This is a genomic window from Paenibacillus sp. cl141a (genome assembly GCF_900109305.1).
GTDB lineage: Bacteria > Bacillota > Bacilli > Paenibacillales > Paenibacillaceae > Paenibacillus_AQ > Paenibacillus_AQ lautus_A.
Genome location: NZ_FNZO01000007.1, coordinates 230,687 through 285,084 on the forward strand (window position 1 = coordinate 230,687; position 54,398 = coordinate 285,084).

Here is a 54,398-nt window from a genome sequence, read left to right on the forward strand (position 1 = left end):
AGGTGATCTTCCATTCTTTATAGAATGCCAGGATCACGATAAGTACGACCAAGAGAACGGCAGCCAGCATGAAGGTCGCTTTCGGTACCTCGCCTAAAAGCGGAACGTACATCACATCCCATGGCACAAACGTGATTTCGCCCATGAGCGCATGCTTTGTATCCAGATGGGCGTTGCCAACCTGTGTCGCAATCAGGATGACGCCGATGGCAAACAAGGTTGTGAAAACAACGCCGATGGATGCGTCCTGCTGTACGCCCCGGGAATAAAACCATTGAACAAGTACCGCCGTCAGCAGGCCGGCTATGATCGCACCGATCAACATATGCGGACCGCTGAGTTCTCGGGTAACGATAAACGCCGTTACGATACCGAGCAGCACGGTGTGGCTGATGGCATCGGCCATCATCGCCATTCTGCGCAGAATCAGGAACACGCCGACGATGCCGCAGGACAATCCGACGAGCGAGGCTGTGAGTAAGATCCATGCGGTATAGGTCATTGATTGCTCCCCCTCTCCGATATCCGGGAACTTATAACGGCTTGACTACCCACGTCCACATGTTGTTTTTTCTGGGAGCGGAGCTGCAGAGCCTGAATCAGCAGACCCTTCTCTGCCCCAAAGACCAGAGAGATCGTGAACAACACGGAGGAAGCTACAACGATGAACGGCCCTGTAGGCCATCCTTTTCCCATCGTGCTCACGAGTGTACCGACAAACCCGGCGCCGCCTCCAAATATAGCCGACAGAATGACCATCATTTTGAAGGATTGAGTCCAATATCTTGCGCTGACGGCCGGAATGATCAGCATGGCCGCCATCAAAATGACGCCCACGGCCTGAATGCCGATGACGATGACAAGTACGAGCACCCCCATATAGAGGGTATTCATCAGGCGACTGTTCATCCCTAACCCCCGGGCAAAATCAGGATCGAACAGAAATAGCTTCCATTCCTTAAAGCCAATCGAGACTACGAGAATGACCAGAACAGCCAGGATTAACATCGTAAATACATCCTTGCGAACCATGGATGCAGCCTGACCGAAAATAAAGTTATCCAGTCCGCTTTGATTCCCGCCGGCCGTACGGTTCACGATCGTGAGCAGCATAATGCCCAATCCGAAAAACACGGATAGAATCATGCCCATGGCCGTATCCTCCTTAATGCGGCTGGAGGTCCGGATCCACTGGATCATCCAGGCCCCGATCAAAGCGCTGGCGGCTGCCCCGAGAATCATGACCAGCAGGTTCTTGCTTCCCGTCAACGCAAATGCGATCACGACACCCGGCAGCGCCGCGTGAGACAATGCATCGCTCATCAGGCTTTGCCGCTTCCAATAGGCAAGACAGCCGATCATGCCGGCTGCCATGCCCAGGATTAACGTGCTTAACAGTACCCACTGTGTGTTCGGCGATAATAATGAATTGAGCATGTATTACGCCTCCTTCATCCAGCGAAGCGAACCGCCGTATGCACGGTATACTTGATCCTTCGTGAAGACTTCTTCCGTCTTCCCGTGCGCAATGACCGTACGGTTCAACAGCAGCACATGGTCGAAATAATCTTCAACCGTCTGCAAATCGTGATGGACCACCATCACGGTTTTGCCCGCCGTTTTCAGATCCTTCAGGGTAGTCATAATCGCCCGCTCGGTTGCGGCATCGACACCAGCTAACGGCTCATCCATGAAATAGAGATCGGCATCCTGAACAAGCGCTCTTGCGAGGAATACGCGCTGCTGCTGTCCCCCGGAGAGCTGACTGATCTGCCGGTCGGCGAAGTCCGCCATGCCCATCTGGTCGAGCGATGCCATTGCTTTTTCCTTATGGCTCTTGTTCGGTCGTTTCAGCCACCCCACCTGTCCGTATAAACCCATCATAACGACATCCAGCGCATCGGTCGGGAAATCCCAGTCCACGGATCCCCGCTGCGGCACATAGCCGACGCGGGTTTTCGTTTTGCTCAAGCTGGATCCGAAGAAGGAAACATTCCCCGACAGCTTCGGATGAAGCTCCAGCATGACTTTCAGCAGCGTGGATTTGCCGGCGCCGTTCGGGCCGACGATGCTGGTTAGCGAGCCCTGCTCCACGCTGAAGGACACGTTGTGAAGCACTTTGTTTTTTCGATACGATGCATGGAGATCTTGAACTTCAAGTACAGACATCTTATTCACCACTTCCTGATAACGCGTGATAGATTGTTTCGACATTGTGACGGTACATCCCGATATAAGTGCCTTCCGTCGTTCCTTCCTCGCCCATGGCGTCGGAGAAAAGCTCGCCACCGAGCTTAATGTCAAGCCCTTTCTTGGCGGCGCCCTCAATGACAGCATTGATCGATGCCGGGTTGACGCTGCTCTCGACGAACACGGCAGGCACCTTGTGCTCCAGCAGAACGTCGATCGTGCCGTTAATATCCGAGAGGCCGATTTCATCCTCAGTGCTCAGGCCTTGAAGTCCAACGACTTCCAGACCATGCATGCGGCCGAAATACCCAAAGGCATCATGAGCGGTGACCATGACCCGCTGCTCTTCCGGTATTTGCCCCAGCTTATCCTTGGCTTCCGCCTTCAGGTCATCTAATTCCGCAAAATACTTCTGCTTGTTCTCTTCAAAATAGTCGGCATCGGCCGGAGACAGTGACTTTAACTCTTCCACCGCAGAGTCCAAGGAGGTCTTCCATAGATCGATATCAAACCAAACGTGGGGATCGGTTGCCTGCGCATCATCCTGAAGCAATTGATCCTTTGGAATGGCGTCCGCAATCGCGAGTACGGGTTTGTTTTTTCCGATCTGTTCGAAGATTTCCGTCATATTGCCTTCCAGATGAAGACCGCTATAGAAAATAACATCCCCGCTATCCAACTTCTTGATATCGCCTTGTGTGGCATTATATAAATGCGGATCGACGCCAGGACCCATCAAGCTCAGCACCTCCACCCGATCTCCTCCGATAACGGAGATGGGTTCCGCAATCTGTCCAATGGTGGTCACCACGCGTATTTTCTTGCCTTGCTGCTCGCTTGCCGCTCCGTCCTGTTTCACTTCTCCCTTAGCACATGCGGATAACACCAGCAACAAACTCAGAATGGCTGCCCCCATAAATAATCTGCTTCTTTTAGTCCCCTTGTTCTTCATCTTTTTCTCCTCCACTCCAAATAATAAATGAGAATGACCATTCTAATGTGAAATTAAGCAACCTCGTCCTGCTGTCATCCAATTGTTTTGCTCTAATGCAACTTTAATTCCTATGTACAAAAAATAATCCATCTTTAGGTTTTTGTCAATGTTATTTTATAAATTCATACATGCGGTATCTCAATCCATTTCCTCAAAAGCTTGATTTAACCCATAATATCCGAGTAATCAGGAGATATTTTTCGCATAGGCAAAATATTTAGCTATATTTAAATATTTTAATAGGTCAAGGCTTCATTCATGTTCCATGCACAAAAAAGACGACTTCTCGTCAAGAGAAATCGTCTTCTTTTCCTATTGTTTGATCAATCACAACCCTTGGGTTATCCAAAAAACCGAATGTGCGCAAATTTGGTTTTAAACCGGTCGAGTTTCTTCCTGGCATTGCTGCGGTTATCAGGCAATAGCTTCACATCGGCCAGAGCACCGATCGTTTCAACCACTTCATCAATCGATAGATGATCGGTATCGATATGACGCTGGAACACTTCATTCGAGAATCCGCTCATGCACCGATCGATTTGCTGCGCTGCCCACGAATTCGCACCTTCCCCTCGGCTCCGCAATCGTCTTAGCAGGACTTCCTTGGAAGCACACAACGTGAAATGCCGGACAACCACGCCATCCCGTCTCAGGTTCCCAACGATTTCATCGAAATATGACTCGTTTGATATGGTCATCGGAGCAATGATCAATTGATCGGATTCCTGGTCCATATACTTGAACATGGAGTAGTTAAACTCCCTCCACATCGGATAATGCTGAAAATCATCGCGTGTGGCATCCTTCGGAAGATTATCGCGAATGAAATAACCTGCATTCTCCGGATCGTACACGTACGAGTTCGGTATTCTTCGCTGCAGCTCATGCGCAGCCTGGGTTTTGCCCGAGCCGAATGCGCCGTTCACCCAAATAATCATAGATGAAAGAATCCCTTCCTTATCAGGGTTTTGCTTGTATCAAATGTCGTCTCTATGTAAAATTATGCTTTTCTCAGAAAGTCCGGCAATCGAGTCAATGTTTTTCCGTGATCGCGGACAAATCCATATTGTTCGTATAGACCATGAGCATCCCGCGTCGACAAGATGCCGAATAAATTTCGGTAGTCATCGCTGGTGGTAATCGTTTCGATTAACTTTTTTCCTATGCCATGCCCACGATAAGACTCATCCACAAACACATCGCATAACCAATTCACGGTTGCGTCGTCGGTCACGACCCTGGCAAATCCGATCTGCCGGTTGTCGATATAGGCGCCAAAACATGTTGAGCCCTCTAGCGATTTCTTAATTTTTTCATCGGAGCGTTCGTTAGCCCAATAGCTTTGACGCAAAAAATGTACAATGGCGTCCATATCCAGGAGGGAAGGGTTGCTGCTTATCAAAATCCGCTTCAGATCGAAGTCCATCGTCACACCGTCAGTTCCTTTTACCGGAGCCAAATGCAATCACGTAATTGTCCGGATCCTTGATCGCAAAATCCTTCCACACGCCCCAGTCTGCTTCCATGAGCACAGGCTCTTGGACCACTTCTGCCCCGCTGGAGGTCAATTCTTCATATAATTCATCTAATTCGTGGTGCGTGTCCACATAAGCATATGTATCCCATGGCGTCTGTTGGTCCTTGCCTGCCGGATTCGGGTTAACGTCCGTCATCGTTGCCGCCTGAATCAGTTTGAAACCGAGCGCAAAATCATCTCTGACTGCCCAGACATCGTTCACTTCACAACCGAGCACCTCTTCATAAAATTTCTTGGATCGGGAAAGATCGGATACCAAGCGAACTTGAACTGAGAATTGAATCTTGCTCATAAAATCATCATCTCCGGCTACTTTTCTTTCCATAATACAATCGTCCGATTCGCTTAACAAGAACTTTTCGTAAGTGCTGTATGCTAAGAATAAAATTCGATGGCAGGGTGGCCTGCATACGTGGTTTCCGAATATTCGCCCGCCTTATATTCCGAGATGATCGTTGACCAGAAGTTTTGAGCCGGCAGATTTTTTTCCAGCCAAGCGATGCTCCACTTCCCCCTGAACCATTCGAATACTTGGAAAGCCGCCTGTTTGCCGATAGCTTGCTTGCGGTATTTCTTTAGAATAAAAAATTCTGCCATGGAGTAACCGGGTGCTGAAAGATCTGATGCTTCGATTTCCCTCACCAATACAAATCCGGCAAGCTTCCCGGATACTTTGACAAAGTAAGGGTGGCGTCCCTCTTCGGTCCAGTAATGGTCTAAATACTTATAATCGTAAAGACCGTGCTCGTTAACGTCATTATCGCTGTCATCCTCATACGGACTCATATCGTATTGATATAACTCCATGAGGCTGCGCAATACGCTCTTCTGTTCATATGAAATCCTTGCAAGTCTCACAATCTCACCTCTCATGATATCTCAATGGTCAAACCATCTTCTGGTCATAAACTAGCAATTTCCATCTATTGCTGAGCCATTCAATAGCTTGTAAAATATAACAGTTAATATATCACACATAGTTAAGGAGAGAAACCCATGACGACAGTCCAACAGCAAGCGGCCAAGCGAGCCATGATCGAATGGCTGGCTAATGAACGAGAGCTTGGACATCAGCCCAGCAAAATCGAATTAGCCGGAGAATTCAATCTCCATGGCATGCAATACTACATATTCAAATATAAGAAGACCATGCTTGGAAAATGGCTGGTTGGCGTGTGCGGCGGTTATGAATATGCCTCGGACACCGAGCATTGCGGTCATGTATTCAGTGAGATGCAGCCTTATCATCCTGACACCGCGGAGGAAGAAGCGATATCCATGGTCAATATGATCCGGGAGTATTGGATGCAGCAGGCGGCGCAGTATGAATCGGCGGAGAATCCAGAGGATGACGCAGCAGACAACCAAACATCCTCCGGCATATTCAACGGCTTCGTTCTGTTGAACTCGCCCGAATGCGATCTGGAGCAGATCAAAGCCAATCTTCTGCGCGATTGGAGCATCTCCTACTCCCCGGAAACCGGCAGCGCCGAAGAGGAGAAGGAAGGAATGCTGGTCTTTGAGACGGAGGGCTGCATGATTGCAGTCAGCTTCATCGATGCCCCAGTGCCGGATGGTGAGGCCGAGCATTACGCTCAAGAGAATTACCTGTGGCCGGAGGCCGCCGAGGTCACCCGAACCCATGTTGCCCAGCTTATTCTGGCCGTGCTTAAGCGCTCCGCGTCTCCGCTGGATAGCGGCAAAGTGTTCGCCAAACTCGCGGCCAGCTGCCTGAAGCTGCCGAATGCCGTCGGGCTCTATTCGTCCGGCACCGTATTTCAGCCCGAGTTCTATATCGAGATGGCCGAAACGATGAAGACCGAAGATCTGTTTCCCCTGTTAAATCTCGTATATTTTGGTTTAGTTGGCACCGAAACCGGAATCAACGGATATACCTATGGGCTCAGAGCCTTCGGCAAGGATGAGATCGAGGTGCTGGACAGCCAGGTGACCCCTGCCGAGCTCCGTGAATTCCTGATGGACATTGCTTTATACATCGTGGAGCAGGACGTCACGCTAAGGGACGGGGAAACCATCGGCTTCTCCGCGGAACAGAAACTTCCGATTACCCGCTCCGAGGGCGTGTATCTTCCTGATGACACTCTTAAAATCAAGTACTGAATTTAACGAATCAACTCTCCGACAAAGCACGCCAAGTCATCGAAAAGGACTTGGCGTGCTTTTTATATCCCACGACTACGCCTTTCTTGACGGCTTCCATTCCATGATGGAATTTTGAAACTGGCATACGCTGGGCGGCCGCTATCATTTTGCCAAATTGCTCGATTTTGCTATAATTGAAATTGCATTAAATCTATATTTAATGCAATTTCTGTTCTAAACGATTGGACGGGTGTGAAGCGATGAACTATACCGAAGTTTTTGAGCACTATGAACGGGAAGTAAAGCTGTTTCTCTCCTATATGAAGGATCGCGAATACGCCAAGGATACACAACAGGCCTACCTTCATGATATCAAGCACTTCCTGAACAGCCTTGAGGGGAAACCCATCACGGTAGTCACGGATATTGAAGTGATGTATTATCTGACGCAGGTGCGGGAAAGCGGTGCCGGCGCACGATATCGAAATCGCTGCCAGTCCGCCATCCGTCTCTTCTATAAAGTCATGATCCGTTTCAAATTGGCGAGCACCAATCCTGCCATGGATATCGAAAAAGCCAAGGTGGAGAAGAACCGTCAGCCTACCTATCTTCAAAAGCCGATTCTGGATGCTTGCCTGAGCGGGATTGAAGGAAGATATAAAATTCGAGACGTGACCATCATCGCGCTTATGGCCTATGCGGGTCTTCGGGTTAGCGAAATCGTGAAGCTGAATGTATCGGACTTTGATCTGGAGAACTCCAGCATCGGGGTGCTGGGTAAGGGTAATAAATGGAGATACATCCCCCTCCCCGCCGAATTGAACAATCTGCTGCAAACGTACCTCGAAGAACGGATGGCTCCCAGAAGCTCAAAGGATAACGCCTTCTTCGTATCGCAGTTTCGGCGCAGAATCAGTAAACGCATGGTGCAGACGATAGCCGAGAAGACGTTTGAGGCGATGACCGGGCAGTTTCCGCAGTTATCCGGGCAATCTCTATCCGCTCATAAGTTAAGACACTCCTTTGCCACCGAGCTGCTGCGCAATGGGGCTGATCTGCGTGCTGTGCAGGAGCTCCTCGGACATGAGGATATATCTACCACCCAGATTTATACCCATGTGCTGGATGAGACAAAAGAACGCGCCATGAACAAAATCCGCCCGGCGATCCCTCTTCTCTTCTCACCTAAGCCGTGACAAAGGATACGTTTTGCAAGCACTCAACCTGTAACATAGTCACTGCTCATGTTCCTTCTGCAAGTGAAAACGGCAGCAACAACCATGCTGCCAAAGGAAGTTCGGATTCCCAATGCCCGTATGTACGCGAAAAAGCCCCCTTATACAAGGGGGCTTTCCTGCAAATATGATGATCCTGTTACGCCTGAATGAACAGGCTGAACTCCTGGCCGTTTTTGACCGGTTCCTGTGCCATGGTGTAACCGTGTTTGACGACTTCCTCCGGCACGTTCCGAAACGCGGACGGACAGTCCGAAATGACCTGAAGCGTTTGTCCTTTTTTCATATCACGCAGCGTTTCGAGTGTATAGATGACCGGGTAAGGACAAGATTCACCCCGGAGATCCAGTGTAAAATCAACGGACATGGGTTGCATCCCCTTTCTTGAATCCTACGCCGAAGCGGTAGTTTTTTTGCCAGTACGCGGCGACAGCGAATCCGACCCCGAGTACGAGCAGCGTAACCATTAATGCAGCCGCCGGACCCATGGCGGTGATCAGGTTGACAGGCGAGCCGCTCTTCACAAGCAGATTGTATACCCCCATGTGATCCCAGGCGTATGCTAATGCGGTAGCTCCTACAATGTTCCCGATAAAGACAGGCAAGAAGACAACCTGTCCTTCCATCAAACGGTACATCATGCCGGTTTCGCAGCCGCCCGCCATGACGATGCCCAGACCGAACAGGAGTCCGCCGATCAAGGTGCTAGGAGCGGTGATTTTCGTAATCGGCTCTAATCCGTACACAAGTATAATGACCAGCGTAACGACGGAACTGACTGCCATGCCCAAAGTAATCGCTTTGGTCATCGTGGCCCGGCCGCTGATCCACAGATCACGAAAAGCGGAAGTGAAACAGATCTGCCCTCGTTCAATCAGAATGCCAAACGCTGCGCCGAACAGGGCGGCGGTCCCCAGCATGGTGCGGCCCGTTGCATAGAAGCAGACAATCAGCGCAAGGTAAGCCAGACCGAGTACTGCCCCTAAGATCGGTTGCCTGTTTTTGCCCTGTTTAACGCTTTGCAAGCTGCCGCCCTTTTTCAACACGGGCTTGCCTTTCCACCATCTTGTGTTGACCAGCTTGGCGCCAAGGAAAGTGCCTGCCCCCGTAGCCACGATGAAGATCCAGGCATGGAGCGAGAACTGGGGCACACCGGTAAAAAAGGCCGCGAGGTTGCAGCCCAGGGCGAGTCGGGCTCCGAAACCCGCGATAATGCCTCCGGCAAACCCCTGTACATAACGCCGCTTCTGTCTCGGCATGCGGATCTTGAAATTACCGCTTAGCAGAATCGTAATTAGGGCTCCGATGAACATCCCCCAGACAATCCAGCCGTCGGTCCGCGTCCAGGTCGTGCCGTTCATATGGACGAGGTCGAAGTACGCCCAGCCGGAAACATCCATCCCCACAAATTCCAGAAGATGCCCGCCCAGACGGGTGAACTCACCGGTTACGGCCCAAACCGTATGGGTGATTCCGAAATAGACGGCGCTGAGAATACCGGCCATAACCATAACCAGATAGGGACTCCAGTAATTCCCGAACCATGTTAAATATAAATTTTTCACCTTGCTCAATAACTCCTCTGCCGCAAAATTAACGATCCTGATCCATCATAAACCCACAAATTTCATTTTACTATAAAATCCATCCTGCGGAACAGAAAGATTAAACAAAAAAAGCCGCGAAATTCGCGACTTCTTTTGCTTGCAAATGGCGAGTTTTACATGCTCGTACACGTTTACAGCGGCGGGTGTTCCACTCCCATTTGTATCCACCCTTCCTTTGAAGGGCCATATACCGCCGGGATATTCAATCCCGCTTGTCGCATCAGAACGGTAACCTGTCCTCGATGGTGGACTATATGCTTGATCAATCCCATGAAGATGGTAGCATTGGATTCCTGACGACCGAAAGCATTCTGAACCTGCGTTAACGTAACATCCGTCCATTGTTCTTCAACTGCTTTTGCTGCGTCGGCACTTAGAAGCTTAAACGTCTCCGCGATTTGCTTTGCTGCAGGCACTTCCGTTGAATTTGGTATCTGCTCGATGACAAAGCCAAATTCAGACAAATATTCAGGAATATTCGTTACGAAGTGCCATGCAATCCTTCCGAGCGTCCTCCCTTCAGGATATACTTGCTGCTGTAAGGATTCATCCGTCAAACTGTCTAAAATCCTTTGCGTTAGAGCGGCTTCGTTCTTCCATTCCGTGATGAAATCGGCAACGGTTCTATACATGATAACCCCATCCCTCCTTGAGAAACTCGTTCTCTGCTTGGTAAAATCGGTTACACGTTCCATCCCCCCGGGAGAGGACGTCGGATGACGTGCTCAATCCAATCATAATGGCCAATAGTGACAAGTATTGTCATCAATACAAGATTTTATTTGCGATCTTTGGAAGCGGGGCATTGGCTCCGACGACCACTTTCCAATTGTGATTGCATGAAGCCGTTATGAACCCACGTCCCGATATATACTCCTCCACTAAATCTGCCGTATCGATGAGAATCTCGCGAATCACTCTCTTGCCCCGGAACATGACGTAGTCTCCTCCTCCGCTAGCCCGGTAGCTGTTCATGACCACATCCAGCTCCTTCTCGTCCGGGAGATCCACTCCGTTGTATTTCAGCTTGATCACCCTGGATCCCGGAGGCTCCGCAATGTTTAGCGTATATTCAATGCCTTCCCACATGTCATAGTTATAATGCTGGGGTTTCGGCTCCAAATATGCCGGATTTACGGCAGGGCTCCCGTTCGGGCCGACCACGAAATAGCAGGCCGTCTGCTCCAGCGCGGCCCGGATGTCTTTGCCGGTCAGGCGCAGCACGACCAAGGTATTCGGAAACATGAAATTCGTAAGGATATCCCGCCTCGTAATGATCTCTCCGAAACCCTTGGAAGATTCGCTTAGTAAAGCCGCGCAGGAAACGTTAACCCCCGCGAATTCAAGCTGCACGCGATGAATGAACTCGATAAAAGGATGCTCCGTAAGCCGGCAGGCTGCCGGATCGCTCAGGCTCATGCTGCCGTGAACGCGTCCAATCGTTTCGTTGAGCCATGCCTGAGTCCTGTCTTCGAGGTCCCCGCTGGAAAAAAGCACGGTCTTATCGGCCGCCGTCCCGTGCTCCGGTCGCAGCAGCTCGGCTCGTTTCTCCACGATGACCCAGCGTTCTTGTTCCCGAACGAGATCAACGCTGATTTTGCCGATAGCCTGGCCGTTGCAGCCGGGCTGAACGACAGCCACCCCATGCAAATGCGTACCAAGTAGGCGATGCTGGTGCCCGGTGATCAGCACATCGATGCCATTCACCTCAGCACACATCGCATAGGCCTGATTTTCTCCCGTCAGATTTTCCGCCGGCTCCCCCGTCTCCATATCACGCTCGAATCCGCCGTGGTATGCCACGATCATCACATCGGGCCGCTCTTCCCTTCGGATGCGCGGCACCCATTCCTTGACGGTTTCTAAGGCATCATGGAATTCTAGACCCTGAATGTGAAACGGGTTCTCCCATTTCGGAATATAATGCGTCGTCACACCTAGAACCGCCACCTTGATGCCGTTCAGATCCTTGATCAGGTAAGGCCGTCCGAAAGCGGGCTTCTTGCTGCCCTGCAGCCGGATGCCTGCTGACAGCCAAGGGAATACGGAACTTCGCACGACGTTGTCCACGGTCCCCATACCATAATTGAATTCGTGGTTTCCCAGCACCGCCGCATCATAACCCAGTCCATTCATAGCCGCAATCATGGGGTGTATTTCGACATTGTTTTTCAATGCATAGGCAGCCAGCGGAGATCCCTGAATCACATCTCCATTATCAATCAGCAGCAAGTCCGGATGTCTGCGCCGTTCTTCACGGATCAGGGACGCCAGCTTGCCAAGTCCGATATCCCGTTCGTCCCGGGTTCGGTAATCGGTTGGATACAGATGTCCATGCAGGTCGCTAGTAGCCAGCACGGCGATCGTTCTTGTGATCGTCGATTTCATGCCATCCCTCCTGTTCGTACCTTCTCCTTCCTATTCTATCAACCGAGATGCAGCTTTATATTAAAATTCCAAAACTTTACAAAGAGTTATCAATTCCTTGACAGACCATTAACACTCAATCCTTATAGTGAAGCAGGTAAGACAAAATAGGAAATCTAAAAAACGGAGGTCATTGCTTTGAAAAAATGGATGAAATTCACGATGCCCCTGCTCTTATCCGTCGCTGTCCTCAGCGGATGTGGAGGGAATGCCGACACCGGCGGCAAAGCCGCTGCTAACGCGAGCCAGGAGAAACCGCAAGGTACGAATGCGGACAGCAGCCCAGCATCGGAACCGACCGGTTACGTCCCGGAAAAACTGACGGTGCAATTCGTCCCTTCCCAGAATGCGGACACGCTTGAGGCCAAAGCTAAACCGCTAGAGAAGCTGTTGTCCGATAAAGTCGGCATCCCGGTAGAGGTCAGCGTATCGACCGACTATAACACCATCGTAGAGGCAATGGCATCCAAGAAAGTGGACGTCGGCTTTCTGCCGCCCACCGCCTATGTATTAGCCAAAGAGAAAGGCGCTGCCGAAGTCATTCTTCAGGCCCAGCGTTTCGGCGTCAAGGATGAAACCGGCGAACCGACGGAAGAGCTTGTTGATTTTTATAAGGCGATGCTGATCGTGAAAAAAGACGCTGCCATCCAATCCGTGGCTGATCTGAAGGGAAAGAAAATCGCCTACCAGAACGTCTCGTCTTCTGCCGGCTATGTATGGCCGGCTGCAGTCTTGATGGATAACGGAATCGATCCGCTGAAGGACGTTCAGCCGGTTACGGTCAAAGGTCATGATCAGGCAGTCCTTGCCGTGCTGAACGGCGATGTCGACGCGGCAGCCATTTTCCAGGATGCCCGCAATGTCGTCAAGGGGGATTACCCGACCGTGTTTGAAGATACGCGCGTGCTGACCTATACCGAGAAGATTCCGAACGATACGATCAGCGTGCGTTCCGATATGAGCCCGGAATGGATGGAGAAGCTGCAAAATGCGTTTATCGAGATCGGGCAAGACGAGGAAGGCCACAAAATCATTTCCGAAATTTACACGCATGAAGGTTATGTCAAATCGGATGACACTCAATTTGAGATTGTCCGGGAATATGGCGAAAAGGTCAAGACCGAGTAAAAAGATAAGGGACTGAAGACCATGATTGAAATTCGCAATGTTTCAAAAACATACGCTAATGGAACCAAGGGATTACATCATATAAATCTGACGATCGACCGCGGCGAGTTCGTGGCGATCGTCGGGTTGTCCGGTGCCGGTAAGTCGACCCTGCTGCGGTCGATGAATCGGCTTCATGACATTACCGAGGGAGAAATCGTGATCGGCGGCCAATCGATTACATCGGCCAAGGGCAAGGAACTGCGCCGCATCCGCCGGGATATCGGGATGATCTTTCAGAGCTTCAACCTGGTGAAGCGCTCTTCCGTGCTTCGCAATGTGCTGGCCGGACGCGTCGGCTACCATTCCACCCTGCGTACCCTATTGGGCCGTTTTCCCAAGCCCGATATGGACTTGGCCTTTCAAGCGCTGGATCGGGTAGGCATTGTCCAAAAGGCGTATGCCCGCGCGGACGAGCTTTCCGGCGGACAGCAGCAGCGGGTCGCAATCGCCCGCGTGCTGGCGCAGGAGGCCAAGATCATTCTGGCGGACGAGCCGGTGGCTTCCCTGGATCCTTTGACCACAAAGCAGGTCATGGATGATCTGAAACGGATTAACGCGGAATCCGATATTACGACCATCGTGAATCTGCATTCGATCGATCTGGCTAGACAGTACGCTACGCGGATTATCGGTATGCGCGCCGGAGAAATTGTTTTTGACGGCCCCGTGTCGGACGCGACGGACGAGCGATTTACGGAAATATACGGACGGCCATTCGGCAAGGATGGAATATTGGAGGAAACGGCGGTATGAAGATGGAACTCGATACGGCGCCATTCGAGCAACCGGTGCAGCCTCCCCTGCTTCGTCCGAAACCGCCGGGCAAACTAAAGCATTACTTAACGGCGGCTTTCCTGCTGCTTCTGGTATGGGGCAGTTCGCTTCAGACGGATGCTACCTTCAAGGAGCTTGTGGAAGGTCTGCCGAACATGCTCGACCTGCTGCGGGAAATGTTCCCGCCGAGATGGAGCTATCTCGACAACATCTGGCAGGCGATGCTGGAGACGATACGCATGGCGCTGATCGGGACCACGCTTGGCGCCTTTTTGGCGGTTCCGGTGGCGCTGCTATGTGCAGGCAATCTGATCAAGAGCCGCTGGATCACTTATCCGGTCCGCTTTTTGCTGAACTTGGTCCGTACGATTCCGGACCTGCTGCTCGCCGCTTTTTTTGTCGCGATACTGGGACTTGGTCCACTGCCGGGAATCTTTGCCCTATCCGTTTTTTCGCTGGGCTTGATCGCGAAGCTCACCTATGAAGCGCTGGAAGCAATAGATCCCGGTCCGCTGGAGGCCATGACTGCAGTCGGTGCAAATCTGGCACAGTTGATCGTGTATGGCGTCGTCCCGCAAATTCGGGCGCATTTCGCTTCCTTCACCTTGTACACGTTCGAAATCAACATCCGTGCCGCTGCCGTACTCGGTCTGGTAGGGGCCGGCGGCATCGGTCATTATTATGAAGTGACGCTCGGCTTCTTCGAATATGACAAAACATGCATGATCATCATCTTCACCCTGGTCGTGGTCCTGGTGATCGATTACCTTAGTACGAAATTGCGGGAGAAATGGATATGAGCAAATCATGGAACGACGTCGTTCCCCAACCGAAAAAAAGCCGCCTCCGCTTACTGATCTACGCCCTGCTTGCCGTTGTTTATATCTGGGCCTTTGCGGGCATTCCGTTCTCCGGGATCAAGGAGACCGCCGGTCAGGTGACGAAGGCCATATTCACCGGTTTGTTTTCGCCGGATTGGGATTTTGTCTACTTGCCAGGCGGAGAAGATCTGCTTCGGGGCATGCTCGATACGCTGGCCATTTCCATATTGGGGACGGTCATCTCGGCATTGATCTGCATCCCGTTCGCTTTCTGGGCCGCAGCTAACATGAGCCGGACGGTATTCGCTTCCGGTTCGGGCAAAACGCTGCTCAGCTTGATCCGCGTTTTTCCCGAAATCGTGATGGCGCTGCTGTTTATCAAGGCGGTCGGGCCCGGATCTTTTGCCGGCGTACTCGCATTAGGTCTGCATTCCGTCGGCATGCTAGGCAAGCTGTTCTCCGAAGAGGTGGAGCAGATTGATACGGGTCCGACCGAGGCACTGATTGCTGCGGGGGCGACGCGGCTGCAAATGGTGCGATTCGCCGTACTGCCGCAGGTGCTTCCGGGTTTTCTCTCGTATATCCTTTACCGTTTCGAGATTAACCTTCGCTCCGCCACTATCCTCGGGGTCATTGGCGCAGGCGGCATCGGCACACCGCTCATTTTTGCGCTGAGCTCACGGAACTGGGACCGCGTCGGCATCATTTTGCTCGGCATCATCGTGATGATCACCGTGGTCGATTTCATTTCGGGATCGCTCCGGAAAAAGCTGGTTTAACCAACCGTGAATAACTTTGGAAGCATCCTCCATACTAGGGAAGAACAACAGATTTGAACCTAGGAGGAACCCTAATGCTCGACAACTTGGAAAGCGACTACGACTGCTCCAAAGCCGGCGACGATCTCCATCAACTGAAGCAAGAGCTTGCTGCGTTGCGGGGACAAGGCACTGGAGACTCGGAAACCCAGGAACGATTGAACCGATTGGAGAATCAAATCTCCTTCATCATGAACAAGTGCGACATTCATCATTAACGTGCAACCTCCCTCTTACATTCGAGATCTGTTATGATCTTGCCAATAACAATGTCACACCATTGATTTTGATTGGCATGGATCTTCAAAACCCCTCCATGATTAAAAAAACCTCGTATCCGTGAAGGATACGAGGTTTTTAAGTTATTCCTTGTTGACCAGCAGATAGAGTATCGTCTACTTTACCACGTATTCCATAGTAAATGCACATCCCGCGCTTCTGTAATAGAGACTGCCGAGTCATCATTTTATCAACCAATGTTATTTCCTCCAGCTAACATCGGCTATAATCTCAAAGTAAACGTAGCGATCGTTTAAGAAAAAAAATATACAAGAACCCGAACCTTTTTTCGATACAGAGACAATATAGGGTGTAAGCTGCTTACCCAGGAGGGCCCTCTGAATGCAAAGTGAATATATGTTCCAATTACTCCAACAAATGAAAGACGGTGATCAACAGGCATTTCATGCGATGTATGATGCCACCTATCAGGACGTCTACCGTACCGTTTCCTTTCTGGTGGATCATCCGCAGGACCGGGAAGATGTCATGAATGAGATATATATGCAAATGTGGACGTCGCTGGCCAATTACGATACGAACCGCCCTTTCCATTTCTGGCTGCATGGCCTCGTCATCCGTCAAGTGCAAAGATTTCGAGTCAAGCGCTGGCGGAGATTCCGGATTTTCGAGCGCATTCGTGCCTTCGCCCGGGAAGAGTCGCATTGGGATCAACCTTCGGTATTGATGGACGGGACGAACCAAATGATATCGCAGGCCATTCATAAACTGACGGCTAAACAGCGAACGGTCATTATTCTCCGCTTTTTTCACGACTATACGCTGGAGGAGATTGCTGCCCTGCTCGATATTCCGCTGGGTACCGTCAAGTCCAGATATCATGCGGGCATCCAGGCGCTTCGAAAAAACATATGGAATCTCCTCCCGGAAAGGATGGAAAAGATCAATGACTATTGAACGCAAGATCCGAGAGCATCTGCGCAAAGAAGCAGAAACGTTGGATTGCCCTCAAGCCATTACCAACCGAATCGAACAATCCTATACACAATATTTGCAAAGACAAAGGAGTGGAAAAACCATGAAAAAACGTTTTATAGCTGGAATAGTAGCAACGGCGATTTTGATTCCAACCGCAGCATTTGCTGCCCCTACCCTGATTGAAATGCTGACCAGAACGCCGATGACCATTGAACAAGTCAAGACGGATGAGATTGGCAAAGCTACCCTTGAGAAGCTGTACCGCGCATTTCCCGAAACCAAAAAGTTTGAAATCATCGATGCAAGCACCGTTCAAGGTGTCCAAACCAGCATCATCCTCCAGGAAAAAGGAGGAACCGGCAAAAAGATAGCCCTTCATACCAACAGTATGACGGGTGAGATCGAACACGTGATTCAAGAGAATTGGGAGCCTAAGGAGAAGCCGCTCACGGCTTTAACCGAACAGGAAATCAAGTCGAAGGTCGATCAACTGATCCATGCACTATACGGCAGCAATGAAACGTACGAGTTTGCTATGGAGCCAATGGAAAATCCGGATCAGAAAACGTTGATGCTGAATTACACCCAAAAGGGATCAACAACCCCCTTCTATCAGGTCCTGGTTCAGGGACATTCCATCAGTCTTTCGCTGATTGGAGGTGAAACGTCGTCCTCAGACGATAAAGTAGAAGGTTTCTTCACTACGAATGGCAAGCCTGATTATTTTGCAGATGCCTTTTTGAATGACGACAAACTTTTTTCCTTACTTAACATGAGTCCGATTGAACTAAAACAAGAATTAGCTAAAGGTAAATCCGTAGTGGAGATTGCAGCATCCAAAAATGTCTCGAAGCAGCAGGTTGTGGATGTCATTGCACAATCACAGGTTGATTTACAAATCCAAAGTGAAGCAAATGGCGAACTTCCTGCCAACAACCTTTCAAATGATCACATGTTACAAGCGATTGAACCGAAAGTATTGCAAGTTATTGAATACAGAACGGTAACCCCATCGAAGAAATAACTCATTGATTCAACCAAAAGCCGGATTCCTTCATGAAGGAAAACCCGGCTTTTTCATTGAATCCAATCTATGCACATTTTCGTTAAAGGGCTTGCCCCTCCTTTACTTGCCCCAATGATTTTAAGCAATATACTTCGTGCTTTCTTGGATTTCGTCCCATTCCTCATATTCATTATCTCAGTTTGTGTCACGTTCATCTTCTCTTGTCCTGTTCGGTTAGTTAGGCTTCCTCCATGTGCCGCTAATGAAATCTTAACCCATGAAGATGTACTCCCCGTAACGACAATATGAACGGAGTATGAACTGGCAAAAAAAACTACGGTCTCACATGCAAGGAAGTTTGCGCATGAGCCGCAGCTATGATTTTAGACTATGAATCTAATGAATGTACAGGCGTTGTAACCGGTTCATGACACCATGTCCAGCTTGTCCGATTACCGTGAAGTTGAAGCCCATCATCCTTCAGTTATCCGACTCTGCTCTTTTTTTGAATTTCATGATGGACCAGACAACCAATAGCACCAGAATGGCCAGACATACGCTGATGCTGACACGGTTCTGACCGTCAATAAGAAACAGGACCGCGATCACTGACAAGCAGAGGGCAGTTACCCCGGTTATGTAGGGGAACCCCCATACCTTAAAGCTGGGCTGCTTCGGATAAGCTTTGCGCAGTTTCAGCTGCGAGAAACAAATGCAGATCCATACCAGCACAACGACAAAGCCAGGGACCGCCATCAAAACCCGAAACAGCTGGTCTTGCGCGATCAGTCCAAGCAAGGAACCCGCTAATAGTATGATCGCACAGAGTTTCAACGTATTAAGCGGTATGCCTTTATTCGTGGTTTTGGCCAAGCTCTTTGGCGCCTCTCCGGCGGCTGCCATGGAATAAATCATGCGCGTCGCGCCATATATGCCGGAATTGGCTGCCGACAGCACGGCCGTCACGAGAATAAAATTCATGATGTGGGCCGTTCCCTGAAGCCCGGTAGCCGACAGCACTTGAACAAAAGGACTCGCCTCTCCGCCGAGCTGGTTCCACGGAATCAATCCGCATATAATCAGAATCGGCAGCGTGAAGAACAAAATCACCCGTAAAATAAAATTGCGCACGACTTTCGGCAGGATTTTGTCCGCATGCTCGGTTTCGGTCAATGTGAGTCCGATCAGCTCGGAGCCGCCATACGAAAAGGTAACGACCAGCAAGGCGGAAAAGATGGCAAACCATCCGTTGGGCAGGAACCCGCCGTGCGCTGTGAAATTGTTAAGGAACGGGGCATCGGAACTCGGAATCACTCCGAACATTAGTAAGCTCCCGAGCACGATAAAGATCATAATCATGGCGATTTTGATGCCCGCAAGCCAGAATTCCACTTCGCCAAAGCTCCCGACGCTCATCATATTGATGAGAATAATGAGCGCTGCGCTTGCCAGGCTCAGCATCCACAGCGGCACGTCGGGAAACCAGTACTGCAGAAAGCTGCCTGCCGCAATCACTTCGATTACGCAAACCGACAGCCACATAAAACAATACATCCAGCCCATGACAAAGGATACCCGCTCTCCGAACGCTTGCCGAACAAAGTCCTTCATGTTTCGCCCCGGATATACCGTAGCCATCTCCGTCATGGCACCCATCACGACCAACAGCAGCAGTCCCGCAAAGATATAAGAAAAGATCACGCCCGGTCCGGCAAGACCGATCGTCTCGGCGCTTCCCTTAAATATGCCGGTGCCGATGACGCCGCCCATAGCCATAAAGCTGATATGCCTTGGCCTCAATTTCTTCTGTAGTGAATCTCCATCTTGTATTGCCATATGCATATCCTCCTGATGACGATCGTATAAACCCAATGATTAGTATAACCTTTTCGGTAAAGGAAGCAAAAAGAAATTATTAGTTTACATAATATTTATTACGGTAACTATTTATTCTCTGAATCCAATTCATGGATTTGGGAGACCAGGTCTTCCGAATTGGTACGGAACGTTTGGTTCGAATCGGTCCAGGCCGATTTCAGAAAATAGGACGCATGAAACCGCCATCCTTGATGATCCGGATTAAAATCCAATTGAATCTCACGCCCCGGCCTTCCCCGGTACACTCTCGAACCGGGTTTGCGCCAGCTGCCGATTTGGGTGATCCTGTCCGGATTCTGGCCCGTGATATATGTAAACCGATTATTGTAGGGGATGTCCTTCAAATAGAATTTGGGACACCCCACGGCAAACACCTGAACTTCCTGCAATCCAAACTTCTCTTTCATATATAATCCTGTTCGGTAGGCCACTATGCCCCCAGCACTGTGCCCGATCAGGATCAGGCGGTCGCAGCCTGCGGCATGGTCGCGGATGATCTCCCCAGCGTTGATTACTCGAAGGGAGCGCTCACGCGCCAGATCATAGCCGACTTGAGTAAGCTGCCGGGCCAACAGACGGAATAAAGCGCCCCCCTCCCTGCCGTTGGCCATCCCGTAAGGAAAGATCATCACAATTTTGGCATTTGGGTATCTTCGGGCTATCTCGATGGCTGCGTCTTCAAAGTTATTCCGATAGGTCAGAACTCCGGCAAAAAAACAAACAACCGTACTGCAATCCAGGGAACAGGTGCTATGGGGAGATACGAATGCTTCAGTCATGTTTCTAATAGCCCCCTCCTAGTTCGTTTCAAATTCCTTGTACAATATAATAAACCCTCATGATCACCATGCATCCGTATCTGCATGGTATCATGAGGGTCCTGCTTTCTTCCAATCGGCTCGTCTTATTTTTTGGCAGCCAACCATTGGGACAGTACATTAATTTCGTCTTCCGTCAGCTTGCCCTGGAATGCCGGCATTCCATTGCGCCCATTCGTGATGATGCCCGCAATTTGGCTGGCATCGTATTTGGATCCTACGTTTTGCAGGCTGGGAAAGCTTCCGCCTCCGCCTAAGTCGGTAGCATGGCAAGCCATGCAGTTGGCATTATACAGTGACATGGCTTCATCGTTGGTTGCATTCCCGCCGGTTGCTCCTTCCGGAGCTTGTCCGCCGTTTTCTGCAGGAGCTGGTGCTGGCTCGGATGTCTTATTGCCGCCGCATGCTACCGCTGCAAAAGCGAAAGTTGTCAATAGCAGTACAAACAGTAACCCTTTTTTGAACATTGTTGAAACTGCCTCCTTTAGTATAGTGCGAGCTATACTAACAGCCCGCCTTTTTTGCTGTATTCCAGGATTCCCTCCGCTGTACGATAAGCAAGAGCCCCGACCGTCCCGGTCGGATTATAGCCGCTATTATGCGGGAACGCGGATGCGCCTACCACAAACAAATTTTCCATATCCCACATTTGCAAGTAGTTGTTGACGGCCGAATTGCCAGGGTTCTCTCCCATAATCACCCCGCCGGTATTATGGGTCGATTGGTATGTCGTAATTTCGTAAGGTCCCAGTTCCTTCAATTTCATAATGTTCTGGCCACCCATCTCCTGCACGATCTCCGCGCAGCGATCTGAAAGATACCTGGCCAACTGGCGGTCCTGCTCTTCGAAATCAAACGTGATTCGAATCAACGGGTCTCCGAATGCGTCCTTATAGGTGGGATCCAAATCCAGATAGTGATGCCTAAAAGGCATTGATGAGCCCTGAGAGCCTACGGACAGCACGCTGTTTGCATACTTCAAGGAATTCGCCTTAAACTCTTTTCCCCAACGCGGTGATTCCTCCGGTACCGGATTGTTTTGAATGGGTCTTTGTCCGGTTATGGTGTGGGCAATGTTCCCCCCATGAATGAACTTCAAGTCCGAGTGATCAAAATTGTCGCCGTTAAAATCGTCCAGACCCATACCTAGGCTTCCCGCACCGGCAAACAGATTGAATTTATCCTCAAAAAATCCGGCGGCATTCCCCTTGATCACCTGATAGGCATAGTTTTTGCCAATGACGCCCGTCCCGCTGGACGAGTCGTATGGTTTGCCGATTTTAGAGAGGAGCATCAAACGGGTATTGTTAAATACGTATCCCGTGGATACTACGATATCCGCCGGTTGTTCGATTTCCTCTCCGGTCGTGAGGTCCGTGTACATGACGCCCGTTGCCTTACCTCCCTTATGCAAAATTCTTCGAACATAAGAATGGGTTCGGATTTCGAACTTTCCGGTTTTTTTCGCAACAGGAATCACGGTAACGACAGGATCCGCTTTCGCTCCGTATTCGCAGCCAAACCGCTCGCAGTATCCGCAATACTGGCATGCGGCTCGTGATATGCCATCCGGATTCGTGTAGCTTTCCGACAGATTGGCAGAAGGAACCGTATACGGATTGAGTTTCAGGTTTTTCGCAGCATCCGCAAACATCTTCATGGATGGCGTGTGGAGCATAGGCGGTGTAGGGTACGGATTCGAACGTTTCCCTGCCAAGGGGTTTTCCTCGCCGGAGATGCCGGTCGTCTTCTCGAACTTATCAAAATACGGCTCGAGCTGATCGTAGGTGATACCCCAGTCCTGGATCGTCATTTCCGGCGGTATTTTATCTTTCCCATAACGTTCTTCCGTCATGCTCCGGATTTTAAAATCGTAGGGCAGGAAACGGAACGTTTGCCCGTTCCAGTGCACGCCGGCTCCCCCCAGTCCCTCCCCTAACAGAAACGATCCGTACTGCCTCATCGGCAGTGCACGTATTTTTTCGGTGCTGCGAAAGGTAATCGTTTCTTTGGAAAGGTCCTGCATTAAATCGTACCGAAGCGCGTAACGGAGCTCATCGTGAGCCATGTAGTAGTCTTCCGTTACCCTTTCTTTACCTCTTTCCAAACCGACGACGGATAAACCCTTCTTGGTCAATTCCGAGGCGATAATCCCGCCAGCCCAGCCGACGCCGATAATGACAACATCCGTTTTCGGTAATTTTTTGGCCATTTGTGTACTCCTTTCGCTATGGATGAGCTGTTATAGGTGGTCCTTTAAACTCTTCGGCGGGATGACGGTGAAATTCTTCTCAATAATATTCGTGTAAGCCATTTGGTTACCCGGATATTGGCGCATCGTCCAGCCCTGCATATTTTTATTGCCACCGTATAGGGGATCGCTGTAAACCCCTTCCAATGTGCTGCTGCGAAGCAGGTTGAAGAACCCGCTGGCCGAAATCGTTGTCAATTTGACATCGTCGTTCTGAAAGGCAGTTAACACGGCATCCTGTTCCTCCGGCGCCAGGCTCGGGAAGTCTTTTTGATACTTTTTCTGACTGTAGTTCTGAATCTCGCGGAGACCAATATAGAATATCTCTCGCCGTCTTAATCGGCCTTGATAGCCTTGCGTTTTCTCTCCAACATAGAAAGGGGGCTGCATATAATCTCTTGCATTGAAACCCCAATCACCGGCCAGCTGGTGGTCGATGAAAAATGCAGCGCCCAGCTCTTTGGCTCCAGGACCATTGTCATCCGCCGGAAAAATGCGTTCTACGGCTGCTTCCGTAATCCTGTATTGTTCCTGGTTAAAGAACATTAACGCTTGGTTGTAGTTGTTTTCATTCTGCGCCGGCGCCGGCGCTGCAGGCGGAGTTTTCTGCTTGGGCAGAAGATAGCCGAGTACACCGCCCAGCACGACACCTCCCACGGCATAACCGGAGTTTCTCAGAAACTTCCGCCGTGACATCGTCTGCGAGCCGTCAGGCTTCGCTGGTTTCGTTTGTTGTTGGTCTTGTTCGCTCAAACTTTCAGCACCCCTACTCTTCATCATTTTGAATAATGGGTATTGTCCCCATCAAAATTTCATTCATACATTATTCTCCATCCGGGCATGATAAAATTACTACCGATATGGAGGCGAATGCTCATGAAACCATTTTGGAGCAGGTGGAAAGGTCCCCTCTTGGGTTCCGTACTGCTTCTTTCATTAACAGCCTGCTTGAATCAAACAGACAATCAACAAAATGCGCAGTCTACCCAGCCAGGTAACCCCGACACTGTTCACCTGCACAGTGCCGATGTGATTCCGAGCTATCATGGGCCGAAAACCGAAACGACCAACGTCCAAGGCAAAACCACTAGCGGTATGGGTATGTCCGTGTACAGCATGATCGGTTCATCCAGCCTGCATGAAGGCGGCGTCTCTTCCCATGTACAGTCAAGACTCGCAGGTCAAGGCATCGACGGAGTGAAGGCTTTTGTCTTGAATGACACGATTGTCCTGGCACGCGCAGAATCACAGGTTTCTTCCAACCACTATGACAGCATGCAGAAGAAGGTGTTAAGTCAGACGGAAGGAATGTCGGGCAAAGGTGAGCCGAACGAAGGTGTCATGGGAGTCAAGGCCGCGGACAACGATAATATGTCGCAAGCCAAAGAGCAAGTGAAGAATATGTTTAATGAGGAAGTGCAAATTCTGACGGTGACCAATCCGCAAGCACCTGCGCTGATAAACCGCATTGCCACGAAGCTGCATGATTCACCGCGCGATGAGTCGATAGCCAGGGATATTTCGGAGCTGCTTCGGATGGCTTCGGATAAAAAATAGCTAAAGGAGTTGATCATATGCCTCTAGGAAACATCGGCGTGACAGGACTGATTCTCATCTTGTTGATCGCCTTGATTATCTTCGGCCCTTCGAAGCTGCCTGAACTAGGACGGGCCTTCGGCCGAACGCTAAGCGAATTCAAGAACTCCACGCGGGAACTGGTTTCAGCGGAAGATATCCAAGACGGAGATAAATTGAAATGACCGAGCAGGTACAGGAGCAGGAGCTGCATCTATTAGAGCACTTAACGGAGCTCCGCAAGCGGATCCTCATTACATTGGGCACCTTCTTGGTGGCCCTTTGTGCCGCTTTTCTATATGTGGAACCGCTGTATGAAATGCTGACTCGCGACGTTGAAGGGCAGCTCCAAGTGCTGGGGCCGACGGATGTGATATGGGTATACTTCATGATTGCCGGCGTAATCGCCCTTGCGGTGACGATGCCGGTAGCCGGTTTTCAAGTATGGCAATTTGTCGTCCCCGGTCTGAGCACCGTGGAACGCCGGGCTTCCTTGGCGTATATCCCCGCAATTGGGGGGCTCTTTCTCGCAGGTCTGGCCTTTGGCTACTTTATCGTATACCCTATGGTCCTGTCCTTCCTGGATTCGCTCTCGAATCATTTCATTACGGCCTATACTGCCGAAAAATACTTCCGCTTCATGATCAATATGACCGTACCGTTCGGCGTTCTGTTTGAAATGCCGGTTGTCATCATGTTCTTAACGTCGATCGGCATTCTGAATCCGCTGCGCTTATCGAAGATGCGGAAAATTGCCTATTTGCTGCTGACGGTTGCAGCCGTCACCATAACGCCGCCGGATTTTGTGTCGGATATTCTCGTCATCGTGCCGCTGTTCCTCTTATATGAGATCAGCATCGGACTGTCTCGCATGGTGTACCACAAAAGGCTGAACAAGCTGGAGCTCATAAGCGAGTAACACCTTTATTATTGCAAAACAACAAAAAAGCTTGGAGATCTCCTATTGGGATCCCAAGCTTTTGTTGTTTGAAGCCAACATTGTTATTTCATGAACGTTAGAAAATGGTCGGAACCATTCCCCCATCCATACGAATGGGAGAGCCTCTAAACGCGGAAGCATAAGGACTGCATAAAAATGTTGCCAATCTGCCAATCTCAAAAGGCCTAATGAATCGTTGAATTTCAGATTGTGGCAGGTTTGCGGCCATGAATGCTTTCTCTTTTTCCGAAAAAGTCATATCTTCATTGGCGAATATACCCTCGATAATATGCTGCACGTTCTCGGAGAGAGTCGGTCCCGGCATAATCGTATTGACGGTAACTTCGGTTCCTCTCGTTAATTTGGACAAGCTTTTGGCCAAGGATAACAGCATGGATTTTGTCATGCAGTACTGCGGCATTTGTCCGGAAGGCATCACGGCTTCTTCACTCGCCATAAAGATAATGCGGCCAAAATCGTTCTTCAGCATGCCTGGCAAATAAAATTGGGTTAATCCGTTTGCAGCAAGCACGTTGGTACGGAAGTATGTCTCCCATACTTCATCGTCAACGTCCTCGTACGACATGATTTCGTATATCCCCATATTGTTAACCAGAATATCAACATGAGGGTATTTTTCGAATAGAGCCTCTCGTTGACCGATATCCACCAAATCGGCGGTTGCCTTTTGCGGAGAGGTATTCGGAAATTTCGATTTTATTTCGTGTACGGTTCGTTCAACCTCTTCATCATTTCGTCCGTTAATGAGAACATGGACTCCCTCTCTGGCAAGTTCAATGGCAATCGCCTTGCCTATCCCTTTCGTAGAGCCTGTAACCAACGCTGTTTTATTGTTTAATTCCATATCCATAATTTAAACATGTCTCCTTTGCGATCTGGATCATGATTATATTACCTTGAATGGATAGCCAGGTAACTAGCCTATGGCGCCAAAGTTCTTGCTTCTCGCGCCATTTGCAGCGCGCCAATTCGAAGGGGTATCGCCTTCCCACATGCGGAACGCGCGGTAGAATGAGTTCTGGTCTGCATAACCAATCAAAAACGCCACTTCTTTAAGATCGATAGAAGGGTCTGCCAAATACTCGATCGCCTGCTCATGTCTGGCTTGTGTCAACAGCTGCTTGTAGCTCGTGTTTTCATCTGTCAGCTTGCGCTGAAGAGTACGGTCGCTCATTCCCATTTCTTTCGCGACAACGTGAATGTCGGGGCGCCCTCCCGTGAGGAAGCGTTTCAAGATCCATTTGACCCTATCGGAAACGGAACGGCTGTTCCGCCGTTCATCAAGCGATCGGTCCAGGGCGGGAGTCAGGATCTCCAGCAGTTCTTCATTGTAAGAGATAAAGGGACGGTCCAGATCTTGTCGAAGCAGCGAGAGCCGATTGCGTGCTGCGCCAAACCGGATTCGGCAGCCAAAAAAAGCTTCAAGGGTCTCTACATCGCCCATAGGCTCGGAAAATTCCACGAGTCGTGCCCTCAACGGTTGACCGGTCCCCCGGCGTCCGAGCTCAAGCAGATATGCCAGCGTGATTCCGACCAGCATCGGTGGACCGGTCTGCAGGCTGTTCCCCCACTCCAGATCAATCGTGCAGAGCTCGCCCTGCTCGGTGATATGCAAACCTTCAGGCGGGCAAAGCTGTTTGTACCGTGACATTCGATATAAAGCCTCGCGATAGTCACGAGCGTGGTAAGTCGCTAAGACGGTTGGCGGGTACTTCGCCGTTTCAAAGACGGTTGCAAGCTCGACGATGCCCTTGGCCAGATCACCCACGAGATCGGAATATGCCTGCCAAATCGCGAAGTATTGGGCGGTGGTGACTTCCGCTCCAGTGATGATCGTAAGCGGCAAGCGCGCTTTGCGGGCCACGTCCTCAGCGGCAATCCCCATTTGTCTTAATCCTGTCCAAAATCCCGGAGGGAGTTTAATCCGGTCGGACACATGAGACTTCATATCTATAGAACTCCTATTCATCATCGGATAGCCAAGTCACTTTGCTGGACGGTCTTTAACCACTCCCTGGCCAACAACTGGTGTCCCGCTGCCGTAGGATGAACACCGTCCCATAACCAGTATTCCGCCGCAACGTTTTGGGCTGCTTGGTTGAATACTTCCTGCAAAGGAACAAAAAGCGTGTGATATTCCTCTGCCAACTGCCGAACGATTGAACCGTATTCATCGATCTTGCTGCGCCATTGATCCCATCCATTCGCGGTAGCCGCCGTTTGCAAAACAAAAGGCTCGCACAGCACCAGGCCGGTTTCCGGTAGAACTTCCCTTGTTTCGCTCAGCAGTTGGCGATAGATTCGTTCGAAACGGTCTGTTGCTCCTTCGGGCTGACCTTGAATGATACGGCCTGCATCGTTCACACCTGCCAGAATACTGATGAGATCAGGCTTCAAGCTAAAGGCATCTTCGTTCCATCTTGCATACAGATCCGATACGCGATTGCCGCTGACCCCTCGATTTATAAATAGCGGCTGGCTTTGGGCGAATTCCAATCCGAGCTGCGCAGCGATGAGATAGACGTAGCCATGTCCCAAAATATGATTAGGGTCCTGGTTTCTTCCCCAATTGCCGTCAGTTATCGAATCACCCTGAAATATAATGGTTTTTCTCTGGTTCTCCATAGTCGCTGTCTCCGATCTTAAATAATGAGATTGTTTAGCTATTGTACCTAAATTCCCTCTACCTTGACCAGTGTATCGAAAGCGAGTTCCAGGATTTAACAACTGGGATTGTATTTTTATACATTGTTGTTAGTTGTTTGAATAGCTCGCTAAAGAGAGCCCCAAGAGGTTTCGCTTCTCGACATCTCATTAAAAAGAAACTCCATTTATAATAGCAAATAAAGAAGTCGCCGATTCTGGCGACTTCTTTCGTAATATGATATAGGGATACAGGAATGACTATGGCAGCTGCCGGTATTCTTCCTCCAGAATCGACATTACAATCATATCATGGTATGCTCCGTCCCAATATAGCGAGTCTCGCAGGGTACCTTCCCGTACGAAACCAAGCTTCTCGTAGACATGAATGGCCCGGGGATTAAACGCATATACGCTTAACTCGATACGGTGCAGTCGTATACTTTCGAAACCATAACGCAGCATAAGCTTCAAGGCCTCCGTGCCGTATCCTTTATTGCTGTGCCGATCGGAGATCGATATGCGGATATTGCCGCTGCGATTATTGAGGTCGATTTCGTTCAGGACCACTTCTCCGATTAATTCGTCCGATTCCTTCTCCGCAATCATCATATCCAGGCGATCCTCATGGGCGTATCCGATGTTATGAATCCAAGCCGCAATCGAATCCTTGGTGAACGTCTGCTGTGTTCCGGTTAATCGGTTAGACTCCGCATCCTGCAATAATTCGAAGTATACATCAAATTCATCTTCCCTTACGGGACGGAGCACAATGCGGTCCCCTTCTATCCGTGTTTCAAGCCTTTTTTTCATTTCCCTAAGCCTCCAAGTTTTGTTCCACTTATTCGAGATATCCAAGCTAACTCTAAAGTACCATGGATTCGCCGATCTGTGCAGACGATAAAACACTTATAGTTAAACTATCCTGCCTCCAATTTCACAAAAGCGTTGAGATTGGACGGTTTATTGGTTTCCGAGAAGTTAGAACGATAACCGGTTCGATCTCAAGCGGTTCGGTTACAGTTTCATACCGACAGGCTACGTTACCATTACGATCAATCAGGAAATTCGTGAAATTCCACTTTATTCATTCACCTGCGTAAATGTCCGAATGTTTATCCAGCAGAAAATTCTTCATCCATTGCCCGTTCGGAGTTTGAGTTTCAATGCCTTCGAATGGTGCCCGATGTGTAAGATAAGAGAATATCGGTTGGGCTGCCGGACCGCGACCTCGACTTTTTCAAACAAAGAAAAGGTCGATCCTAAGCGGTCCTCGTAACATTCATGAACTTCTGCATGGCTCCCAGGCTCTTTTTCATTGAATTGGTTGCACGGAAAACCAAGTATTTCAAATCCCTGTTTACGGTAACGTATATAAAGCTGCTCAAGGTCGGCAATTTGACGGGAGTATGCACACCTGCTGGCAGCATTAACAATTAGAAGAACCTTGCCCTGGAATTTGGATAATGTGTCCTCACTGAGAGGAATAAGACTAACAACCATCCATCCTATTGTGCGGAGGTTGCGGCAGGTAACCATCCTTCCAGCAGCGCTCCTCCCTCCGGATGGTTGCTGACGGTTATTTCACCTCCGTGCCGCCTTATGATTCTTTGTGAAATGGTCAACCCTAACCCGCTGCCTCCAGTTGATCGGCTTCGAGACGCCTCCCCACGGTACAAGGGTTCAAAAACGCGCTCCAGGTCTTCCGAGGAGAAGCCCGGTCCGGTATCGCGTACCGTAAACCTGATCCGGTTGCCGTCCTTGCAGCATCGCACAGCAATTTCACCATCCAAGGGTGTATGCCTGACGGCATTATCAAGGAGATTATTCATGGCGCGCTCCAATAAATGCGCATCGCCGCTTAGGTGACAATCTCCCATGGATTGTTCGGTAATGGTAATATGTTTGTCAGCCGCCAGCGGCCGCAGGCTGTCCATCGAATTCTGGATAACATCTCTCAAATCAACGGTGCTGCGACTCAGTTCCGTCTCCAAATATTCCATCCTCGTAAATGTGAAAAGATCCTCCACGAGACGATCCAACTGCACCGATTTTTCCTTGCATACCGCTACATATTTGGCGACCATCTGCGGGGATTGAGCGATTCCTTGTTCCAAGCCATCCAAATAACCCCGCAACGCAAACAACGGCGTCCGTAAATCATGCGCAACGGCAGCAATCACGAATCGGCGTTCCTGCTCCAATTCGGCTTGTTTTTGATAGGATTTCTCAAGCCCCTTCACCATCACTTCGAATCCATCGCGTACTTCGGCGATCTCGGTGACCCTGGATGAGGGCAACCGCGCGTTCCAATCGCCTGTCGCGATTTGCCTGGCTGCATTCCCCATCTTCTCAAGCGGTTTGAGCACGAACCGTCTCATACCCATGCCGACAATCAAGATTGCAAGCAGCAGTCCCGCAAAAGCCGACATGACCTGTTTTTCATTGGTTCTTGGCAAATACAGAGTTACCCTACCCAGCAATTGACTATCCTTGATGACGGAGAATCGTTCCGTTGACAACGACGTGCCGCTGCGTTCCGGATTAGACCGATACAACTCCCGATCTTCCGCGGATTGAAGAAGAACATCCATTTTCGCTTCATGCAGCGCCGTTTTCAATTGATTTTGCCAAGCTGGTTCCGTCCATTGGCCGGAGCCGGCTTCAATGAAGCGTATCATTTCTGATACATTACTTTGCAGCGTCTCATTTTGCAGACGTCCTTTTTCGAAGCTGAGCGTCTTGGTCTCCATAAAATGGGCAGTGACAAAAAAGATCCACGGTAACAGAAGGATAAAGAAAAAGCAAAGCATGGTAAAGGTTCGAATGCGCAGCGTCTTCATGTCAACCACCCTCAAAGCGATAGCCTACTCCCCACACGTTAACGAGGAATTGCGGCTGGTTCGGATCGGCTTCGATTTTCTCGCGCAGCCGGCTGAGATGGACACGGATCGTATGCCTGTCGCCCACCCCGTCCCAAAATTTCGCAAGCAGCTGATCATAGGTGAAAACATGTTTAGGATGCTCGGCGAATAATCGCAGAAGTTCGAACTCCTTCGGCGTGAGCACGACGTTATTGCCTTCCACGACCACTTCTCTTGTGGACAAATTCAACCGGAGGCGGCCGTAATCCAATACCCTCCCCTCCATTGGCTGACGGGTCGCGGAGCGCCGCAGTACGGCTTTCACGCGGGCCACGATCTCCCCGGGAGAAGCCGTTTTGACGATATAATCATCGCCTCCGAGCGTCAGCCCCCGGATTTTGTCCACATCGTCGCTGCGGGCACTCAAAAAGAGAATCGGAACATGGCTTTCCGCCCGAATCCGGCGGCACAGCTCAAATCCATTTTGTCCCGGCATCATGATGTCCAGTACCATGCAATGAATGGGATGCTGTTGGAATATGGCCCACGCCTCCTCCGCATCACCAGCAGTCTTCACGTGAAAGCTGTCATTCTCAAGAAAGTCCCTTAATAGTTCGACGATGCTATGGTCATCGTCGACAACGAGTATCGTATTGTCTCCGCTCATGCAAATCCCACCTTTGCCTTCTAGTTTATCATTTTTTTTGCATGAACCGACGAGAGCCCATGAATTGTGATGGTTTGTTTATACTTTTGTGACCTTTTTACGACTTCGTTTGAGATATTCGTTTGGTAAGCTTCTATTTGCGGACAACGGACGGGGCTTCATTCAGGTGGTCGTCCGGGCAATCCATGTTAAAGGGAGGTTATCTTATGGGATTGGAAAACGACGGGTTTTCGTTTTTTCCTTTCGGCGTTTTGTTTTGTCTTACGCTTTTTAGTATAGCAGCTGTTCGGATCTACGCGATTCGCCATCGCTACAAAGACGACAGGCTGCAGGACAGGGACATCGCTTTGATTCTGAAGAGCCGATTGGCAAAGGGTGAGCTGGATGAGAAGGAATATCGCATGCTGAAAGAGCTACTAACCCATTAAGGACGGGAGGTTTTATATTGCTAACTGTACAAATCGTGTTATTTGATGGCTTCGACCTGCTGGATGCCATTTCGCCTTACGAGGTTTTCTGCGCGGCAGCGAGGTATGCAGAACATGAATTAAGCGTGGAATTGGTCACGGCTGAAGGACCAAGGGCTGTGGCTAGCGGCGTTAACGGATTAAGAATTGAAGCGAGCGGCCGACTGAATCCGGAATGCGCGGGCATCATTCTCGTGCCTGGCGCGTCGGGCGAGGTCGATGGTGATGGCCCCGATTCGATTCCGGTTATTTTGGGCCGGGCAATGAATACCGAATTGACCGGTATGATCGGGCAGGCACTCGACCGGCAGGACATCGTAGTCGCTACCGTATGCGGCGGCTCTCTGCTGCTGTCCATGGGAGGACTATTGGAAGGGAGATCTGCGGTAACGCATCACCTCGGCATGGACTTGCTTGGTGCAACCGGGGCAGTCCCGATCAAGGCACGGGTCGTGGACGACGGCAGCCTCGTTACCGGGGGCGGTGTCACATCCGGGCTTGATGTGGCACTGTACTTGGTTGAACGGGAACTCGGACCGCGCATCGCGCACGCGGTAGAGCAGTTATTCGAGTACGAACGAAGAGGAACGGTATGGAAGGCGATCGGCCTGGAACCAAGCACGCAAAAGTCTTTGCCGGGCGACAATGAACCGATCGTATCACCGAACCATGGGGTGTTGACTAGCGCAGCCTCGGGTCACCAACTCACGCAGGCTTCTATGTTCGAAGGGGATTGGGATACGATCATCGCTACGCCTGTAGGGAAAATGGAAGTCAGGCTCTCCATATCGGCAAGGAACGACATCATCGAAGGTACGGCAACGCAAGGAGATGAAACCATCCAATTCAGGAGCCCTGTGCTTCAGAACGGCAAGCTGGCCTGGTCGCTTCCCATCACGAAACCCATGCGCCTGAACCTGAAATTCGAAGTTACCGCGGACGGAGATGTTATGACCGGAACCGCCAAAGCCGGCATGCTGCCGGCATCCAAATTAACCGGAACACGGGTTTCCTAAGAGTCGGAGGTTATGGAACTGCATGAAGAATCGGAAATCATTATATCGGCTGCTGGCCTGTGTCAGCCTTGTATTTATTCTATACGCCCTGGTCAAAAACTATTGGATCGATCCCGGTGCTGCTGGTTTTTTAAGCCGAAAAACCGGGCTGAAGCGGGAGCTGAATCTTCCGGTCTGGTTGAATGTCATGTACGTTCATGTTGGATTTGCTTGTCTGGCCATGGCGTCGGGCTTGATCAATTTTTCCAATCGAATGTTTGAAAAAAGCCGCCGGTTCCATCGTTTCAACGGCTACGTCTACCTCGTGTCCGTACTGGTGGTTGTCCTGACCTCCGGATATATGGCGCCTTACGCCACCGGCGGAAAAATCAGCAGCATGGGATTCAACGCGCTCAATCTGATCTGGCTGTTTGTCACCATGACGGCGTTCATCCAAATCAAGAGGAAACGAATCAACCTTCATCGGAACTGGATGATCCGGAGTTACGCCTTCTGCTTCACGAACCTGTTGATTCATCTTATCACTTCTCTTGTTCATCAGGCTTTCGGTATGATTTACGCCACAAGTTACACCATTGGCCTATACGGCTCTATTGCGCTGCTGATCGTTATTCCTGAAATCATCATCAGAACGAAACCAACCGAAAAAAACGAACTCATTCCTTGATTGGAATGGTTCGTTTTTTATTTTCAAATTCTACCGTGGTGTTCATAAAATTCTGTTTATCGCGGCTCGCTCATCATTTTTGGGTTTTTATTGGGATAGATACGGTTTGATCATAGGTTTTAATGTAACGGTATCCATCCAGCAGCAGGAATTCCGGCTTATTCGTTGCGTCAAATGAATACGTCTGCTCCCATAGGATATTGCCGTTCTTCAAATCCCAAGGACGTGATCTGGATATGGACGATACAGGAACCTTCTTCCCCCCCGTTTGTACGGATAATTGATCCGTTTCCAAGATGGTAAATTGTTTTCTGGCTATCACGATATCATAACCGGCATCGGTTTTCGTGACGCTTCGTATCCATAACTTCTCATTGCCAACCTGGATCGATTGATCAGACGGTGACGCAAGGGAGATGGGTTCTGCTACTTTCTGATATCCATCGAAGGATTTAAGAACGATTTCAATCGTCTCTATTTGATCCGTAGGAAGGACGTCGTATTCCAGTTCAAATCCTGGGATGCCCTTTTCGGCGTATCGATCCGACCGCATTCCCCAAAACTTCACTTCCGTGCCATTGACATAAAGCTTGGTTTTACCAGGAAATCTGGGGAATCCCTCGTCCTCAAATTCGTAATGACCCTTCACGATGGTAGAAGTTGGTGAAGCCGTAATGGAGTCATAGTGGACAGTCCCCTGATCAACCGAAACGGATTTTGATATATCCTCCTTAATCATGCTTTTCATCGCTTTGTTCGCTTCAAACTTGAAGGAGACCGGATAAGCTGCCCTCTCCCCGTTATCCAGCCACTCACTGAAGGTAACGGTTAATGTTCTGGAAAATGGGCTGACCGGCTCGAATTTATACACGCCCTCGTACCAAGTCTCGTCTTTGCTATAATTGCCGCTCCCTTCTCTCGGACGGGAATCCGTCATGAAGCCATGTATTCCACCAACGTTGTAACGAAAAGAACCATTGTCGGAAAGCACGCTGCCTGCGGGTCGATCGATACTGTAATACATAAGAAATGCGTTATCGTCCGCGATGACTCCATTAATGGTTATGACCGTACCGTCATTCAGCGTTTTGCTTTTGCCGACCGTTTGTCCATACCCTTGCTCCGTAACTTCAGAAAAGCTAAGTGAGTTCAGTTCGATTTTATCCAGCAGCTTGACGCCATAGTAAGCAAATGCAGGATATTGATAGGTACCGACAATCAGGAGCAGTGCCGCGGCTATGGATGCAGCCCATACAAAAGCTCGATTCCGGTCCTTTTTCTTGGCGGGAACTAGCTCAAGCGCATGCCGCAGTCGCCCTTCAAGTTCTGGCGGGGCCTGTACGGAATTCAGGTTCTCTTGATGCTCCTTCAGCTTCTCCTCGATCGTTCTCAAGGCGATCACCTCCGATCATGACTTTCAGTTTCAGTATGCCTTGCGAAATTCTTGATTTGATCGTGCCGATCGGTGCACCGGTCATATCGGCTATGGTCTGATACGGCAAATCATGCACGTAGCGGAGCTCAATCGCTTCTCGCTGCCTTGGATTCAGATGAGATAGCAGCACCTGCAGATCCATCTCAGACTCCACGCAGCGATAGGGATTATCGTCGGTAAAAGTCATAAGAGCAGTTTCCTGATCGTCTCCCAGCGGAAGAAATCGTTCCTTTTTTCGGAGTAGTGTTTTGCAGCGGTTGACTAGAATCGTTTTGCTCCAGCTATAAAAGGCTTCGCTCTTTTGCAACTGATCCAGCTTTTCATACAGCGTAACGATCATGTCTTCCATGGCATCCATCGCGTCATGCTCATTTCCCATGTAGCTGTAGGCTAGACGATAATAAGCGTCCTGATCGGCTATGATCAACTGTAATAGAGCTTCCTTATTTCCTCGTTTGGCTTGTTTCACAAGACGGCTGACTCGCATATTCTCCCCCTCTCTCATGTATAAGAGCTAGAAGCAATGATAAAAGTTCATTCCGCACAAAAAAACTCCACACCATACACAGGTAAACGTTTGCCTATCCCTGTGCGGGTGCGGAGACCAATGAATCCAAAACAGAAACTAACCAAGCTCGAAGCTTAATGGAGCTTTGACGTATTCTGTTTTTGTGTTATTTTCAGTTTCTCCGGGGTAACGTCTTCACCATTCGGGTCCACAACTTTCAGCGTAGACATGGTCGAGAGAACCTGCCCTCGGATGGCTTGCAAATATTCCTGACGAAGCTGCTGCTGTTCAATGTATTCTTCTTGGCTCAGACCCTCGGTCTTCTGCTTGCGGCTCAGTTCATTAATTCTATGCAGTGAAGGTATGGTCATGGTTATCTTTCATCCTTCCGTATAACAAGTTGTAACAGTCAGTTTACTGTAAATAACCTGCGGTTGCAACTGTTGGTACAAGCCTGAGTAATTGAGTTAATCTATCCTACCGGTTAGCTTAAACTATAGTTGGTTCATTCCGACTATAAGCCAAGTCTTCCGAGAAATACACACCCAACTGAACGCGATGATAATAGACCTGATTTACAATAATCTGATGTTATCAAAATCCATATTGAGTTCCTTTCATTAACTGCCCGTTACTTGTGTTTTCGCAGGCAAGCAAAGAGATTAAGATCAGAGGGATGCAAGAAAAACCGATCATGGTGACGATCAATTTATTTCGGATACTGCGTTGAAATGGTTCCAGAATGAAGCGAAAAATCCCAGACAATCTTCTCAATCAACTCACAACCTTTTTCCACGAAGTCATTTTAATCATTCACTGTAACATTAGAACAGGATCTGCATAGCTAACTGAAGAAATCCTAGCAGGTGGATCCTTACCTTCAACAAGTACCGATAATATTAAAATGAAAGCGGTTTCTAATCAATAAAAAGATTGACCCAAATTTATTGGATTTTTTTACCCTTAAACCGGTATTCCTATTCTTTTTTAAGTCAGTGAGATTACATCTTTCAGTGATTCAATCCAATTTCAGCGCAATTAAATAAACCCTTCGAATTTATCGAAGGGTTTCGTTGTTATGTACGGTGCTGTCGAGAGGACTCGAACCTCCATGGGAGGCAGCCACCTGAATCTTGTATAAGCCTAATTCGCAAAGCGACAAGTTCCTGAGCTTTACGGGCTATCATCCCCCACAACTCTCACCTCAATTTTATCTGTGGGTTATGGGCTGAACAATTTGTCCTTAGCGTAAATTTACGTTAAACTGGCGGCTCCATCTGTCTTTTATCCGTTAGGCAAAATCGCGATCACTATGATGGTTGATTTTTGTTCTGAACGGTACGTGGTGCATAAGCGCATAGAAAGACGCGTACGCCTTCAGTGATGATACGTTTGGTTTGTTCCTTCTCTAATGTCCCGTTTTTTCTCGGTTGATCAAATACCAATAAAAACGTTAAGGCAGCGAAGTGCTTTGTAGCCATTACAGGATCTGGCACATCGAGCAGTCCGGTTTGTCCAAACTCGGCAAACCTCCTGGTAATCCCCTCTTCCGTTGCGTTATCCAGCTTTTCTAAAAACGAGGCTGGCAGATTGGAGGCTTCCATTGCAACCAGACGGATCAGAGCGCTGTAATCGGACGAACCGTTCGCAGAAGCTACGAATTGTTCGCAGAATAAGATGAGCGCTTGCTCCAGATCCTCAAATTCCCAGAGGTAGTCTGATATCCCTTGCTTGATCATGTCCAGAACCGCCCGACTGGTTTCTTCCACAACAGCAAGCAGCAAGCTCTGTTTGTCGCCATAATAATCATAAACGGTCCGTTTGGAAACCCCCGCTTTAGCTGCGACCGCATCGACGCTGGAGCGATCAAACCCATCTGAAAGAAACAGCTCTCGTGCTGCTGTAATGATTTTAGCTCGTTTATCTGAAGAACCTTTGCGGATTTTTTTGTTTTCCGTATTATCCATACTTACGTTCCCCCCTACAGGTATACTATCAAAATTGAGTTCCACTTTACAAACTACACTGCACGGTGTAGTATAATCAATGCAACCTATCACAATCTATGAACAAGGAGGATTTTATCCATGAAAACCGTGCAGTCATTTGTTGATGTTCTCATTGTTGGGGCCGGACCAACAGGGCTTACACTTGCCTGCGACCTTGCCCGTCGAAACGTCGACCATCGTATTATTGAACGAAGCGCCTTATATAACGCAGCGTCTCGCGCCAAAACAATCCAGCCCCGCTCGCTTGAGGTCGTTGATGATTTGGGGGCCGTTCGTTTCATTATGGACACAGGGGCCGTGAATTTGGCTGTACGTTATTATAACGCAGATGGCAGGAGTGTGGATAAGCCGGATATCGCCGTTGCAGCCAGCGCCGAACTCGAGACACCTTATCGTGATCCGGTCTGGATTGCTCAGTATGATGTGGAAAAAGCATTGCGCGACCGCTATGCGGCGCTTGGCGGTCAAGTCGAGTTGGGCGTGGAAGCTGTAGGGCTTGAACAGGATTTGGATGGTGTGACGGTAACCGTGAACACACCGCAAGGAGAAGAGCAAATTCGCGCTCTTTATGTCGTCGGCGCTGACGGGGGCAAAAGCAATATCCGCAAGTTTATTCACTTGCCGCTGGTTGGAGAAACATACGATCAGGAGCGATGGTATCTTGGCGATGTACGATTGGAAGGCCTGGATCGTGACCGTATCCATATCTGGACCTCTTCGGAAGGGATGGTCGGGGTGACACCGCTGCCGAAATCCGATATTTGGCAGCTGCAGGCTACAATTCCGGCAGACATCGGAGAACCAGAGCAGCCGTCGCTAGAGGTGTATCAGGCCATGTTTGACCGTCGCGCAGGAGCCGGACGTGCTCGGCTCACGGATGCTTCCTGGCTGTCAATCTACCGAGTCAACGTCCGTATGGTTGAATGTTACCATAGCGGCCGGGTCTTCCTTGCCGGCGACGCAGCTCATGTTCATTCGCCGGCCGGCGGTCAAGGCATGAATACGGGGATGCAGGACGCATACAACCTTGGATGGAAGCTGGATGCCGTCTTAAACGGAGCGGACGCCGACTTGCTTGACACGTACGATGAGGAGCGCCGCCCAGTGGCTCAAGCCGTGCTTGAGGATAGCACGAAAAAGATGGGAGAGGTTGTAGGGACGGCGACTGAAGATGGAGCACTGTCCCAATCCTTAAGCACCATATCCGACGATCTGACGAGCGGGCTTCTCACTTCCTATCGGTCAAGTTCGCTTACTCGCCCGTCTGCTCGAACGATTGTTACCCGTTCATTGCCCGGGGATCGTGCTCCTAATGCCGAGGGTCTGCAAGGTACAGGGTTTGCAGGAAGTGTATTTGACCTGTTGCGCGGTCCACACTGGACGCTTTTGGCTTTTGCAAACGGCATCGATCCTTCTCTGAAGAACCTCACCTGCGACGTGCTCCATGTGCATTGCATCCTGCCTTCGCATGTGAAGGGAGCGGAAGGCATCATCGACACAGCAGGGAACGCCTATCGAATTTACGATGTGGCAAGCGAAGAACTCGTATTGATTCGTCCCGACGGTTACATCGCGCTACGGGCCTCCATTAATGATACCGGAACGATTTCGAATTACTTGAATTCCATTTATCACACAAACTGATTTGGAAAAGCCGGCGGCGATCTTGTACAACATCTCATGTGACCGCCGGCACTATTAATGAACTAAGTTTTAATTGATGATACGGGAAGGACTGTTTCTATGGAAGAAATGGTTAGAACCGTTAACCTGACAAAGCAATACGGAAATAAAGTCATTGTAGATCGTGTTTCGATTTCCGTTAAAAAAGGAGAAATCTATGGATTCCTGGGGTTGAATGGCGCAGGGAAAACGACAACCATTCGAGCTCTTCTCGGCATGAGCAAGCCTTCTTCCGGAGGAAGTGTATTTGTTTGGTCAGCGCTGGGCGAATGGGAATCCCGATTTGTCGAGACGAGTAGGTTATATGGTGGAAGTTCCTTATGCCTACCCTAACTTTACGGTTAGAGAGAACTTGAATTTGATGGCCAGGTTGCGAGGATTACCGGTTCCAAGGGCGGTTGACGAAATTATGGAGCAATTGAAGTTGACCCAATATGCGGATAGTAAGGCAAGAGATTTGTCACTTGGTAACGCGCAAAAACTCGGATTGGCCAAAGCGTTAATTCATAAGCCGGACGTTCTGATTCTTGATGAGCCATCCAATGCGCTTGATCCCGCCGGAATTGTCGAGATAAGGGAGATGCTGAAAGCTCTAGCTTCTCAACAGGGTGTTACCGTGTTTATATCGAGCCATATCCTTGAGGAAATGTCCAAAATGGTGACAAGCTGGACATTTGGCCGTGAGTATTCGGATCGGACGCTTAAGGATTTGCTCGGTTTGCCTATATCGCGCGGTTATCTGGTGCCGATCGGCTTTGCGTTTACAACTTTGATGCTGGCATTGGTATTTGGCCCTACTGCCATTGGCAAGTATCTGCCCTGGTCTGTACCTGCGTTGCATCTACAGGAAAGTGGAGTCGCATCATTTCCCTTGGCAGATGCCAGTTATTTTCTGGTATTTTTAATAGGACTGGCAGGCGTCAATAGGTACGGTGAAATGGTTGCAAAACAGAGAGCAACGATGATTAACGCGGATTAAATTTCTCAAGTTTAGGGCGCATCCGTTCAATGAATCGCCTGCTCAACTGTTATCTCCAATACTTTTTCTGTGTTGTTAGATTTTTCTTGGTCTCTATTGCCGGATTCTTAATCCCTTCGACACGTCACTATAGTCACATAGGGGATTACAATTGAACGGAACCCATGTATTATCATTGTTAGGAAACATTGAGTCCGTGAGTATCCCTCACCAAAATATGAGCTACCACAATTACATGTATATCTAGGATAGAATTCTAGCTTTAATAGCCGGAATTATGAAAACAGACGTATTTTATTCAAACTTGTAACCGATCCCCCAAACTGTTTTAATGTATTCGGGATGCTGTGGGTCCTTCTCAATTTTCTTCCGTAACTTTCGGATATGCACGATGATGGAGTTCTTCGATTCCATAAATGGTTGGTTCCATACCGTTGTATAAATCTTGTCCATACTAAGTACAAACCCACGGTTTACTGCCAATGTGTGCAGCACTGCGAATTCTTTAGGAGTCAACTTAACCTCTTCCCCAGCAACCGTGAGCCGGCGTGAAACCGTATTAATAATCAGTTCATGGATTCTAATCTCCTGCTCGTCCTGAACCACCCTACTGTTAAGATGCGTATACCTTCGTAGCTGTGATTTAACGCGGGCGGTCAACTCTAGTGGGCTGAATGGTTTGGTAACGTAGTCATCCGCTCCAATGCTAAGACCGGTAATCTTATCAATATCTTGGCTTTTAGCAGAAAGCATGATGATCGGCAAGTTATTCTCCTCACGGATTTTCATACATGTCTGAATCCCGTCCATTTGCGGCATCATAACATCTAAAATGATCAGATCCACCTTATGTATTCTAATTAGTTCTAGTGCTTCGTATCCGCTACATGCCTGTAGTAGCTTATACCCTTCATTTTTCAAATAGATTCTCATGAGATTTATGATCGCGACTTCATCGTCCACCATCAATATGGTTATTTCCGACATGGATCCTCCTTGAAGAACTGCTTCTAGATGTTATAGAACAGACAGCGTCCCTCTCATCGATTGAAATAGAATCTGCACTTCTTGACCATGAGAATATAATAGAACGCCTCTGAATACACGGAGACCAGTGTTTTCCTGTTGTCCGTCTCCACGGCTTAGATTTCTTAACATTTAATTCATTCTTGTTCAGGAGGTAAATCCATGAGTGCACCAAACATTTGAGATGCTGTTGCCTTACCCAGTGTAAGATATTCTAGTCAATATAATCATCTCCCCTATCATCAAATCATGGTTTGGAAGACTTTAGATCATGCCACTAACTCGAATAGTTCAACACTGACCAGACATCGGGCATTCACCTCTTTATCATAAACCGTCAACGTTTTATTAACGGAGTCGTACGTTTCTTTTAATTCCTCTGCAGAATATTCCCTTTTTGGAGCGCATGTCGCTGTTTTTTCTCCTCGTAATATTTGCTGTATCAACGTTTCACTTAGTCCAGCATCATCTTCCCAGCCAAAAATCATCTTGTACTCCCTAGAATTGGACATGTTAAACTCTCCTTCACGATCCGCTATCATTTGATTTTGAAAACCTTCTGTTTCATCTTCACTAAAAGCCCACTGATATGTTGAGTTTCCGTATCAACACCAAGCAAATATACCCTCTTTCCGGATCCTCCGCACCTCGCGCCACGGGAAGGAATTCAGATGATAAATTCACATTCATGGAATGTTTCGTGATATCCAAGAATCATTTCATGATCAAGATACCGTTCATGTCAACCAGACCCAATTCGTAAGCCTTCATAATCGCCTCAAACCGCTGACGTGCAATGTTGCTCTGACCATTCTGATGTTGGTAAACACGGTTATATTCTTGTTCATCAGACGGCGTTTGACGTGCAAAATCTGGATTGACTACACGTTGATTATCAAGCGCGATCATAAACTCTTCAAAGTTCATTGAACGAGAAGACTGAAGCAGTGGGCTGCCCTTTATCTTCAGACGATTTACTTATTTATGCTTTAATCAATCGATTAGATTTTGCTTAAAAGATTCCAGGCATTTCTCAGGAATGCAACATCCCCTTATCAAATACGCTTCAATACTCCCGTACTGTTTCAAAATATCATATAGTACTTCTTCCAAGTAGTCACGACGAACTTCCAACATGGGCTTAATACGCTCAGGTGATACTCTGTACAGGCTCATCAATCGAATAAATTTCTCTACTTTTTTCATTCTAGGACCAATACGTACGTTGGAATACAAGTAATCCATCATTACGGACTCATAGTGTACCCCCAGAAATAATTGAATGATTGCTGTGACAAAACCTGTACGGTCCTTACCCCCAGTGCAATGGATTAAGGCGGGAACATTTCCAGCATCGGACAGCAGGCAAATAATTTCTCTGATTTTATCCTGGCTACCGAACGCCATATGATGATACATATCCTTCATCATTTGTTCAAAGTTCAAATTCCCATTGTTATAAACAAGAAGTTTCATTAATTCAAAATGGGTATATTCCTGACTTTTATCCTGAATGGAAATAGATTTAACCTCGATCCCCTGCTTGAGCATCCGACTTTTCTTGGACTCTTGTTCACTTGCTGTTCTCAAATCGCATATCAATTTCAAACGTAATTCATTCATGAGTCCGATATCTCGTGTAGTCATACGTGATAACTCATCAGAACGAAATAGGACTCCGGTTTTTATTTGTTTTCCATCCTTTGTGTGATGTCCTCCGATGTCTCGAAAATTGGTTACGGCATCGAAAGATATGATATTATTCGTAACTTCCACGATCCTGTTTTCCTCTCGAATTGATTTCATAGCGATGTTATAAACATACTGTATTGCAATTGAACGTTTGGCTGACAGCTATCTACTTCGCTTTATCAGGATAATATGACTAATTGGTTTTGTAAAGAACTAATAGTTTTTTTGATTGTTCTTCATGTTGACCTTTTGTTTTTTTATACGCCGTAAATCCCCTCTAGTTGGCTGTATTTATGCACGTCAGACAGCAGGTTTTGTCAGAATACGCTTTACTAATTTCCAGTACCTTTAAAGATTTTCTTTCAGAACGAGGAAGCAACGGCCCCCACTATTATTGATCAACGGGGATTCTCTTTTTTGGTGCTCGAACTCGGAGTGTTCCCACTAAAAACTTGATGGATACCAGTTTGACACAGAATACCTTCTTCGATACTATAATTAATGACTTTTTGGTTTTATTAAAAACTTTTAAGTATAAAGAGCGGTGTCGAGGCAAATCTATGATATGGAGAGGTCATGACTTTGCTTCCGCAAATCTTCTTGCAAAATTTCAAAAGAAAGCAGGTTCACCATCATGTCAGATCCATCTGCTGTAATCCTTAACGTCTCAGAAGAAAGACTTTTTACGCCCAAAGACATTATTGCTCCATTACTTGCCGTCATCATTGGTACCTTCATGGTCCTGTTGGACAGCACGATCGTTAATGTCGCCGTACCTACGCTAGTACAATATTTTGATAGCCCCCTCCATGCCATTCAATGGTCAATAGCCGCGTATACGCTTGCTTTGTCGGCAGTTATTCCCCTTGCCGGGTGGATGTCAGATAAATTTCAACCCAAACGGGTGTTTCTAATATCCATTGGATTGTTTACGATCGGATCCGTACTGTGTGCGTTTGCCCAAACTGCAGAGCAGTTAATTGGGTTCAGGGTCCTTCAGGGAGTAGGAGGCGGCATGGTATCGCCGATTGGTATGGCGATGGTGTATCGCCTGGCACCACCGGACAAAAGAGGATCCGTTATTGGTATGTTCGGTATTCCATTGTTACTCGCTCCAGCGTTGGGTCCCGTCATTTCGGGATGGTTGATTGAGTTTGTCAGCTGGCAGTGGATTTTTCTGATCAATCTCCCCATTGGAGTAATCGGGTTACTTGTGGGGTTAAAACATCTGCCACTCTTTCCAGAAAAGGAGGCACCGTCCCTGGACATTACCGGTATGATTCTTGGACCATTAGCCTTTGCGATGATCACCTTTGGGGTCAGTGAAGGAGGAGTAAACTGGACTTCAGTCAAGACTTTATCCGGTCTTTTCATGGGTGGAATAGCGCTTGTTCTTTTCATATGGTCTTGCTTGAGGCGAGACCAGCCTTTGCTTGAGCTGCGTGCCTTCAAATCCGTTGATTTTACACGAGGTATTATCATTTCTTGGTTCATGCAAACCGCCATGTACGGCTCGGCACTTCTCTTTCCGCTGCTTCTTCAACAGATTCGAGACTTTACACCGCTGACGACAGGGCTTATTCTGCTTCCTCAGGCGGTCGGTTCCATGATCTTCATGCCTATGGCAGGCAAGCTTTTTGATAGAGTCGGAGCGCGTCCCCCACTTCTGGCGGGGATGACATTAATGACGGTAGCCATATTTACGATGTCCTATGTTCGAATCGATACCTCGTTAGCACTCATTATGGGCGTATTATTTATAATGGGTTCCGGTATGGGGTTATCGATGATGTCTTTGAATACGCATGTATTAAATGCTACACCAAAGAACCTTGTAAGCAGAGTTACTCCTCTCACAAGCGCTTCACAGCAGGTTATCGCTTCGTTTGCCGTAGCAGGCTTCACGGGTTACTTATCAACTCAGATGACATCAAAACTATCGAATGACCCGATTGCAGCCGACACCCTGGAATCCAATGCAGCATCTTTCGCTAGTACTTTTTTCTTGGCTGCTTGCTTTGCATGTATTGGGTTGGTTCTTAGCTTTTTCCTGGGAAAGCCAAAACAAATAACGGATGAGTCAAATCTCCATTGAAAGGCAGGTATCCCTGATATGAAACTCTATCTTCATCCTAAAATGTTGTTGTCAGTCACAGTCTTGTCGGTCCTTGCCTCATGTATTGTTAGTTTTTATTGTTCTCCAAACATTCCGATCCATTTTAACGGAGGTCAAGCAGATCTGTTCGTAAACAAATATATTGGACTATTTATGATTCCGGCATTCATGATTATTACGCTTTTCATTCAGAGGATCTATAACCAAGCGGCCTGGCTGATCTATTTTTCGGTCTGCCTGCATCTCTTTCTGTTGTGCGCCGCTTTGATTTATTAAAGTAACTTTGAGCAACTGGCTGATTACAAATTATTAAAGAGACGACAGTAGCCGTTAAACATAGGAGGAACTTTCTTGAGATTCGGAGAAATGGTTATCATTATTTTCATTATTGTATTAGCTTTAGCCACCATTTGGGGACAAAAGACGAAAAAAAGATGGCTGATTTACTCGTTAATCGCTCTATACGCCGTAACGCTCGTACAGATTATTGTAGGGGATTGTCGTTGGCAAATGATACCTTGTTATGCGGCTTCGGTTATACTTACGATTTGTATCATTTTTAGAAAACAAGATAGACAACAACGCTCCAGAAGCAGGAGATATTTCATAGCCTGGTTGTGGACCATAATGTTGATCCTCTATACGTCAGTTATGGTCGCACTACCTGTCCTACTGCCTGTGTTTACCTTCTATCAACCACAGGGTCCCTACTCTGTGGGAACAACCTTATATCACTTTATTGACAATGAACGGCCTGATGAATACTCTGCCGATCCAACGGACCACCGCCAGCTGATGGTACAGCTCTGGTATCCTTCCGACCAAGAACCAGCGCAGGAAACCGTACCTTACATTCGCGATGTATCTGCTATTACGCAAGGTCTGGAACATGCGCTTTCATTCCCGGCTTGGACGCTAAGCCATCTGGGCCTTGTTAAGACCCATGCTTATAGCAATAACGGCCTGTCTTCAGCGGAGCAAAAATATCCGATCTTGATTTTCTCTCATGGTATGACGGGTTTCCGCGGTCAGAATACCTTCCAAGTTGAAGAGCTGGCCAGTTATGGCTATATCATCGTAGGGATCGACCATCCCTACGACGCGGCTGCAACGGTCTATCCGGACGGCCGAGAGATTTTGATACGGATGCCTAACCCTTCAGGTTTTGAAGCGTTGGATGAACATATGCACCTTTGGACTGATGATGTATCTTTTGTTTTGGATCGACTTGAACAATTGAATAAACAAGATGAACAGGACCTTTTTACCGGCCGTCTTGATTTAGACCGAATCGGAATGTTTGGACATTCTTACGGTGGAGCCGCAGCTGCCCAGATGCTGCTGAAGGATGACCGAATCAAGGCCGCTATCAATATGGATGGAACCTTATATGGAGACCCTATGCCCAGCACGGGACTGAGAAAGCCATACCTACAGATGAACGGTGAAAAAAGCATCGATAAGTCGGTATTCGACAATAAGCTGGACCAAGCGATAGCCCAGAGCGATAAAACAAAAGAGGAATACGAAGAATTTTGGGAAGAGACGGTGAGAAGGCGGACAAATGCTCTGCAAGGAGGCGGATATACGATGACGATACCGCATACTTCCCATATGAGTTATACGGATTTTCATCTATTTTCCCCGTTATTGCCTAACCGAGGAGAAGATCCAAGATTCGTTCATCGCATTATTAATGAGGTCAGTGTTACTTTTTTTGATCAGTATCTAAAAGGCGGCCCAAATAATGATATGGATCGACTCGGGGAAAAATATCCGGATATTGAGTTGGTTCATGATTGAGCGTTCATTTACAGAGCCTGGATCTGTTCTTCAAATAACGATTTGATCAGTGTGTATTGGCGAAAGAATATTACACCGGTATGTACCAGCTGGCTTTGATGTATATTAGACCCATGTGTAAATAAATATGACCTGATTCTCGTTTCTTTTGGAATCCGGCTTTATATAAATCGTTAAGGAGGCGCTCTATGAGCTTATTAAAGGAAAAAATATTACAATCGGCCATTCGTTTATTTGCTGAAAAAGGATACCAAGCTACGTCGATTCAAGATATCGCGGATGATTGCAGCATCGCAAAAGGGTCGATCTATAAATACTATGGCTCCAAAGAAGACTTGTATATCAGCATTCTGGAGAAACGGCAGCAAGATATGATTGATGCTGTGGAGAAAATCCGCGAAAGAAAGTTGCCTATTCGGGAGACGTTTCTAGAGGAGATCGCTTATCAGTTCGATTTTTTTATAGAGCATGGTTATTATATCTCGCGGGATCACAATGAACTCCCACCGGCAAACAGTGATAAAATCGGCTCCGTTATTCATCAACTCCAATTAAATATGTTCAGGTATTACCAAGATATCTTGATCCGTCATTATGGAAAAGCGATATCCGAATGGAAATGGGATGCCACAGCCATATTTAATGGATTGATCCGAGAGTATACCTTTCATGTATTGTTTGGGTTCAAACCACTTGTTCAAAAGGAATTAACCGTTTATATTGCTGAACGAATGGATGATTTTGTAGAAGGATTAGCACATCGTCCTCCCCGTCCCCTGCTCACCGATGAACTCATGAAGGAATACTCCATGATTAATTTAGAAGCACTCACGTTTACACAAGAGTTACGGAGAGCCGCATTAATGGAAATGATCGAATCCATAATCCCGGATCTGCCGATTACGAATACCAGAAAAAAAGACTTATCTGAGGTAGCGGTAATGCTGCGGGAAGAGTTCACTAAAGAACACCCAAGGAACTTTTTAATCCAAGCGCTGTTGCGGGATCTATCATCTGAGAATGAGCTGGGCTTTTACGCAAATCAGATTCAGCAATTGATTCGGGATCGTAACACAGATCACTAAACGCATATTGAAATAGCTAATAAAATGAACATAAATTTTCATGTCGTTGAAATATGTGTCGTTGAATTGACAAAACCCTATAGCCTTACCTGCACCAAGCAAAATGGACTGAGCCGAAATTAATTCGGCTCGGTCCATTCAAATATGCGGAAGATGTCAAACAGTATGAATCCACGGTAGTGACCGATCAAGATTGATGAGGATGAGGAAGGCAACCTCTGCAACGTCTTGTTGTTGACAATTTTACGAAGCATTCATGTTCCTATGTCCAAATATCCAATCCCACGAAAGTGTTTGGAAACAAATCGGAACCGGCACACCATTTATGCGGCTTTCTACGTCTATGTGTTCAACCCGTCCGACTCTATACAGCTCTCACCCCTTAACTACACGCTTCATGAGGACCGGGATCAGGATAAGCGACAGAACCGCCACTAGAAAATGCAGAGGATTGGCAACCGCCCCGATATTCGGTTCCATTGGATTCGCCACGGTATTCACGGTGGTTAAGACGGCCATGACCAGACAAAGAATCGCATAATACAACCCTGCTCTAGAAGATTTGTTCCACAGGACACGATATATGAAAGCACCGATCAAATTGGCCAAGAAAGCTGATATCGTGATGGAAAAGCCATTTAGCATTTCAAACTGATAGTTATTGGCAGCCATGATTGCCCATGCCAGAAAATTGGATAATAGGACGGAAATAATACCGGCTATAGAACCTACTGCAATCGTTTTACTTACTGTAGCCGGAGCGGCTTTTAGATTTGATGCTGTTTGCATAACATGCAACTCCCTCTATAAACTTATTGGCTTTGAAATTCTAGTGCCGATGAATCGGCATCAATTCGGGGCTTACGAAGAGTAAAGCTTAGCACCAACCCGATAAGAGCCAGAATGGCTGTAATCAGGAAGGCATCACCATACGCTGATGCAACATTTTCCGGTGGAACATTTGCCATACCACCATTCGTTCTGAAAGCAAGAAATCCGGTTAAGCCAGCCACGGCAAACGAAGTTACGACATGCTGTGCCGCCGTGGTCAGTGAAGTGACACGACTGATAAGGCGGCGCGGGGCGGAATTGAGGACATGCGTGTTAAGCGCCATCATAATAAGCCCCATCCCGCATCCGATCATAAATAAAGGAATCAGAAGGATCAAGAGTTCGGTATCCAAAGAAACTTGGGATAACCAGAAGAGAGCCGATGAAACGGCGGTTAATCCAACCAGGGCTAAGGGGCGCGCGCCAATCTTGTCAAACAGTCGGCCTCCTATCGGCGTAAACACAATTGAACCGACTGCCTGAGCCAACATGATCAAGCCCGTATCCATCGGGGAGTAGCCGCGGACAGTCTGGAGATATACGGGGAACAAGACCAGGACACCGAACATGGCAATTTGTACGAGCCACAGCAGCAAAATGCCCTTGGTGAAATCAGGGGATCGAAAAACGCGCAGTTCGAGCAAAGGCTGCTTGTGCCGCAATTCCACAACAATAAAACCAATCAAAGCCACGATTCCGATTGCAAGTCCGATTATCGTCCGGCTGGATGTCCAGTCCGTCCCCCCTTCATTGAGTCCGAAGGCCAGCATCGAGAAAGCGACGGGAGCAAGAAACATTCCCACCCTATCCAGCTTCGGCGCATGTCCCGGAGGAAAAACCGGCAAGAACTTCATCCCCAGAACTACTGCCAACACACCGATGGGCAAATTAATTAAAAAAATCCACTGCCAAGATACATAGTCGATCAGCCAGCCGGACAGGACAGGACCAATCGCAGGAGCAATCAGGATAGGTATGCCCAGCACACCCATCACCGCACCTATTTTATTCGGGGGCGCCAATCGGTAAATGACAGCCATTCCAATTGGCGTCACCATCCCACCCCCGAGCCCTTGCACAATTCGGAAAATAATTAATTGTTCGATGGTCTGAGCCATGGCGCAAAGAACGGAACCGGCTGTAAAAAGAACGATGGTAGCCAGAAATACACGCCTTGCCCCAAATCGGTCGATCATCCAGCCTGCCAACGGAATAACAGCCGATAATGCCAGCGTATAGCCGGTAAAAGTCCATTGAACGACAGATAGCGTACTATGGAATTCCTGCAGGAACTTGGGCAAGGCAACATTTAAGACGGTACTGTCCAGAATAACCATAATCATTCCTACGACCACCGCCATGAGCGGGGACATGATGGTTCTCATGGAGAACGCCGATTCTGTGTCATTTGTCAGCACAGTATTAGCCAGAATGATCCCTCCTTTCTCTGTCGTATTCTTCAGAATCGCATTGCCAATTCGGCGGCTTTACTGACACCAGCTGTAATAATGTGTTCCGCACGTTCCGGAAATTGATTGTGCCCTTCTACGATCACCTTTTCGAGAGAAGTGATGCCGAAAGCGTTTAGAACTTTGGCCACATAGGCTACCGCCATCTCCGAATTTAGAGCGGGTCCTTCCGAGTAAACACCGCCCCTTGCATTTAGAAGGACGGCCTTTTTGTCAGAAAGCAAGCCAACCGCACCATGCTCGGTATACTTAACTACTTTGCCAACCTGATATAAATAGGACAAGTAGGTTAGCAGTTGGGCTGGAATCGTGAAATTCCATAGCGGAAAGGCAAAGACAACTTTATCTGCCGCCATAAACTGTTCCAAATAATAGTTGGCAGTATCTGCCGCTTGTTGTTCCTCCGAAGAGGTGTCCAGCCCTTGTGCCAATTTGTAGAGTCCGCTGAACATCTTGTTGTCGAAATACGGAAGTTCAGCGCGAAACAAATCCAGTTCGGTGATTTCATCCGATGGATTTGAGTCCCGGTATACCTCCAAAAACATGTCATAAAGCTGAAGACTTACCGCCTGTTCCCGATCATTGGCCTTAATAAAGAGAACCTTCGACAAAATGACCACTCTCCTTTTCTGTGATTATTAAAATCATAGTTAAAACCAAAAAAATGCATCTTCCGAAATACAGTTTATTCCACAACTGTGATTTTGTCAATCATAGTTGTGGAATCATTTACTTCTCTTTGTTGATCCTAACTATCAGGTCTGCGATCGTATGCTGTTCTAAGACTCGAATCAGCTGTTGCTCCGATTCATGGATCACTTCCATAAACATTTCCCGCGTCTCCGTAGCGAAAGGTCCGTTGGATGTCGTTTCCAACAGGCCCGTATACAGAGGCTCCACCATCTGAATAGCCCGATACACATCGGCGAAAGTTACATCCTTGGGATGTTTGCTAAGAGCATAGCCGCCATCCCGGCCCTCTCTTGCTTCGACTATGCCCGCCTTGACCAAACGTGAAAGTACCCGACGGGTTAACGTAGCTTCGCTGCACATGTGACCAGCGATTTCGTTGCTTGCACAGTGTCCTTTATGGTGACCGGACATAAAAACAAGGGACTGCAGAGCATAGCCGAGCCACTTGGGAGTTGCCGGTGTTGTATATTTTTCCGTTATCATTAGTCAATCACCTCTATGTTATGAACGGTATAAGTAGCTCTATTTTAACAGCAGACCACTCATGATGCCACTCTTCGCAGCTCTTATTTGAAAAATAACAGCCCTTCCTGGAACGAATTATGTTCAATTGAAAAAGCAGAGGTCAGATGTAATTATTGATGTTCAATATAAAGGTCACCACTAACAAATGATCAAGTGAATAGGTTGTTTGATCGTTTTTATAAGGTCGATTATTCAAGGAGCAGCGAAGGCATTCAGGCCGGCGCAGGTCTCGGTCTTTCTATTGCGAGGAATATTGCAGAATTGCTTCAGGGCAGTTTAAAGCTTCAACATATCGATGATATTTTTTCGTTCCAGATGACATTGCCCCTGAACATATCTAGCAAATAATTCATGATTTTACGGTAGTTCATAGACGATTATTTAAACGGTAGTTGAATCATATACTTTAAGTAAAATACGATGCTCCCAGGTTAATGAATACTATGAAAAATGCTCTTAAATTCTTGAACAAAGTCAATCGGCAGCATAGGGTCATCAGAAGCGGCTACTCGTTGAAGCTCTTTTAGCATGTTCATTGATTCTTCATCCAAATTTGACACATCGTTTGCTTGGTGAATATAAATATACAGCAATACATGACGAAGTTTAATAGAATCTTGTAAATATACTATTTCTTCTTCTTGGATTGTATTTTCCTTCAGATATCCTTTCATAAAATGGCGGAAAAACAATTTATAATATTCCGTTTTATTCTCAAATTCCTTAAACGGATAAAAAAGTGCATAATACAATGTAATCCCAATATCGTTTACGAAATACGTATAACCGCAATCATCAAAATCGAATAAATAAATGTCTCCGTTATGCAGATAAAAATTACTTTGATGAAAATCAGTATGAGTTAAACCATATGTATCTTTGGACTTGGGCAGAGAAGTAAGTTTTGCTAATCTTTCTTTTAGAATTGAAATCATCACATCATCAGGTCGTAGGTATTTCTCCGCCTTAAACTGAACTTCTTGGTCCCAGGCTTGTCGTTTAAACGCCGGATTACTCCATTCATAACTCTTTGTGGCATGATGGATTTTCCCTAGAAATTCGCCCCATTTTTCGTAAAGCGATTCATTCCAATCTTCATCCGACACTTCTTTTCCAAGAGACATTTCGTATGAAATGGCTAGGAACGAACCATTTTCTGCAGCAATTTCTTCAACCATATTACCCATGGTCGATGGAACTGCATTTGAAACTGCCAATCCTTTATTCGACAAAAAATTTAAAAATTCAATTTCACCCCGTATATTATTTTTTGATCTTCTAATTGTATGTGAGATTTTAAATATGAAAAATGCGTTGTTTTTCTGGTATTCATAAACAAAGCTTTCATAACCGCCCAATGAACGAATAGTGTCTTTATTGATGTCATATCGCTTTATTGCTTCGGTAAGAATCTTTTCAGTGAATTGATCTTCAATTTCTCGTATCATTTTCTATACCTTCTTTCATCCCTAAGTTAAGTAGTTGCATAATTTTTTCATCGAAAATTCAGGCGAACACCTGACGAAATAGTTGCTAGCAAGTGTTGTTTTACAACGATATTATAATAATTTTTATATTCTGTACTGCTACCACGCTATCCTTCCCGTTAGCTTAATGAATTCGCATGGAAACCCAGTTAGATATTTATCTAATTGGTAATCGGACTATGTTCGTCCTTTACGGGAAACAGTACAAGTTCTTGTCCTTGATTTTGTACATTGTGCACTGCTTCCTGTTCGCACGATGCGTGATTCAGGGGATGCTAGGACTGGCTGTCGACCATATGCACTTTGGACAAGAACGTGTACCGATGAAATAAAAACCAGCTAATGTTTGTCAAGCATTTCAGCTTGGATGAGTTCTCTTTTCGTGATATACTTTTTCCGACCAACCCGAATAACCTCCACATCTATGGAGGTTTTGGTTAAATATGGTTTAAGCTTGGTAGGGCTGCCCTTTCTGCAAGATGGCGAAAATGTGATGCAACACCTTGTTGGCGCAAGCGATCACGACCACCTTGTAGGGCTTGCCCTCTTTTCTTTTTTTCTCATAATACGAACGAATTCTTGCATTCGCGTTTTTCCGCATCCCACATTGCACAGCCAAATAGAGAGAACGTCGGAGTCTTTTAGAGCCCCGTTTCGTTATTCTTGTATTCGTTGCTGTAAACTTTCCTGAACTGAAGATGCCCGGGTCAAGGCCCGCATACGCCACGAGTTGTTTTGCATCGCTAAACTGCTTAACATCACCCACTTCAGCTATAATGGCTGCGGCCAGTTTCGTTCCGATTCCCGGAATGCTTTTCACGAGTTCAACTTCGGGCAGATTTGCCGCCATGTCCTCCATTTGCTTTTCCAACTCGTCCAGCTGCCGGATCATCGTCAGCAATAAAGATACCATTCCGAGCAATGCCTTGCTTTGAGACGGACTACACCGAGCCTCTTTCCAGTGATTCAACACTTCCTCCAGCTTCCTGGCTTTTTCATTCGCCCATCGTTTAGAATGGGATCTCCCTGCAATTCCCTGAATGACTTCGTTCCAATCTTCGGCATTTCCCTCTAAACAACGGGCCAGTACCGTCAATGACGTTGCCGAAAACACATTGTAGAACACCTGCTCATATGTCGGAAACACTTGCTCAAGTAAAGCTCTACTGTTCAGCTTCGCCTGTACAAAGATTCCCGTGACGAACTCGTGCTGCCTTGTCAAATGCTGTAGCTCCGTAAACGTCTCATTCCACGTTCGGTGCGGCTTCACGTCGCCACGGTAGTACATCTCAGCCAGGTGCCAGGCATCCAGGGCATCTGTTTTGACTTTGCGTAACTGTGTCCCTTTCG

At 47.9% G+C, this 54,398-nt stretch carries 59 protein-coding genes and 2 pseudogenes (1 of these 61 cut by a window edge); 23 read left to right on the plus strand and 38 right to left on the minus strand.

Annotated elements, in window-relative coordinates:
- The 8 genes from BMX45_RS20105 to BMX45_RS20140 form a co-directional block, all read right to left on the minus strand.
- A protein-coding gene (locus BMX45_RS20105; RefSeq protein WP_090911220.1) for a metal ABC transporter permease crosses the window boundary here: on the minus strand, positions 1–502 show its 5' portion. 401 nt of this gene lie to the left of the window's left edge; only the first 502 of its 903 coding nucleotides appear in the window; the start codon lies at positions 500–502; its stop codon lies beyond the left edge, outside the window.
- On the minus strand, positions 499–1,437 hold the full coding sequence (locus tag BMX45_RS20110; RefSeq protein ID WP_090911221.1) for a metal ABC transporter permease: 939 nt from the start codon (positions 1,435–1,437) through the stop codon (positions 499–501). Before BMX45_RS20110 ends, BMX45_RS20105 begins: the two co-directional genes overlap by 4 nt.
- Before the next feature lie 3 nt (positions 1,438–1,440).
- Entirely contained in the window at positions 1,441–2,169 is a 729-nt protein-coding gene (locus tag BMX45_RS20115) for a metal ABC transporter ATP-binding protein (protein ID WP_090911222.1), read from the minus strand.
- A 1-nt stretch (position 2,170) separates the two neighbouring features.
- Complete coding sequence (locus BMX45_RS20120) at positions 2,171–3,142, minus strand: metal ABC transporter solute-binding protein, Zn/Mn family (RefSeq protein ID WP_090911223.1); 972 nt, start codon at positions 3,140–3,142, stop codon at positions 2,171–2,173.
- Between the two features lie 383 nt (positions 3,143–3,525).
- On the minus strand, positions 3,526–4,122 hold the full coding sequence (locus tag BMX45_RS20125) for an AAA family ATPase (protein ID WP_090911224.1): 597 nt from the start codon (positions 4,120–4,122) through the stop codon (positions 3,526–3,528).
- Between the two features lie 62 nt (positions 4,123–4,184).
- Positions 4,185–4,610 carry a GNAT family N-acetyltransferase gene (locus tag BMX45_RS20130; protein WP_090911300.1) on the minus strand — a complete coding sequence of 142 codons (426 nt, stop codon included), beginning with the start codon at positions 4,608–4,610 and terminating at the stop codon, positions 4,185–4,187.
- 10 nt (positions 4,611–4,620) lie between these two features.
- Positions 4,621–5,046: a VOC family protein gene (locus BMX45_RS20135; protein WP_254778150.1), complete on the minus strand. Its 426-nt coding sequence runs from the start codon at positions 5,044–5,046 to the stop codon at positions 4,621–4,623.
- A gap of 50 nt (positions 5,047–5,096) precedes the next feature.
- Positions 5,097–5,579: a GNAT family N-acetyltransferase gene (locus BMX45_RS20140; protein WP_090911226.1), complete on the minus strand. Its 483-nt coding sequence runs from the start codon at positions 5,577–5,579 to the stop codon at positions 5,097–5,099.
- A gap of 138 nt (positions 5,580–5,717) precedes the next feature.
- Between BMX45_RS20140 and BMX45_RS20145 the strand changes: the two genes are divergently transcribed.
- Both BMX45_RS20145 and BMX45_RS20150 read left to right on the plus strand, forming a co-directional pair.
- A complete protein-coding gene (locus tag BMX45_RS20145) occupies positions 5,718–6,842 on the plus strand; it encodes a DUF4261 domain-containing protein (RefSeq protein ID WP_090911227.1) in 1,125 nt (374 codons plus the stop codon).
- A gap of 242 nt (positions 6,843–7,084) precedes the next feature.
- Positions 7,085–8,020: a tyrosine-type recombinase/integrase gene (locus BMX45_RS20150; RefSeq protein WP_090911228.1), complete on the plus strand. Its 936-nt coding sequence runs from the start codon at positions 7,085–7,087 to the stop codon at positions 8,018–8,020.
- Positions 8,021–8,198: 178 nt separating this feature from the next.
- On the opposite strand, the gene yedF is transcribed toward BMX45_RS20150, so the two are convergent.
- From yedF to BMX45_RS20170, 4 genes are all read right to left on the minus strand, one after another.
- On the minus strand, positions 8,199–8,426 hold the full coding sequence (gene yedF, locus BMX45_RS20155; RefSeq protein ID WP_015735163.1) for a sulfurtransferase-like selenium metabolism protein YedF: 228 nt from the start codon (positions 8,424–8,426) through the stop codon (positions 8,199–8,201).
- Positions 8,416–9,624 carry a selenium metabolism membrane protein YedE/FdhT gene (gene yedE, locus BMX45_RS20160; RefSeq protein WP_090911229.1) on the minus strand — a complete coding sequence of 403 codons (1,209 nt, stop codon included), beginning with the start codon at positions 9,622–9,624 and terminating at the stop codon, positions 8,416–8,418. The genes yedF and yedE overlap by 11 nt, the downstream gene beginning before the upstream one ends.
- Before the next feature lie 173 nt (positions 9,625–9,797).
- A complete protein-coding gene (locus BMX45_RS20165; protein WP_090911230.1) occupies positions 9,798–10,298 on the minus strand; it encodes a DinB family protein in 501 nt (166 codons plus the stop codon).
- 133 nt (positions 10,299–10,431) lie between these two features.
- Positions 10,432–12,054 carry a bifunctional metallophosphatase/5'-nucleotidase gene (locus BMX45_RS20170; RefSeq protein WP_090911231.1) on the minus strand — a complete coding sequence of 541 codons (1,623 nt, stop codon included), beginning with the start codon at positions 12,052–12,054 and terminating at the stop codon, positions 10,432–10,434.
- A 189-nt stretch (positions 12,055–12,243) separates the two neighbouring features.
- On the opposite strand from BMX45_RS20170, the gene BMX45_RS20175 reads away from it, so the two are divergent.
- The 7 genes from BMX45_RS20175 (at position 12,244) to BMX45_RS20205 (ending at position 17,918) form a co-directional block, all read left to right on the plus strand.
- Complete coding sequence (locus BMX45_RS20175; protein ID WP_175495173.1) at positions 12,244–13,221, plus strand: phosphate/phosphite/phosphonate ABC transporter substrate-binding protein; 978 nt, start codon at positions 12,244–12,246, stop codon at positions 13,219–13,221.
- A gap of 21 nt (positions 13,222–13,242) precedes the next feature.
- The gene (gene phnC / locus BMX45_RS20180; RefSeq protein ID WP_090911232.1) at positions 13,243–14,016 is read left to right on the plus strand and encodes a phosphonate ABC transporter ATP-binding protein; all 774 of its coding nucleotides are present in this window, start codon (positions 13,243–13,245) and stop codon (positions 14,014–14,016) included.
- Positions 14,013–14,837, plus strand: coding sequence for a phosphonate ABC transporter, permease protein PhnE (gene phnE, locus BMX45_RS20185; protein WP_090911233.1), 825 nt, complete (start codon positions 14,013–14,015; stop codon positions 14,835–14,837). Before phnC ends, phnE (BMX45_RS20185) begins: the two co-directional genes overlap by 4 nt.
- Positions 14,834–15,637: a phosphonate ABC transporter, permease protein PhnE gene (gene phnE / locus BMX45_RS20190; RefSeq protein ID WP_090911234.1), complete on the plus strand. Its 804-nt coding sequence runs from the start codon at positions 14,834–14,836 to the stop codon at positions 15,635–15,637. Before phnE (BMX45_RS20185) ends, phnE (BMX45_RS20190) begins: the two co-directional genes overlap by 4 nt.
- Positions 15,638–15,711: 74 nt before the next feature.
- Positions 15,712–15,894, plus strand: coding sequence for a hypothetical protein (locus BMX45_RS20195; RefSeq protein WP_009590220.1), 183 nt, complete (start codon positions 15,712–15,714; stop codon positions 15,892–15,894).
- 403 nt (positions 15,895–16,297) lie between these two features.
- On the plus strand, positions 16,298–16,873 hold the full coding sequence (locus BMX45_RS20200) for a sigma-70 family RNA polymerase sigma factor (RefSeq protein ID WP_090911235.1): 576 nt from the start codon (positions 16,298–16,300) through the stop codon (positions 16,871–16,873).
- Positions 16,863–17,918: a hypothetical protein gene (locus BMX45_RS20205; RefSeq protein ID WP_175495170.1), complete on the plus strand. Its 1,056-nt coding sequence runs from the start codon at positions 16,863–16,865 to the stop codon at positions 17,916–17,918. Before BMX45_RS20200 ends, BMX45_RS20205 begins: the two co-directional genes overlap by 11 nt.
- Before the next feature lie 462 nt (positions 17,919–18,380).
- Here BMX45_RS20205 and BMX45_RS20210 read toward each other — a convergent pair whose 3' ends face one another.
- The 5 genes from BMX45_RS20210 to BMX45_RS20230 form a co-directional block, all read right to left on the minus strand.
- Positions 18,381–19,736, minus strand: a complete 1,356-nt coding sequence (locus tag BMX45_RS20210; protein ID WP_090911236.1) for an amino acid permease — start codon at positions 19,734–19,736, stop codon at positions 18,381–18,383.
- Positions 19,737–19,843: 107 nt separating this feature from the next.
- A complete protein-coding gene (locus BMX45_RS20215; RefSeq protein WP_090911237.1) occupies positions 19,844–20,557 on the minus strand; it encodes an alpha/beta hydrolase in 714 nt (237 codons plus the stop codon).
- 125 nt (positions 20,558–20,682) lie between these two features.
- Positions 20,683–21,063 carry a c-type cytochrome gene (locus BMX45_RS20220; RefSeq protein WP_090911238.1) on the minus strand — a complete coding sequence of 127 codons (381 nt, stop codon included), beginning with the start codon at positions 21,061–21,063 and terminating at the stop codon, positions 20,683–20,685.
- 32 nt (positions 21,064–21,095) lie between these two features.
- Positions 21,096–22,808 (minus strand): GMC family oxidoreductase, encoded by a 1,713-nt coding sequence (locus BMX45_RS20225; protein WP_090911239.1) that lies wholly within the window; start codon positions 22,806–22,808, stop codon positions 21,096–21,098.
- Positions 22,809–22,838: 30 nt separating this feature from the next.
- Positions 22,839–23,600 carry a gluconate 2-dehydrogenase subunit 3 family protein gene (locus BMX45_RS20230; RefSeq protein WP_090911240.1) on the minus strand — a complete coding sequence of 254 codons (762 nt, stop codon included), beginning with the start codon at positions 23,598–23,600 and terminating at the stop codon, positions 22,839–22,841.
- A 123-nt stretch (positions 23,601–23,723) separates the two neighbouring features.
- On the opposite strand from BMX45_RS20230, the gene BMX45_RS20235 reads away from it, so the two are divergent.
- The 3 genes from BMX45_RS20235 to tatC are packed head-to-tail and all read left to right on the plus strand — an operon-like array spanning position 23,724 to position 25,341.
- Positions 23,724–24,404 carry a hypothetical protein gene (locus BMX45_RS20235; protein WP_090911241.1) on the plus strand — a complete coding sequence of 227 codons (681 nt, stop codon included), beginning with the start codon at positions 23,724–23,726 and terminating at the stop codon, positions 24,402–24,404.
- A gap of 17 nt (positions 24,405–24,421) precedes the next feature.
- Entirely contained in the window at positions 24,422–24,607 is a 186-nt protein-coding gene (gene tatA / locus BMX45_RS20240; RefSeq protein ID WP_015735144.1) for a twin-arginine translocase TatA/TatE family subunit, read from the plus strand.
- A complete protein-coding gene (gene tatC / locus BMX45_RS20245; RefSeq protein ID WP_090911242.1) occupies positions 24,604–25,341 on the plus strand; it encodes a twin-arginine translocase subunit TatC in 738 nt (245 codons plus the stop codon). Before tatA ends, tatC begins: the two co-directional genes overlap by 4 nt.
- Before the next feature lie 97 nt (positions 25,342–25,438).
- Here the strand turns inward: tatC and BMX45_RS20250 are convergent, their stop codons facing one another.
- The 7 genes and pseudogenes from BMX45_RS20250 to BMX45_RS20280 all read right to left on the minus strand — a co-directional run bounded on the left by BMX45_RS20250 (position 25,439) and on the right by BMX45_RS20280 (position 31,557).
- Complete coding sequence (locus tag BMX45_RS20250; RefSeq protein ID WP_090911243.1) at positions 25,439–26,233, minus strand: SDR family NAD(P)-dependent oxidoreductase; 795 nt, start codon at positions 26,231–26,233, stop codon at positions 25,439–25,441.
- A gap of 66 nt (positions 26,234–26,299) precedes the next feature.
- Entirely contained in the window at positions 26,300–27,331 is a 1,032-nt protein-coding gene (locus BMX45_RS20255) for an AraC family transcriptional regulator (protein ID WP_090911244.1), read from the minus strand.
- A 20-nt stretch (positions 27,332–27,351) separates the two neighbouring features.
- Positions 27,352–28,008, minus strand: a complete 657-nt coding sequence (locus tag BMX45_RS20260; protein WP_090911245.1) for an SGNH/GDSL hydrolase family protein — start codon at positions 28,006–28,008, stop codon at positions 27,352–27,354.
- Positions 28,009–28,287: 279 nt separating this feature from the next.
- Positions 28,288–28,839: a GNAT family N-acetyltransferase gene (locus BMX45_RS20265; protein ID WP_090911246.1), complete on the minus strand. Its 552-nt coding sequence runs from the start codon at positions 28,837–28,839 to the stop codon at positions 28,288–28,290.
- A 124-nt stretch (positions 28,840–28,963) separates the two neighbouring features.
- Positions 28,964–29,529, minus strand: a pseudogene (locus BMX45_RS20270) (glutathione peroxidase).
- A 5-nt stretch (positions 29,530–29,534) separates the two neighbouring features.
- Positions 29,535–30,869 (minus strand): sensor histidine kinase, encoded by a 1,335-nt coding sequence (locus tag BMX45_RS20275; protein WP_090911247.1) that lies wholly within the window; start codon positions 30,867–30,869, stop codon positions 29,535–29,537.
- A 1-nt stretch (position 30,870) separates the two neighbouring features.
- Positions 30,871–31,557: a response regulator transcription factor gene (locus tag BMX45_RS20280; RefSeq protein WP_090911248.1), complete on the minus strand. Its 687-nt coding sequence runs from the start codon at positions 31,555–31,557 to the stop codon at positions 30,871–30,873.
- Positions 31,558–31,763: 206 nt separating this feature from the next.
- On the opposite strand from BMX45_RS20280, the gene BMX45_RS20285 reads away from it, so the two are divergent.
- From BMX45_RS20285 to BMX45_RS20295, 3 genes are read left to right on the plus strand one after another with little or no spacing between them, the layout of a single operon-like run.
- Positions 31,764–31,985: an SHOCT domain-containing protein gene (locus BMX45_RS20285; RefSeq protein ID WP_090911249.1), complete on the plus strand. Its 222-nt coding sequence runs from the start codon at positions 31,764–31,766 to the stop codon at positions 31,983–31,985.
- Positions 31,986–32,002: 17 nt separating this feature from the next.
- Positions 32,003–33,040 (plus strand): DJ-1/PfpI family protein, encoded by a 1,038-nt coding sequence (locus tag BMX45_RS20290; RefSeq protein WP_090911250.1) that lies wholly within the window; start codon positions 32,003–32,005, stop codon positions 33,038–33,040.
- 22 nt (positions 33,041–33,062) lie between these two features.
- The gene (locus BMX45_RS20295) at positions 33,063–33,707 is read left to right on the plus strand and encodes a DUF2306 domain-containing protein (protein ID WP_090911251.1); all 645 of its coding nucleotides are present in this window, start codon (positions 33,063–33,065) and stop codon (positions 33,705–33,707) included.
- 73 nt (positions 33,708–33,780) lie between these two features.
- Here BMX45_RS20295 and BMX45_RS20300 read toward each other — a convergent pair whose 3' ends face one another.
- From BMX45_RS20300 to BMX45_RS20320, 4 genes are all read right to left on the minus strand, one after another.
- The gene (locus BMX45_RS20300; protein ID WP_090911252.1) at positions 33,781–35,100 is read right to left on the minus strand and encodes a DUF4179 domain-containing protein; all 1,320 of its coding nucleotides are present in this window, start codon (positions 35,098–35,100) and stop codon (positions 33,781–33,783) included.
- On the minus strand, positions 35,027–35,629 hold the full coding sequence (locus tag BMX45_RS20305; protein WP_090911253.1) for a sigma-70 family RNA polymerase sigma factor: 603 nt from the start codon (positions 35,627–35,629) through the stop codon (positions 35,027–35,029). The genes BMX45_RS20300 and BMX45_RS20305 overlap by 74 nt, the downstream gene beginning before the upstream one ends.
- Positions 35,630–35,784: 155 nt before the next feature.
- On the minus strand, positions 35,785–36,021 hold the full coding sequence (locus tag BMX45_RS20310) for a DUF896 domain-containing protein (protein ID WP_090911254.1): 237 nt from the start codon (positions 36,019–36,021) through the stop codon (positions 35,785–35,787).
- Positions 36,022–36,960: 939 nt separating this feature from the next.
- Positions 36,961–37,617 (minus strand): TetR/AcrR family transcriptional regulator, encoded by a 657-nt coding sequence (locus tag BMX45_RS20320; RefSeq protein ID WP_090911258.1) that lies wholly within the window; start codon positions 37,615–37,617, stop codon positions 36,961–36,963.
- 120 nt (positions 37,618–37,737) lie between these two features.
- Between BMX45_RS20320 and BMX45_RS20325 the strand changes: the two genes are divergently transcribed.
- From BMX45_RS20325 to BMX45_RS31910, 3 genes are all read left to right on the plus strand, one after another.
- Entirely contained in the window at positions 37,738–39,303 is a 1,566-nt protein-coding gene (locus BMX45_RS20325; protein ID WP_090911260.1) for an FAD-dependent monooxygenase, read from the plus strand.
- A 99-nt stretch (positions 39,304–39,402) separates the two neighbouring features.
- Complete coding sequence (locus BMX45_RS31905; RefSeq protein ID WP_254778151.1) at positions 39,403–39,675, plus strand: ATP-binding cassette domain-containing protein; 273 nt, start codon at positions 39,403–39,405, stop codon at positions 39,673–39,675.
- Complete coding sequence (locus BMX45_RS31910) at positions 39,584–40,321, plus strand: ATP-binding cassette domain-containing protein (protein ID WP_368087172.1); 738 nt, start codon at positions 39,584–39,586, stop codon at positions 40,319–40,321. The genes BMX45_RS31905 and BMX45_RS31910 overlap by 92 nt, the downstream gene beginning before the upstream one ends.
- A 294-nt stretch (positions 40,322–40,615) precedes the next feature.
- Here BMX45_RS31910 and BMX45_RS20335 read toward each other — a convergent pair whose 3' ends face one another.
- The 4 genes and pseudogenes from BMX45_RS20335 to BMX45_RS20350 all read right to left on the minus strand — a co-directional run bounded on the left by BMX45_RS20335 (position 40,616) and on the right by BMX45_RS20350 (position 43,123).
- Positions 40,616–41,308: a response regulator transcription factor gene (locus tag BMX45_RS20335; RefSeq protein ID WP_090911262.1), complete on the minus strand. Its 693-nt coding sequence runs from the start codon at positions 41,306–41,308 to the stop codon at positions 40,616–40,618.
- A 362-nt stretch (positions 41,309–41,670) separates the two neighbouring features.
- Positions 41,671–41,859 (minus strand): annotated as a pseudogene (locus tag BMX45_RS20340) (hypothetical protein); the annotation flags it as partial.
- Positions 41,860–42,061: 202 nt separating this feature from the next.
- Positions 42,062–42,274, minus strand: coding sequence for a hypothetical protein (locus BMX45_RS31060; protein ID WP_175495172.1), 213 nt, complete (start codon positions 42,272–42,274; stop codon positions 42,062–42,064).
- A 66-nt stretch (positions 42,275–42,340) separates the two neighbouring features.
- Complete coding sequence (locus BMX45_RS20350) at positions 42,341–43,123, minus strand: tyrosine-protein phosphatase (protein ID WP_254778153.1); 783 nt, start codon at positions 43,121–43,123, stop codon at positions 42,341–42,343.
- Positions 43,124–43,673: 550 nt separating this feature from the next.
- Between BMX45_RS20350 and BMX45_RS20355 the strand changes: the two genes are divergently transcribed.
- The 4 genes from BMX45_RS20355 to BMX45_RS20365 all read left to right on the plus strand — a co-directional run bounded on the left by BMX45_RS20355 (position 43,674) and on the right by BMX45_RS20365 (position 48,043).
- Positions 43,674–45,134, plus strand: a complete 1,461-nt coding sequence (locus BMX45_RS20355) for an MDR family MFS transporter (protein WP_090911268.1) — start codon at positions 43,674–43,676, stop codon at positions 45,132–45,134.
- Positions 45,135–45,176: 42 nt separating this feature from the next.
- A complete protein-coding gene (locus BMX45_RS32275) occupies positions 45,177–45,431 on the plus strand; it encodes a DUF1648 domain-containing protein (protein WP_368087175.1) in 255 nt (84 codons plus the stop codon).
- A 75-nt stretch (positions 45,432–45,506) separates the two neighbouring features.
- A complete protein-coding gene (locus BMX45_RS20360) occupies positions 45,507–46,958 on the plus strand; it encodes an alpha/beta hydrolase family protein (protein WP_090911270.1) in 1,452 nt (483 codons plus the stop codon).
- Between the two features lie 188 nt (positions 46,959–47,146).
- Complete coding sequence (locus tag BMX45_RS20365) at positions 47,147–48,043, plus strand: TetR/AcrR family transcriptional regulator (RefSeq protein WP_090911272.1); 897 nt, start codon at positions 47,147–47,149, stop codon at positions 48,041–48,043.
- A gap of 375 nt (positions 48,044–48,418) precedes the next feature.
- Here BMX45_RS20365 and BMX45_RS20370 read toward each other — a convergent pair whose 3' ends face one another.
- The 4 genes from BMX45_RS20370 to BMX45_RS20385 form a co-directional block, all read right to left on the minus strand.
- Positions 48,419–48,832, minus strand: a complete 414-nt coding sequence (locus BMX45_RS20370) for a hypothetical protein (RefSeq protein WP_090911274.1) — start codon at positions 48,830–48,832, stop codon at positions 48,419–48,421.
- A gap of 23 nt (positions 48,833–48,855) precedes the next feature.
- The gene (locus BMX45_RS20375) at positions 48,856–50,235 is read right to left on the minus strand and encodes a DHA2 family efflux MFS transporter permease subunit (protein ID WP_254778154.1); all 1,380 of its coding nucleotides are present in this window, start codon (positions 50,233–50,235) and stop codon (positions 48,856–48,858) included.
- A gap of 98 nt (positions 50,236–50,333) precedes the next feature.
- Positions 50,334–50,954 (minus strand): FMN-dependent NADH-azoreductase, encoded by a 621-nt coding sequence (locus tag BMX45_RS20380; RefSeq protein ID WP_090911276.1) that lies wholly within the window; start codon positions 50,952–50,954, stop codon positions 50,334–50,336.
- 118 nt (positions 50,955–51,072) lie between these two features.
- Positions 51,073–51,519 carry an RrF2 family transcriptional regulator gene (locus BMX45_RS20385; protein WP_090911278.1) on the minus strand — a complete coding sequence of 149 codons (447 nt, stop codon included), beginning with the start codon at positions 51,517–51,519 and terminating at the stop codon, positions 51,073–51,075.
- 195 nt (positions 51,520–51,714) lie between these two features.
- Here BMX45_RS20385 and BMX45_RS20390 point away from each other — a divergent pair, with 195 nt between their 5' ends.
- Positions 51,715–51,909, plus strand: coding sequence for an ATP-binding protein (locus tag BMX45_RS20390; RefSeq protein WP_368087173.1), 195 nt, complete (start codon positions 51,715–51,717; stop codon positions 51,907–51,909).
- A gap of 83 nt (positions 51,910–51,992) precedes the next feature.
- On the opposite strand, the gene BMX45_RS20395 is transcribed toward BMX45_RS20390, so the two are convergent.
- The gene (locus BMX45_RS20395) at positions 51,993–53,009 is read right to left on the minus strand and encodes a phosphotransferase enzyme family protein (protein WP_090911279.1); all 1,017 of its coding nucleotides are present in this window, start codon (positions 53,007–53,009) and stop codon (positions 51,993–51,995) included.
- Positions 53,010–53,496: 487 nt separating this feature from the next.
- Positions 53,497–54,398 (minus strand): IS110 family RNA-guided transposase (locus BMX45_RS20400; RefSeq protein ID WP_090911281.1); only part of this gene is annotated, 902 nt, incomplete at its 5' end.

Bases quoted from the DNA above. Each gene is read 5' to 3' on its own strand.
- BMX45_RS20110 (WP_090911221.1), bottom strand. From the start codon at position 1,437: ATGCTCAATTCATTATTATCGCCGAACACACAGTGGGTACTGTTAAGC.
- BMX45_RS20115 (WP_090911222.1), bottom strand. From the start codon at position 2,169: ATGTCTGTACTTGAAGTTCAAGATCTCCATGCATCGTATCGAAAAAAC.
- BMX45_RS20120 (WP_090911223.1), bottom strand. From the start codon at position 3,142: ATGAAGAACAAGGGGACTAAAAGAAGCAGATTATTTATGGGGGCAGCC.
- BMX45_RS20125 (WP_090911224.1), bottom strand. From the start codon at position 4,122: ATGATTATTTGGGTGAACGGCGCATTCGGCTCGGGCAAAACCCAGGCT.
- BMX45_RS20130 (WP_090911300.1), bottom strand. From the start codon at position 4,610: ATGGACTTCGATCTGAAGCGGATTTTGATAAGCAGCAACCCTTCCCTC.
- BMX45_RS20135 (WP_254778150.1), bottom strand. From the start codon at position 5,046: ATGGAAAGAAAAGTAGCCGGAGATGATGATTTTATGAGCAAGATTCAA.
- BMX45_RS20145 (WP_090911227.1), top strand. From the start codon at position 5,718: ATGACGACAGTCCAACAGCAAGCGGCCAAGCGAGCCATGATCGAATGG.
- BMX45_RS20150 (WP_090911228.1), top strand. From the start codon at position 7,085: ATGAACTATACCGAAGTTTTTGAGCACTATGAACGGGAAGTAAAGCTG.
- yedF (WP_015735163.1), bottom strand. From the start codon at position 8,426: ATGTCCGTTGATTTTACACTGGATCTCCGGGGTGAATCTTGTCCTTAC.
- BMX45_RS20165 (WP_090911230.1), bottom strand. From the start codon at position 10,298: ATGTATAGAACCGTTGCCGATTTCATCACGGAATGGAAGAACGAAGCC.
- BMX45_RS20170 (WP_090911231.1), bottom strand. From the start codon at position 12,054: ATGAAATCGACGATCACAAGAACGATCGCCGTGCTGGCTACTAGCGAC.
- BMX45_RS20175 (WP_175495173.1), top strand. From the start codon at position 12,244: ATGAAATTCACGATGCCCCTGCTCTTATCCGTCGCTGTCCTCAGCGGA.
- phnC (WP_090911232.1), top strand. From the start codon at position 13,243: ATGATTGAAATTCGCAATGTTTCAAAAACATACGCTAATGGAACCAAG.
- phnE (WP_090911233.1), top strand. From the start codon at position 14,013: ATGAAGATGGAACTCGATACGGCGCCATTCGAGCAACCGGTGCAGCCT.
- phnE (WP_090911234.1), top strand. From the start codon at position 14,834: ATGAGCAAATCATGGAACGACGTCGTTCCCCAACCGAAAAAAAGCCGC.
- BMX45_RS20195 (WP_009590220.1), top strand. From the start codon at position 15,712: ATGCTCGACAACTTGGAAAGCGACTACGACTGCTCCAAAGCCGGCGAC.
- BMX45_RS20200 (WP_090911235.1), top strand. From the start codon at position 16,298: ATGCAAAGTGAATATATGTTCCAATTACTCCAACAAATGAAAGACGGT.
- BMX45_RS20205 (WP_175495170.1), top strand. From the start codon at position 16,863: ATGACTATTGAACGCAAGATCCGAGAGCATCTGCGCAAAGAAGCAGAA.
- BMX45_RS20210 (WP_090911236.1), bottom strand. From the start codon at position 19,736: ATGGCAATACAAGATGGAGATTCACTACAGAAGAAATTGAGGCCAAGG.
- BMX45_RS20215 (WP_090911237.1), bottom strand. From the start codon at position 20,557: ATGACTGAAGCATTCGTATCTCCCCATAGCACCTGTTCCCTGGATTGC.
- BMX45_RS20220 (WP_090911238.1), bottom strand. From the start codon at position 21,063: ATGTTCAAAAAAGGGTTACTGTTTGTACTGCTATTGACAACTTTCGCT.
- BMX45_RS20225 (WP_090911239.1), bottom strand. From the start codon at position 22,808: ATGGCCAAAAAATTACCGAAAACGGATGTTGTCATTATCGGCGTCGGC.
- BMX45_RS20235 (WP_090911241.1), top strand. From the start codon at position 23,724: ATGAAACCATTTTGGAGCAGGTGGAAAGGTCCCCTCTTGGGTTCCGTA.
- tatA (WP_015735144.1), top strand. From the start codon at position 24,422: ATGCCTCTAGGAAACATCGGCGTGACAGGACTGATTCTCATCTTGTTG.
- tatC (WP_090911242.1), top strand. From the start codon at position 24,604: ATGACCGAGCAGGTACAGGAGCAGGAGCTGCATCTATTAGAGCACTTA.
- BMX45_RS20250 (WP_090911243.1), bottom strand. From the start codon at position 26,233: ATGGATATGGAATTAAACAATAAAACAGCGTTGGTTACAGGCTCTACG.
- BMX45_RS20255 (WP_090911244.1), bottom strand. From the start codon at position 27,331: ATGAAGTCTCATGTGTCCGACCGGATTAAACTCCCTCCGGGATTTTGG.
- BMX45_RS20260 (WP_090911245.1), bottom strand. From the start codon at position 28,008: ATGGAGAACCAGAGAAAAACCATTATATTTCAGGGTGATTCGATAACT.
- BMX45_RS20265 (WP_090911246.1), bottom strand. From the start codon at position 28,839: ATGAAAAAAAGGCTTGAAACACGGATAGAAGGGGACCGCATTGTGCTC.
- BMX45_RS20275 (WP_090911247.1), bottom strand. From the start codon at position 30,869: ATGAAGACGCTGCGCATTCGAACCTTTACCATGCTTTGCTTTTTCTTT.
- BMX45_RS20280 (WP_090911248.1), bottom strand. From the start codon at position 31,557: ATGAGCGGAGACAATACGATACTCGTTGTCGACGATGACCATAGCATC.
- BMX45_RS20285 (WP_090911249.1), top strand. From the start codon at position 31,764: ATGGGATTGGAAAACGACGGGTTTTCGTTTTTTCCTTTCGGCGTTTTG.
- BMX45_RS20295 (WP_090911251.1), top strand. From the start codon at position 33,063: ATGAAGAATCGGAAATCATTATATCGGCTGCTGGCCTGTGTCAGCCTT.
- BMX45_RS20305 (WP_090911253.1), bottom strand. From the start codon at position 35,629: ATGCGAGTCAGCCGTCTTGTGAAACAAGCCAAACGAGGAAATAAGGAA.
- BMX45_RS20310 (WP_090911254.1), bottom strand. From the start codon at position 36,021: ATGACCATACCTTCACTGCATAGAATTAATGAACTGAGCCGCAAGCAG.
- BMX45_RS20320 (WP_090911258.1), bottom strand. From the start codon at position 37,617: ATGGATAATACGGAAAACAAAAAAATCCGCAAAGGTTCTTCAGATAAA.
- BMX45_RS20325 (WP_090911260.1), top strand. From the start codon at position 37,738: ATGAAAACCGTGCAGTCATTTGTTGATGTTCTCATTGTTGGGGCCGGA.
- BMX45_RS31905 (WP_254778151.1), top strand. From the start codon at position 39,403: ATGGAAGAAATGGTTAGAACCGTTAACCTGACAAAGCAATACGGAAAT.
- BMX45_RS20335 (WP_090911262.1), bottom strand. From the start codon at position 41,308: ATGTCGGAAATAACCATATTGATGGTGGACGATGAAGTCGCGATCATA.
- BMX45_RS31060 (WP_175495172.1), bottom strand. From the start codon at position 42,274: ATGAACTTTGAAGAGTTTATGATCGCGCTTGATAATCAACGTGTAGTC.
- BMX45_RS20355 (WP_090911268.1), top strand. From the start codon at position 43,674: ATGTCAGATCCATCTGCTGTAATCCTTAACGTCTCAGAAGAAAGACTT.
- BMX45_RS32275 (WP_368087175.1), top strand. From the start codon at position 45,177: ATGTTGTTGTCAGTCACAGTCTTGTCGGTCCTTGCCTCATGTATTGTT.
- BMX45_RS20365 (WP_090911272.1), top strand. From the start codon at position 47,147: ATGAGCTTATTAAAGGAAAAAATATTACAATCGGCCATTCGTTTATTT.
- BMX45_RS20370 (WP_090911274.1), bottom strand. From the start codon at position 48,832: ATGCAAACAGCATCAAATCTAAAAGCCGCTCCGGCTACAGTAAGTAAA.
- BMX45_RS20375 (WP_254778154.1), bottom strand. From the start codon at position 50,235: ATGGCGGTGGTCGTAGGAATGATTATGGTTATTCTGGACAGTACCGTC.
- BMX45_RS20385 (WP_090911278.1), bottom strand. From the start codon at position 51,519: ATGATAACGGAAAAATATACAACACCGGCAACTCCCAAGTGGCTCGGC.
- BMX45_RS20395 (WP_090911279.1), bottom strand. From the start codon at position 53,009: ATGATACGAGAAATTGAAGATCAATTCACTGAAAAGATTCTTACCGAA.